Origin of the sequence: Brevibacillus sp. HB1.2 (assembly GCF_013332495.1) — a bacterium.
In the GTDB taxonomy this organism is placed as follows: domain Bacteria; phylum Bacillota; class Bacilli; order Brevibacillales; family Brevibacillaceae; genus Brevibacillus; species Brevibacillus porteri.
The window spans coordinates 1-57,671 of the sequence record NZ_JABMIU010000002.1 but is presented as its reverse complement, the minus strand read 5'-3'; the positions used below and the strand labels follow the sequence as shown (position 1 = coordinate 57,671).

The window sequence follows — 57,671 nt, the reverse complement described above, 5'->3', positions numbered from 1 at the left end:
GGAGTACCTTCACGAATAAAAGGAGGCCCGTCGTATGTGGACTTGTCCGTACTGTGGGGGAAGCCACGGCTTACCCTTTCATGATGAGCAGTTGGATGGCATGCTCTGTCTCTCGTCTGATTGCGGTCGATTTGTTGAAGAGCATAGCACATCGGATGATCCTCGAGACTGGGATGCGATGGATATGTAAGGAAAAGAGTGAGCGCCCTTCGTAAAAAGGTGCGTTTGCTCTTTTTTTATATAATGGAAGCGCTGTGATTTGCGTATTACGGGACTTGCGTGAGTGCATAGGATGAAGCACTGGGATATATAATGGAAGATTCTGATGCTTGATGCCCTGACAATTGGTTACAATAGAGAAGAGTATGAGTAAGCTGATGGAGAAGGGAGATTGAACTATGACTGCTTCTACAACTGAAATTGCCTTTCAAAGCTCCCAAATCAATGGGATGAACGTACATATCCTTCCAACCGAAAAGTTCAAGACAACGACGATCGTGACGATGATTGAACAAGCGCTATCGGAGGAGCACGTAACGAAAACAGCATTGCTTGCGATGGTCATGAAACGTGCCAGCGCTCGTTTTCCAGAAACGAAACTATTGCGAGCACATTTGGATTTCCTGTATGGTGCCATTTTTGATGTCGATGTCATGAAAAAAGGCGAGCGGCAAATCCTGCAAATTTATATGGAAGTACCGAATGAAAAGTATTTGTCCAATGAATCCTCACTTTTGGAGCAGGCCATCGAATTCGTAGGAGATATGCTCGTCAGACCGTATGTACAAGACAACGCTTTTTCCGAAAAGTACTTGGCACAGGAAAAAGAGACGCTACGAAAACGGATGGAGAGTTTGATCGACGACAAAATGAAGTATGCGAATCAACGCGTGACAGAAGAAATGTGTAAAGGTGAACCATTCTCGCTTCTCGTCCAAGGTCGTGTAGCGGATTTGCCAAAGATCACTGGCCAGGAGCTGTATCAATATTTTAAAGAAGTAACGACGACAAATCCGATCAATATGTTCGTGGTGGGCGATGTTGATCAGCAGGAAGTAAGCGAGGCTATTCGCAAGCATATCCCAGTGGAGCGTTCCCAAGTAGGAGAACTGCAGATCGCATCAACGGCGAAGGATGTATCGGCTGAGCGCGAAGTGATCGATCGACTCGATGTCAACCAAGCAAAGCTCAACATCGGTTGCCGCACGCAGATCACTTATAAGGATGACGATTATCCAACGCTGCTCTTGTTCAACGGGATTTTAGGTGGTTTTCCGCACTCCAAGCTGTTTGTGAACGTCCGTGAAAAAGAAAGTCTTGCTTACTATGCCGTTTCCAGGCTAGAGAGCCACAAAGGGATTCTCATGATTATGTCCGGGATTGATGTCAGCAAATATCAACGTGCGGTTGAGATTATTAAGCAGCAGCTTGATCTAATGCAACAAGGAACCATATCAGATGAGGAAATGAGCCAAACGCGTGCAACTTTGTCTAATCAGTTCCGTGAACTGTTGGACAGTGCGCGCGGGATGATTGATTTTACGTACAATGGTGTGATTAGTGGACGTCCTCGGAAAATCGAAGAGCTTTTGGCGGGGATCAACCAAGCGACCATTGAGGATATCAAGAAGGTAGCAAGCAAGGTGACGATTGACACGATTTATCTGCTGCGGGACAAGAAGGGAGAGGCATAAGATGCAGACCACTGTCTTTGAACAAGTAAATGAAACGGTATATCATGAGACTCTCCAAAATGGATTGCAAGTTTATCTGGTTCCCAAACAGGGCTTCAGCAAAACATACGCTGTGTTCACTACGCGTTACGGCTCCATTGACAGCCATTTCCGCACTCGAAGCGGGGAAGAAATCAATGTTCCCGACGGCATTGCGCATTTTCTTGAGCACAAAATGTTTGAGAAGAAAGATCGGGATGTCATGCACGAATTCAGTAAAAACGGGGCGAGCTGTAATGCATTCACGAGCTTCAATCGTACCGCTTATTTGTTCTCGTGCACAGATAAGCTAGATGACAATCTGAATCTGCTGCTCGATTATGTGCAAGACCCATATTTTACAGATGCCAGTGTAGAAAAGGAAAAAGGAATCATTGGCCAGGAAATCACCATGTACGATGACAATCCTGACTGGAAGGTGTACGTGAACCTCTTGAAGGCCATGTACCAAAAGTATCCGATTAACATTGAGATTGCGGGTACGATCGAGACGATCTCTCATATTACAAAAGAATATTTGTATCAGTGCTATGAAACGTTTTATCATCCTGCCAATATGCTCCTATTGGTCGTGGGTTCCTTCGAACCAGAAGCGATCATGAAGCTCATTCGTGAAAATCAGGGAGCAAAGGAGTTTGCTCCTGCGCCACAAATCACGCGCGTTTTTCCAGAAGAGCCATCAGCTCCAGCGGAAGCGAAAGTAGAAGCGTTTCTAACAGTTGGCTTGCCCAAATGCATGATCGGAATCAAGGAAAAGGAAAACGGTCTAACGAAGGAAGCCTTGTTAAAACGCGAGTTGACTACTAAACTGGTATTGGACATCGCGTTCGGCACAAGCTCCGCTGTCTATGAGCGTTTGTATGACAGTGAGCTGATTACGGAAAGCTTTGATTTTGACTACAGCAGCGAGCAGGATTATGCGTATACGATCATTGGTGGAGATACACCTGATCCAGAGCGTTTAGTGGAAACGATCAAAGCAGAAATCGAACAGTTGAAGCAAAACGGTATAGCCCAAGATGATTTTGAGCGTGCGAAGCGTAAAAAAATCGGAAACTTCCTGCGTTCTCTAAACTCCGTGGAGTTTATCGCTAACCAGTTTACCAGCTTCAAATTTAACGGAAATGATCTGTTTTCCGTAGTGCCTACCTTGGAGTCGATCACACGCGAAGATGTGGAAAAACGTTTGAAGGAGCATTTTTTAATCGAGCAGATGGCTGTTTCTATCGTTCGTTCCGCTTCGCCACAGGAGTAATGTATTCATGTTCAAGCAAGAGACGCCGTGGGCGTTAATTACGGGAGCTTCCGGAGAGATCGGGCAGGCGATCGGTGCCTACCTGATTGATGCGGGGGTTCCCCTTTATCTGCATTACAATCGAAATAAAGAAAAATTGGAGCCGTTGGTGCAAAAATGCCAGGAGCGGGGTGTTCCGTACGTCATCCTCCAAGCTGATCTACGGGATCCACAGCAAATTACGGCGATGTTTGCTCAGATGCAGGTTGCACCACTATTGATCGTAAACAATGCCTCTGTGGATGATGTCGGCTTATTTACGGATGTGACTGTCGAGAAATTCGATGAGCTCATCGCTCTTAATGTTCGTTCCGCTTTTTTGGTCTGTCAAGCTGCTGTTCCGGCCATGCTGCGCGCAAGGTATGGGCGTATCGTTAACATTTCTTCCATTTGGGGACTGACAGGCGGTTCATGTGAAGTGCTGTATTCCATGACCAAAGGAGCAGTCAATACGTTCACCAAAGCCCTGGCAAAGGAAATGGCCCCAAACGGAATCACGGTAAATGCAGTCGCTCCTGGGGCTATTGCTGGCGGAATGATGGAGCGCTTTGCTCCAGATGAAATGGAAATGATCGCGGAAGAAATTCCGGCCAACCGTCTTGGACAGCCATATGAGGTAGCCGCAGTCGTGCGCTTTTTGCTTTCGGCGGATTCCAGTTATGTGACGGGGCAAGTGATTAGTCCAAACGGTGGATGGTACACGTAGAAGAGAAGTATGCATGAATAAAATACGAGAAATGATGGAATTCTACCTTTTGTGTGGGCAGCAAATCTGTTCGCAACGTACAAAAGGAGGGAATTTCCCTATGTCGATTCTTGACAATTTCAGCGACTGGAAAGCGTTTCTCGGAGATCGGGTAGAACAAGCGAAACAATCCGGGATGGAAAGCGATACGCTTCAAAATGTAGCTTATCAAATCGGTAGCTATCTGTCTGAGCAAGTAGACCCGAAAAACGATCAGGAGCGTCTGTTGAAACAGCTGTGGGACGCAGGTGATCAACAGCAGCAACAAGCTTTGGCATCACTCATGGTGAAGCTTGTTCAGAATCGCAATGATGCGAACGCTGGCAGCTAGCCATCAAATCCCCTACTTTTGGGGATTTTTCTTTTCGCGATTGTCGAATGAAACGAACGTGATATACTACATAAGAAGAGAATTCTGGTTGGCGGAGAGGATTGCATATGGAAGCGAAGAAAGAATGGTACATGGAGTATGAGATTGCCCGTAACCGTCCCGGTCTCTTAGGGGACGTATCTTCTATTCTGGGGATGTTGAACATTAATATCGTGACGATCAATGGTGTGGATACCATGCGTCGAGGTATGCTGCTCTTGACCGATGATGATGAAAAAATGGAGGTTTTGCGCAACGTTGTGCAAAAAATGGACAACATAACCATAACGAGGTTACGTCCCCCGACAATGCTGGATCGCTTGGCTGTGCGTCACGGTCGCTATATTGAACGGGATAGCGAGGACAAAAAAACGTTTCGTTTTGTTCGTGAAGAGCTGGGCTTGTTGGTCGATTTCATGGCAGAAATCCTGAAGAAGGAAGGTCATCAGCTCATCGGGATTCGTGGCATGCCTCGCGTAGGGAAGACTGAATCGATGATTGCTGCCAGCGTATCCGCCAATAAACGTTGGACTTTCATTTCCTCTACTTTGTTGCGCCAGACGGTGCGTAGTTCCTTAGCCATTGATGAAATGTCTACAGATCATGTATATTTGATAGATGGAATTGTCTCAACGCTGCGATCGACAGAAAAGCACTTCACCTTGCTTCGGGAAATTATGAACTTTCCTGCCGCAAAAATCATTGAGCATCCGGATATATTCGTAAGGGAATCTGAGTACCAACTTGATGATTTCCATTACATTATTGAGCTGCGTCATCATCCGGATGAAGAGATTACATATGAGCTTATCAACAATCGCGGCTTTGATAATTTCGAAATGAATTAAGGAGGGGCAGCTGTGTCTGAGCTAGGTCAAGTCCTACAAAGGGCCCGCGAAGAAAAAGGAATCACGCTCGACGACATCCAACGTATCACCAAGATACAGCGGCGATATTTGGAAGCTATTGAAAGGGGTCATTTTCATGTACTTCCTGGCCACTTTTACGCGCGTGCATTTATAAAGAGTTATGCGGAAGCTGTCGGTCTAGACCCGAACCACATCCTGACTCACTTTCAGTCCGATTTGCCGGCCCAGCCACCTACAGAGCAAGTAGAACGACTGCGTCGCAGACGAGTTGCTTCAGCGAACAATCCATTACAAGCGGGGCGATGGGTTACCAAGACCTTGCTCGTCTTGTTTATTGCCTTGATTATCGGGGTTATTTATTTCGCTGTCGTCAACAACAACGGAAATCAGATGACTCAGCCAGTGCCGGGTGGAACAGTTAACCCTGGAGCAGAGATTGTCACGCCTGGCAATGGTGGTGGAGCGGGAACATCCCCGATTGCTCAACAACCGAAGCCGCCTTCTATTACCACACCGAATCCTGAAACAGGAACAAACCCACCTGAGACCGTTACAGAAACTCCTCAGGCAACCATCACATTCGAATCGCAGCAAGGATCAATGTATAATTATTCCTTGCAAGGTGGAGAAAAAATCACGGTTTATTTGAAGGTGAAAGCAGAAACAAGCTGGTTTGGTATTTCGGAAGGAAAAGGCAAAACTTATGTTGAGCAGGGCACGCTCAAGAAGGATCAGGAAAAAACGATTGAGCTGGGGAAATCAGCTTATATTCGTTTGGGCAAACCGACTGTAGTGGAATTGAAGGTTAACGGAGTCTTGGTAGACACGTCTAAAATGAAATCAATGCCGTCTAATATTACGATGAAAGTTAAAGAGGCGGTCACCCAGTAGGCAAGCGTATGCTTGCCTTTCGTACTTTTCTCTTTTTTGACACTTCCTTTAGGCTTATATTATACTGGATAGGTGTAATATGGGTTGGTGTGACCAATTGGAGGAAAAAAGATGACAGAGAAGGTAGGCACGCGTGAAAAAGTAGCGATTGTTACGCTGGGCTGTGAAAAGAATCTCGTTGATTCGGACATGATGGCCCATCTGATAGATGAAAAAGGTTATGAACTGGTTGATAACCCGGAAGAAGCAACTGTGGTCATCGTCAATACCTGCGGTTTCATCGATGCAGCCAAGGAAGAATCCGTCAATAAGATTCTGGAAATGGGTGAATTGAAGGAATCCGGCAAACTGAAATCGCTTGTGGTGGCAGGCTGTCTCACACAACGTTACAAAGAGGATATCTTGAATGAGATTCCTGAGGTGGACGGTATTGTCGGAACAGGCGATTTTATGTCGATTACAGGTATTATCGAAGAATCTCTAGAGGGCAAGCGACCGATTTTTGTAGGAAATCCCATTTTTACGTACGAAGATGTAGTGAAGCGGAAAGTAAAAGAAGGCACATACTCCGCATATATTAAAATTGCCGAGGGTTGTGACAACGCCTGTACGTTCTGCTCGATTCCTTTGATGCGTGGGGGATTCCGCAGTCGTACAATCGAGTCCATCGTAGAAGAAGCGCGTCATTTGGCTGCTCAAGGTATCGTAGAAGTGAGCCTGATCGCACAAGATTCTACGAACTACGGAACGGATATTTACGATGGAAAACTGATGCTTCCTGAACTTTTAAACCGCCTGGCAGAAGTCGAGGGCATCGAGTGGATTCGTCTTCACTACGCATATCCTGGATTTTTCACGGATGAATTGATCCACACCTTTGCTACCAATCCAAAAGTGTGCAAATACGTAGATATGCCTTTGCAGCACTCCGAAGACCATATTCTGAAAAGAATGCGTCGCCCGGGAAGACAGACGGACATTCGTGCGCTGGTAGCAAAAATTCGCGCACAGGTTCCAGATGTGGCACTGCGTACCTCTTTGATCGTAGGGTTCCCAGGGGAAACAGAGGAAGACTTCGAGCGCCTGAGCGAGTTTGTGAAGGATATTCGCTTTGATCGACTGGGTGTGTTTACTTACTCCAACGAGGATGACACTCCAGCTTCTCGTCTGCCTGACCACGTTGACGAAGAGCTTAAGGAAAAACGTGCGAACATGCTGATGGAAATTCAACGTGAAGTAGCCGGAGATCGCAACGGACGCTTTGTTGGTCAAGTCTTGGATATTTTGATTGAACGTTACGAAGGACGTAACGATATTTATGTAGGTAGAACACAGTATGACGCTCCGGAAATCGATGGTGAAGTATTCGTCACAGGTTTTAAAGGCGAACTGGGCACCATCGTAAAAGTAAAAATTACACACTCCTATGAATACGATTTAGCCGGGGAGGTAGTCTAGTTGAATCTCGCCAACCGCATCACACTCGCCAGGATCTTTCTGGTGCCGGTAGTTATGTTTTTTATGCTGGTGCGTTACAACATCGGGACATTTTCGATTGGCAGCCTGACGATGACGTATAACGAGCTGATTGCGGCTTTGGTGTTTATCCTAGCAGCCAGTACGGACGGACTCGACGGTTATATTGCACGGAAAAATAAAATCGTGACGAACTTGGGGAAGTTTTTGGATCCGCTTGCTGATAAGCTGTTGATTTCCGCAGCACTCATTTCACTTGTAGAGATGCAACGTCTGGAAGCGTGGATTGCGATTGTCATTATCAGCCGGGAGTTTGCGGTAACGGGTCTACGACTAGTTGCAGCGGCAGAAGGACAGGTAATTGCTGCGAGTGCATTGGGTAAACTGAAAACATGGGTGCAGATCGTAGCGATTACGGCTGTTATGATTCGCAACTTCCCATTTGAGTTCTTCGGCATTCCGTTCGACGAAGTAGCTACTTGGGCGATGGTGATCATCACGATTTACTCCGGGTACGACTACTTTGCGAAAAATCGTAACGTGATCCAATACTCGTAATGCGGGTATTGGTCTCTTTTTTCACAAGACTCTTCTCTTGAGCGTTTGCAAGTGATAAACTATTAGTTTAGAGGCTTTTCTACTCTCAAAGAGAATGGATGAGGAAGATGAGAGCGGAGATTATTGCGGTAGGTACCGAACTTTTGCTAGGCCAGATCGCTAACACCAACGCACAGTTTCTTTCTCAGAAGCTGGCGGAAATTGGCGTGGGAGTTTACTTTCATACGGTTGTGGGAGACAATACGGAGCGATTGCTACAAGTGATTCGATTGGCATCAGGGCGATCTGATCTCGTCATTTTCACGGGTGGGCTAGGGCCGACTCAAGATGATTTGACGAAAGAAACCTTGGCGGGGCATGTAGGCATTGGATTGGAAACGAATCCAGAGGCCATGGAGAGAATTGAAAAATTCTTTTTGCAACGTGGGATTGTCATGACGGAGAACAATCGTAAGCAGGCGCTGGTGCTTTCTGGCAGCCATGTATTCTCCAACGATTTCGGGATGGCGCCGGGGATGGCGATCCGTCATGACAGTAGTACGTTCGTGCTGTTGCCTGGACCACCAAGCGAGCTGTATCCAATGGTGGAGAATTACGTGATGCCTTACTTGAACGATTTGCTCCCAGAAAAACAAGTGTTTCATTCTCATGTACTCCGGTTCTACGGAATAGGCGAATCCGCCTTGGAGGAAAAACTGCTCGATCTGATCGAAAAGCAGGACAATCCAACGATCGCGCCATACGCCAAAGAATTCGAAGTAACGCTGCGGATTACGGCAAGAGCTGCTACAGTCGAAGAAGGGGAAGCCCTAATCTTACCTGTAGAAAAAGAAATTCTCAGCCGTGTTGGCCAGTATATGTACGGGATGGGTGAGAATTCGTCGCTGCATGATGTGCTGGTTTCTGAGCTAAAAAAGAGAAATGAGACGATTGCTTGTGCAGAAAGCTGCACAGGAGGAGCAATTGCCTCGTTGATTACCTCAGTGCCGGGAAGCTCGCAAGTGTTTCGTGGAGGGGTAGTCTGCTACACCAATGAAGTGAAAAATCAGCTGCTCGAAGTACCTGATTCCATTTTGCAAGCAGATGGGGCAGTCAGTGAGAAAGCAGCTCAATTGCTGGCTGAACATGTACGAGAAAAGCTGGGGGCTACTTACGGGATTTCTGTTACGGGAGTGGCTGGACCCGATCCTTCCGAGGGCAAGCCTGTTGGCCTTGTTTACGTAGGGATCGCGGCAGAAGGAATGCCTACAGTTGTAAAAGAGCTCCGCCTTGCCGGAAGAAGGCATGCAATCGTTGGGCGTGCCGCTAAATACGCGTTGTTTTATGCGCTGCAAATGCAAAAAGAAAGGTGATTTTTTTCATGACGATTTTTTCCGATTTTCCTTTACATAAATCTATTCTGCAAGCGATTCACGATATGGGCTTCGAGGAGCCATCACCGATTCAGGCAGCTTGCATTCCAAAAGTTCTGGATGGCGGAGACCTGATTGGTCAAGCACAGACAGGTACTGGTAAGACTGCTGCATTCGGGATTCCACTTGTAGAAAAGATTACGCCTGCCAATCGTGTACAAGCGATCGTGCTGACCCCAACTCGTGAGCTGGCTATCCAGGTTGCGGGAGAGCTCTTGCGCATCTCGAAATATAACAAAGTTCGTACGCTGCCAATCTATGGCGGACAATCGATCGGACATCAAATTCGTGCACTACGCCAAGGTGTACAAATCGTTGTAGGTACTCCTGGCCGTGTTATGGACCACTTGCGCCGAAAAACATTGAAGCTGGATCACGTACATACACTCGTTTTGGATGAAGCGGATGAAATGCTGGACATGGGCTTCATCGAAGATATCGAGACGATCATCACACATATGCCGGAAGAGCGTCAAACCTTGCTGTTCTCTGCGACGATGCCGCCAGAAATCAAGCGTTTGGCTACCCGTTACATGAAACAACCGCAAACGATCGCGGTTAGCCGTGAAGAAGTAACGGCACCATTGATCGAACAGGTATACTACAAAGTGTTTGACCGTAACAAAGTAGAGAGCCTCTGCCGCATCTTGGACAGTGAGGATGTCGAGCTGGGTATCATTTTCTGCCGCACTAAGCGCGGCGTAGATGAGTTGTCTGAAGTTCTGCAATCCCGCGGATACCTTGCGGACGGATTGCATGGTGACTTGTCACAGGCACAACGTGACAAGGTCATGAATGCGTTCCGTGAGGGCTCGATTGAATTCTTGATCGCGACTGACGTAGCAGCACGCGGTATCGACGTAGGAAACGTCTCTCACGTAATCAACTACGATATTCCACAAGACTCTGAGAGCTACGTACACCGTATTGGCCGTACTGGTCGCGCAGGTCGCAAAGGAATTGCGATGACGCTGGTTACGCCGCGTGAAGTAAGACAAATGATGTTTATCCAAAAGCAGACAAAAGCACAAGTGCTCTCTCGCAATGTTCCTTCCCTGGAGGAAGTGGCTGAGCGCAAACAAGAGCAATTGCGTGAACAATTGACTAGCCTTTTGGAAAGCGATGCAATCGCGGATATGTATCAAAAAGTAGCGGATGCTCTCGTAGGTCAATACCCGGCTGAAAAAGTAGCAGCTGCTGCATTACACCTGGCATTCCATACCGAAGCGGGACAAGGGCAGGAAGTAGAAGCGTACAACTTTGGTGAGACAGGCGCAGCAAAAGGCATGGTTCGCTTCTTCCTGAACGTAGGCCGCAATGCGAACATGAAGCCACAGGATCTGGTACGCGAGATCTCTGAATCTGTGGGTATCCCAGGAAAATCAGTAGGTCGCATCGACATTTTCGAGAACTTCACATTTGTTGAGGTTCCAGAAGAGGTAGCTGCTTTCGTATATGAGTCACTGCGTCAAACACGTATCAACGGAAAACGAATCAATCTGGAGCCTGCAAAGCCTCGCGGAGCGAAGCGTTCCTAATTAGAGAGTATTACACAAAGCAGTCATTTCTCTGGGAACAACCAGGAAATGGCTGCTTTTTTACGATGCGAATATTTGTTCGTAAAAAATACTTGGCAAACACTTCTGTCTCGAGGTATGATGAAGACAAGCAAAAGAGATGCGAAAATTGAAAGGGTGTGTACCATTTGTCAGATCGTCGCGCAGCTTTGGAGAGTGCATTGCGTCAAATAGAAAAGCAATTCGGAAAAGGTTCCATTATGAAGTTGGGGGAAGTATCCAACATCCAGATTTCTACGGCTTCTAGCGGTGCACTTGCTCTAGATATTGCACTTGGTGTGGGTGGGTTCCCACGCGGACGGATTGTTGAGATTTACGGACCAGAGTCTTCTGGTAAAACAACAGTAGCGCTTCATGCCATCGCAGAAGTTCAAAGACAGGGTGGACAAGCTGCGTTTATCGATGCTGAGCATGCCTTGGATCCGGTTTACGCTGCGAAGCTGGGTGTGAACATCGATGAATTGCTGTTGTCCCAACCAGACACTGGTGAGCAAGCATTGGAGATCGCGGAAGCACTGGTGCGCTCTGGTGCGGTAGACATTATCGTAGTCGACTCCGTTGCGGCACTCGTACCAAAAGCAGAGATCGAAGGCGAGATGGGAGATTCCCACGTAGGTTTGCAAGCACGCTTGATGTCCCAAGCACTCCGCAAGCTGTCCGGCGCCATCAACAAGTCCAAAACGATTGCAATCTTCATCAACCAGCTTCGTGAAAAAGTGGGAGTTATGTTCGGTAACCCAGAAACAACTCCGGGTGGACGCGCTTTGAAGTTCTACGCGAGTGTTCGCTTGGACGTTCGTAAAGCGGAATCTATCAAAGTTGGCAACGACATTTTGGGAAGCAAGACGAAGATCAAAGTCGTCAAAAATAAAGTAGCACCACCATTCAAGGTTGCTGAAGTGGATATCATGTACGGCGAAGGTATTTCCAGAGAAGGTAGCATTCTCGACATCGGTTCCGAGATCGATGTGGTTCAAAAGAGTGGTGCATGGTACTCCTTCAATGAGGAGCGTCTCGGCCAAGGTAGAGAGAATTCGAAAGTCTTCCTGAAAGAAAATCCGCACATTGCATCACAGATTGAAACAAAGGTGCGCGAATACTTCAGCCTAAACCCTGGTTCTGTTCCAGAAGGTGAAGCAGTAAATGACCCAGAGCAAGATGAAGAGCCTACATTTGATCTGGAGTAATGAAGAGTAGAAGAGCAGCCTGTCGATGAGACAGGCTGTTATTTTAGCTTTGCGAAGGAGTGAATCATCATGAAGAGCGGCCTGATCACTGCCGTTCATCGAGATATCAAACAAAAGCAACGCTACCATATCGATGTCGAAGGCGAGTATGCCATTACCGTACACGAAGACATACTGGTAAAGTACAACCTATTTAAGGGAACAGAATTAGATGAAGCTTTTTGCCGAGAAGTCCTGATAGCAGAAGAAAAGCATAAAGCGTATTTAGGTGCATTGCGATATCTCGGTATACGCCCGCGAACAAGCAGTCAGCTGCATTCCTATTTGATAGAAAAGGGATTTTCGCCACAGATTGCAGAAGAGATATGCCAGCGCTGCAAGGATCACGGCTACATCGATGATGAAGCATTTGCGAAGCAATGGGTAGACGAGCGATTGCGCTTGAAGCCGAGGAGCCCGTATATGCTGCGTATGGAGCTTACCCATCGTGGAGTGGACAGAGCGATTGTAGAGGACGCAGTACGTGGCGTGTCTAGGCAGGCTGAACTAGATGCTGCCCGCGCATTGATAGAGAAGAAGGCGCGGCGTATAGAGGGTGCACCGAACCCCGATGAAGAGCGTAAGCTGCTATCTATGCTGATGCGCAAGGGATTCTCCCATGCGATCATTCAACAAATGCGTGAAGAATTGCGTCATAGAAGCGATAGTTAGGGCCAACTCTATTTGCATGATCTTGACAATTCTTGTTCACAAATAATAAAATAGGTTTGTATTTACTTGGTGTATCATAACTTTTGTGATTTGCTCACTCGTTGCCTATGAAACAACTGAAAAACCGTGCGAAAGCTGTACGGATTCAGCGGACCGAGTAAATCGGTCTTGTTTTTTAGCCGAATGTTCAAATGTGAGAGCACTCCATGGAAAACAAATGCTTGGAAAGCGGGGAGATGTCTTACAATAAGGAGGTGAAACGAAAAAGCCTATGGATCCTATACTTACTGTTGTCATTGTGCTCGTTGCCCTGCTGATCGGCTTGGGTGCAGGCTACTTCACTCGTAAATCGATTGCGGAAGCGAAGATCTCCAGTGCAGAAGAAGCTGCACGACAGATCGTGGAGGAAGCTAAACGGGACGCCGAAGCCGTTAAGAAGGAGAAGGTGCTGGAAGCAAAGGATGAAGTGTTCAAGCTTCGATCCGAAGCGGAAACCGAATTGCGTGAGAGACGCAATGAGATCCAGCGTCAGGAACGACGAATTCTACAAAAAGAAGAATCGTTGGACCGCAAGATGGAACAGTTGGAGCGCAAAGAAGAAGAATTGTCTGAGCGTGACCGTACCATCGCAGAACTGCAAAGCAAGGTAGAGCACTTATATAAAGAACAAGTATCAGAGCTAGAACGAATCTCCGGCTTGACGCAGGATGAGGCGAAGACGATCATTCTGACTGATGTGGAGAATACCGTCCGTCACGAAATGGCTGTGATGATCAAGGAGATTGAGACTCAGGCCAAGGAAGAAGCGGACAAGCGTGCTCGTGAGATCATTACGACCTCCATTCAACGTTGTGCAGCAGACCACGTAGCAGAAACAACCGTTTCTGTGGTTACGTTGCCAAATGATGAGATGAAGGGACGTATTATCGGACGCGAAGGACGTAACATTCGTGCCCTGGAAACGTTGACTGGTATCGATCTGATTATTGACGATACTCCAGAAGCAGTCATCCTGTCTGGCTTCGATCCGATTCGTCGGGAAATCGCCAAGACAGCGTTAGATAAACTGGTCGCAGACGGCCGCATTCACCCAGCTCGCATCGAGGAAATGGTGGAAAAAGCACGTCGCGAAGTAGACGAGCGAATCCGTGAATACGGTGAGCAAGCAACGTTTGAAACAGGCGTTCACGGCTTGCATCCAGATCTGATCAAGATTCTCGGACGCTTGCGTTATCGTACAAGCTACGGTCAAAACGTACTGAAGCACTCTATGGAAGTGGCACATCTCGCCGGTTTAATGGCGGCAGAACTGAAAGAAGATGTGAAGCTGGCCAAACGTGCAGGTTTGCTGCATGATATCGGAAAAGCAATTGACCATGAAGTAGAAGGTTCACACGTTGAAATCGGTGTTGAACTGGCTAAGAAGTACAATGAGCATCACGTAGTAGTGAACAGTATTGCGTCTCATCACGGTGATACCGAACCAACTTCCGTCATTGCTATGCTCGTGGGAGCTGCTGACGCTCTGTCTGCCGCACGCCCAGGTGCACGCCGTGAGACATTGGAAACATATATCAGACGTTTGGAGAAACTGGAAGAGATCTCTGAGTCGTTCGATGGCGTAGAAAAGTCTTATGCGATTCAAGCAGGACGCGAAATTCGCGTGATGGTTCAACCTGATAAGATTGACGATGCGGAAGCTACCCGTCTGGCACGGGATATCACGAAACGAATTGAAAATGAACTTGACTACCCAGGTCATATTAAAGTAACGGTTATCCGTGAAACACGGGCAGTTGAGTATGCAAAGTAAAGTGGCTGCGTGCCACTTTACTTTTTTTGTAGCGCAACGAAGGACACACCAAATGTTTGACGAAGTCAAGTTTTCTAATGAGCAGAGGAATTGTGTATACTAGCAATGAGGTGATTTGGTAATGAAGTTGTTATTCATTGGAGATATTATGGGCTCGCCTGGCAGAGAGATCGTGAAAACATATCTGCCGTTACTGAAACGAAAATACAACCCTACCTTTATCGTAGCGAATGGAGAGAACGCTGCGCATGGTCGTGGGATTACAGAGAAAATTACCAAGGAGCTTTTCGCGTGGGGCGTTCAAGCGATTACGCTCGGGAATCATACGTGGGACCAAAGAGAAATTTTCGATTTTATTGATGATGAGCCGCGGATGATTAGACCCGCGAACTTCCCAGAAGGGGCTCCTGGAAAAGGGATTACATATATCAAACAACATGAAGGGGAACTAGCCGTCATTAATTTGATGGGGCGTACGTTCTTGCCGCCGCTCGATTGTCCGTTCCAAATGGCTGACAAGCTAGTAGAGCAAGCTCGGAAGCGTACGAAGCTCATTTTTGTAGACTTTCATGCGGAAGCCACATCGGAAAAGCAAGCAATGTCATGGTATCTCGATGGGAAGGTAACGGCGGTCGTGGGGACACATACCCATGTGCAAACCGCTGATGAACGTATTTTGCCTCAAGGAACCGGATTTTTGTGTGATGTAGGAATGTGTGGCCCAAGTAACGGCATTTTGGGGATGGAACGCGAAGCTGTTATTAAGAAATTTTTGACGCAGCTCCCTGTTCGCTTTGAGGTAGCGCCAGATCCTGCGCAGTTGAATGCAGTGCTGATTACTCTAGATAAAACGACTGGGCATGCGAAAAAAATGGAACGAATCAGAATTGACTCTGACCATCCGTTTATGGAATAATGAGAATAAGATTAGAATTTTTTGAATCTTTCAAGCAAGTTAGCAGGAATTTTTAGGGGTTATGCGAATATCATTCTAATGATGACAGGATTCCTATCAGACGGGAGGTTCAAAAAGGATGGAAGTATTAAAAGTTTCAGCAAAGTCTAACCCCAATTCCGTTGCTGGTGCCCTTGCCGGAGTTCTTCGTGAACGAGGCGCGGCTGAGATCCAAGCCATTGGCGCTGGGGCGCTTAATCAAGCTGTGAAGGCAGTAGCAATCGCACGAGGGTTCGTAGCGCCGAGTGGAGTTGACCTCATTTGTATTCCAGCCTTTACCGACATCGTGATTGATGGAGAAGAACGAACTGCAATCAAATTAATCGTAGAACCCAGATGATACAACTGCAAATGCTTCACCTGCCTGTTTGTTCGAAGAATGAACAGGTTTTTTCGTTTGTTCAGAAGTATAACCTCCGAAGTTATCGATGAGAAGGAGCGTTTCCATATGAAAATCTTTGATGCGCATAGCGATGTATTATGCAAGCTATGGCAGAACCCCGAGCTGGACTTTTATAAAGAAGACAAGCTCTTGCAAACGGGTTTTACCGCCCTTGAAAAAGGGAATGTAGACATACAAGTGCTTGCCTGTTTCGTCCCTTCTCAAGTGCCGTTTGGACGTCGCTTTCATTCTGTACTAGAAATGATCGATATTTTTTATCAAGAGGTGGCCAGTGATAAATTCCGGCCCATTTTCACAAAGGCAGATTTGGCTGAATGCGTATTAAAGGGACAGAAAGGGGCTATTCTGTTTGTAGAAGGCGCGCATGCATTAGAAGAGAGTCTGGTTCAGCTACGTACGTGGTTCCGGCTTGGTGTAAGAGGAATGACGCTGACCTGGAATCATGGCAATGCCCTAGCGAGTGGAAATGGAGAGCCGAATCCAGGTGGACTTACTTCATTTGGACGAGAAGTCATAGAAGAAATGAATCGGCTGGGGATGATCATTGATGTTTCGCATTTGGCCGATCCAGGATTCTGGGATGTACTAGAATGCTCGAAAGCACCAGTGATCGCTTCGCATTCGAACGTGAGAAGCATATGCAATCACTCTCGCAATTTGACGGACGATCAAATTCAAGCGTTAATCGCCAAAGATGGCGTGATTGGCTTGACGTTTGTAGACTTCTTTACCGTGCCGGACAAGCGCACGGTTTGGATCGATGACTTGCTGCGCCACTTGGATCACATCTGCGCGTTGGGTGGCGTAAACCACGTAGGTTTTGGCTCCGATTTCGATGGTATTACCGAGACGTTTGGGGACATGGCATCCGCGGCAGATTACTCCCAGTTACTAGAAGCTTTGTTAAAACGATATAAAGAGGCGGAAGTATTGAAATTTGTGCAAGGAAATTGGTTGCGTGTTTTCGGAAACGTGCTACAATAAAGCATGAGGATATTAATGTACCAAGTTCAACATTAAAATTCAGGTCAAAAGTAAGTTGAGTAAAAGCACTTGCAATTTGACATGGACAGGACTACAATTGTTACTGTCTATGCACAGAAATGTCACATCTTATCAGTCTTTTCAAGGTGTGATAGGGCAGCTTTTCTCACAGTCACTGAAAGGGTGGAATCTGAATGATTAGTCAACTTTCCTGGAAAGTTGGAGGACAGCAAGGGGAGGGCATCGAGAGTACTGGTGAGATTTTCTCGATGGCAATGAACCGGATGGGGTACCATCTGTATAGCTACCGTCACTTCTCTTCCCGTATTAAGGGTGGACACACGAACAATAAAATTCGCGTGAGCACAACGCCAATGCGTGCGATCTCTGACGATCTGGACATTCTCGTAGCGTTTGACCAAGAGACGATCGATTTCAATGCGCATGAGCTGCGTGAAGGCGGTATCATTATCGCGGACGCGAAATTTAATCCAAAGTTGCCGGACGGCTTGAAGCCAGTTCGCTTCTTCACTGTACCACTGACTGAGATCGCTGATGAGCTGGGAACTTCCCTGATGAAAAACATGGTGTCGATTGGTGCATCCAGTGCCATCCTCGGCATTTCAGTGGAAAGCTTCCGTCCCATTGTTGAAGATATGTTCCTCCGCAAGGGCGAAAAAGTGGTTGAAAAGAACATGGATGCCATTCGCCGCGGTTTTGATTTTGTAAATGAATTGACTGGTGGTCAACTGCCTGAGTTCCAAATGGAAAAGGCTGATCCACAAAAACAACTGTTCCTCATCGGTAACGATGCGATCGCTCTGGGTGCTGTAGCAGCAGGCTGCCGTTTCATGCCAGCTTATCCGATCACACCTGCTTCCGAGGTAATGGAATACTTGATTAAAAAGCTGCCTAAATTGGGCGGTACTGTTATCCAAACAGAAGACGAGATTGCTGCAATTACGATGGCAATCGGTGCTAACTTCGCGGGTGCTCGTTCCTTGACTGCTTCTGCAGGTCCTGGTCTGTCCCTGATGATGGAAGCAATTGGTCTGGCTGGTATCACGGAACAACCAGTTGTAATCGTGAACACACAGCGTGGTGGCCCATCTACTGGTATGCCTACCAAAATCGAGCAATCCGATGTGAATGCTATGATCTACGGTACGCATGGTGACATTCCAAAAGTAGTGATCGCGCCAAGCACAGTAGAAGAGTGCTTCTACGATGCAGTTGAAGCGTTTAACATTGCGGAAGAATACCAACTGCCTGTTATCCTGATGACAGACTTGACGCTGTCCTTGGGTAAACAAACCGTTGTTCCATTTGACTACAGCAAAGTAGAAATCCGCCGCGGAAAACTGCTTGCTGGACAAGAATTGCCAGAAAAAGAGCAAAACGACCTGTTCAAACGTTATGAAGTAACAGAAGACGGCGTTTCTCCTCGTGTTATTCCTGGTCAAAAATACGGTCTGCACCACGTAACTGGTGTTGAGCATGATCAAACTGGTCGTCCATCTGAGAATGCTGCAAACCGTATTCAACAAATGGATAAACGTATGCGCAAAATGGAAGGCGTCCTGAAAAGCTTCAAAGGCGCTGTAACAGCAGATGCTCCTCACGCTGATGCGGATGTTCTGGTTGTGGGTATCAACTCCACAATTGGTACTATTCAAGAAGCAAAAGGCCGTCTGGAACAAGAGGGAATGAAAGTAAACCATGCACAAATCCGTTTGCTGCATCCGTTCCCAACTGAAGAAATCAAAGCACTCGTAGATAAAGCTAAGAAAGTTGTTGTTGTTGAGCACAACGCTCAAGCGCAAGTAACAAGCTTGCTCAAACAACACGTTGGAAACGCTGAAAAAATCGAATCCGTGCTTAAATATGACGGTAACCCATTCCTGCCGAAGGAAATCTATGCTGAAGTAAAGGAGCTGGTAAAAAATGGCGACTATGAAAGAGTTTCGAAATAACGTAAAGCCAAACTGGTGCCCAGGCTGTGGAGACTTCTCCATCCAAGCGGCTATTCAACGCGCTGCAGCGAACGTAGGTCTGGAACCTGAAAATCTGGCGGTTGTTTCCGGTATCGGTTGCTCTGGTCGTATTTCCGGCTACATCAACTGTTATGGTTTCCACGGTATTCACGGACGTTCCCTGCCAATCGCACAAGGTGTGAAAATGGCGAACCGCGAGCTGACAGTTATCGCAGCAGGTGGTGACGGGGATGGTTTCGCGATCGGTATGGGCCATACTGTACATGCTATCCGTCGTAATATGAACGTTACGTACATCGTAATGGATAACCAAATCTACGGTCTGACAAAAGGTCAAACCTCCCCGCGTTCCGCGACTGGTTTCGTGACCAAGTCTACACCGGCAGGTTCCATCGAGTCCTCGATTTCTCCAGTTGAACTGGCGCTGTCTGTAGGTGCGACATTCGTTGCTCAATCCTTCTCCAGCGATCTGAAGGGCTTGACTGAACTGATTGAAAAAGGTATCCAACACGAAGGCTTCTCCTTGATCAACGTATTCAGCCCTTGTGTAACCTACAACAAGGTAAACACATACGACTGGTTCAAAGAGAACATCGTACCAGTAGACACGCTCGAAGGATACGATCCACATGACCGTATCAAAGCAATGTCTACCTCTATGCAACACAAAGGCCTGATTACAGGTCTGATCTACCAAAACACTGAGCAAAAACCTTACGAAGCTCTTGTAAATGGCTTCAAAGAAGAAGGTTTGGTGAACCAAGACATTCGCTTGTCTGAAGAAGACTTCGAAAAATTGGTTAAAGAATTTGCTTAAGTTTGATAGAGTGAAAAACCTCTCCTTAACGGGAGAGGTTTTTTTGTTACATGCGTTCGCGCCACTGCCTGTACACGAGCATGACAAGGAAAAAGACAACCAATTGACCAAAGAGTGGATACAGGAAGCGGAGAAGCGAGCTGAACCCGATAAAACTGATCAAATAGCAAATCAGCAAAATCCCGAGTAAAATAGTCGGCCCTCGAAGTGGGGTAACTTGTCTAATCTGTTGGGCTAGACCAAAAACGTTGGCCACAAGAGTCGAGAAAATTTCGGCATACACCAATAGGGAGAATAAAAAAGGAATGGTTGGCCCCAAGCCTTGCAGCACAGCAATCATAGGCATTTCCGCGTGATGGATTCCCGGCATTTTTACAGAGAGAGAAGCATAGGCGAGCAAGAGCAGAAGGCCTATTCCCAATCCTCCTATGATTCCCCCCAGGATGAGAGGCTTCTCACTTGTACTCTGTCTACCCATCGGAATCAAAACCGCTTGTGTAAGCGTGACATTTAAGGCAACATAATAAAAGGGAGAACTAAGCCACGCCCAAGGCCGTAACGATTCAACGACGACATTCGTATCTAACCATGGCTTCGTATAAAGGAAGACAAGTACAGTAAAGCCAATGAGCATCGGAACAAAAATGCTGTTCACGTGATGGATGGCAAACAGCCCTTTTTTCGTCACGAAAAAAATCAAAATCATGCTAAACCAAATGCCGATTTGGGGAGATAATCGAAATGACTCCCAAAAAATCGCGCCGGTAGCAGCGAGCATGACGGAGGTAGTGCCTAGCAATACGGTTAAGAGCAAGGCATTAAATACAGTGCCAAACGGATGCCCAAACAAATAGGTGCTGACTTCTTGATAGGAATCGGCCTGAATCCGATAGGCAATCAGCATGACGCGGATGCCTGCCCAAATAAACAGCGTCGTCGCCAGAATGATGCCAACTAAGCCTTGTGTTCCATATTGAACAAAGAACTCTACAATTTCTTTGCCTGAGGCAAAACCAGCTCCTACGACTGTCCCAATATACGTAAAAGCGATCTGCCATGCGGCTCTCCATGTTCCTTGCATCTCAGACCTCCTGTCCCACCTTATTCCATCCTATGAGAGGGAGTGAACCGAATATGCGCGTTACCGTGTTAGGCTATCAATCACCTTATCCTGGCCCAGGGGGTGCTACTCCGGGTTACCTAATTGAAACAGACCGTGTCAAAATTCTTCTCGACTGCGGGAGCGGTGTTCTTGCTCAGTTAGGCAAGCATTTGCCCATTTATGAGCTGGATGCCATGCTCTTATCTCACTATCATCATGATCATGTTGCGGATGTAGGAGTGATGCAGTACGGTTTAATGGTTCATCAGCTATTTGGCCAAAGACCTGCTGACAAGCCGCTTCCGATCTACGCTCCTGCGCTGCCATTGGCCAATGCTCAGACATTGGTGTATCGAGATGCGACCACATTTACACCAATCACCGAAGAAACGTCTGTTACCATTGGGGACGTATCGATTACTTTTTTACGGACAGACCATGGTGATGGAGATCCATGCTACGCCATGCGTTTAGAAGCAAATGGTCATGTCCTCGTATACGGAGCTGACAGTGGACCAGGTACAGCCTGGGAGGGCTTTGCGAATCAAGCGGATTTGTTTATTTGCGAGGGGACCTATCTGGATTACAATTTACCAGCCAAGCAAAATGGGCATCTGTCTGTTCGCCAAGCGGCAGAACTGGCACAATCCTTATTCTGTCGTTCTTTATTAGTTACGCATTTGTTTTACGGCTATGATGAGTCTAAAGTAATCGCGGAGGCCAATGCCTTTGTTGCAGGTCCAGTTTATGCGGCGCGCATCGGCCTGCAAATCGATTTATAACAAGGTTTGTGTACATAGAGAGGAGAGTTGACTGTGTTTCCAAATGTATTAGAAGTTGCACGTAAATTAATCCGTGAACGGGTACAAGTAGGAGAAACTGTTGTAGACGCCACGATGGGGAATGGAAATGACACCTTATTTCTTGCGCAATTGGTGCAAGAAGAGGGGAAAGTAATCGCCTTCGATATCCAGCCGCAGGCAATCGAGAAAACGCGAGAGAGACTCGAAAGAGAAGGTCTGGCGAACAGGGTAGAAATGATGCTCGCCAGTCATGAGGAAATTGACAAGCTGGAGATTAGTGCCGCGGCGATCATGTTTAATCTAGGCTATTTACCAGGTGGAGACAAAGAAATCACAACACAAGCGAGTAGTACCATTCAGGCGATTCAATCAGGGTTGAGGGTGCTCAGACCAGGCGGAATCATGACAGTCATGATTTATTGGGGGCATTCGGCGGGAGAGACGGAAAAAGAGGCAGTAGAAGCATTTTGCCACGAGCTAAGCCAATTGGATTATTTGGTTTTAAAATATCAATATATCAATCAGCAAAACCAAGCCCCATTTTTACTGGCTATCGAACGCCGGGGACAATAAAAAGAACGAAATGTGATCCTTTCCCGGGCAAGCGCAGCATCCGACATCATTCCTATGAGAAAGCAATTATTTTGTCAGTTCGCGAAAGAGGTGTACAAAAATAGGCACGCTCTTGCCCTTTCTGGCACATACCCTATGTGAGAGCAATGTGGCAAGGGGGATCTACGTGGACAGAATCGGGATAATGTTGGATTGGGCCCTTATGGAGAAAGGTATTCAAGGCCTCAAGTCATATGAGCGTCTGCCTTATTATGTCGAAATCGGAAGAGAGCTTGGATTGGAGCCTGTTTTTTTTCATCCGCGGCATGTGAAGCCAGGAGATGAAAGGGTCAAGGGATATTTTTGGAACGGAAATCGACTCGTCTCCCAACTGGTTTCAGTCCCGCGCGTCATCCACAATCGTGTGTTGACAGGGGATACAAAAGCACGAAATGTAATTCGAAGATTGAGCCAAAAGAAGACGGTGTTCAATGGCTTGGTTGTACGGGATAAGAGAAGAGTACACCAGATGCTCTGGAAAAACGAACACATCCGCAGCTATCTGCCACATACCGTTCCTTATTCCATGGAGCAGTTGCGTCAGTTCTTGGATAAGTACCAGGTGGTGTACGTCAAGCCTTCGATTGGATCAGTCGGAATTGGGGTAGCACGTATTGAACGGCATGGAGGCAATTATCACTTCATTGCCTCGAAAAAGCGGCAGATTTTATCTCATTCGCAGATACTCTCCACGGTGCGACGTTGGGTCGGTAACAAAAGATTTTTGATCCAGCGAGGAATTCCTTTGGCGCGCTATGCAGGAAAAACGTTTGATATTCGTGTTTCGGTGCAGAAAAATAAAGAGAAACAGTGGACTGTGAGCGGGATGGTTGCCAAGGTCGCCAATCAGAAAAACAAGCTGAGCAATCTCTCTCGAGGTGGAACAGCAGTGCCGTTTTCGGAAGCTTTGGTACCCATCTTTCCTGAAGTGAAACAACAACAAGCGGTCATCGAAAGAGTTGGTATAGCGGCGGTGGAAATTGCGAAGCAGTATGGTCGGCATTTTTCATCATTAGCAGATTTGGGGATGGATATGGGAATTGACGAGCGAGGCAATCCGTATTTAATTGAAGTCAATGTGCGTGATCAGCGCTATTCTTTTTTCAAGGCAGGAGAGAAGGCGATGTTTAAACAAACGTACCGTCATCCACTGGAATATGCGCAGACATTACTCGCTGAAAAAAAGAACCGGAAGCATCAGCTTCTATCGCCAAGCTATTTACTCTAAAGAAGTAACGCAGAAGAATGTGAAAAAGACGGTGGCATTTATTGCCCCGTCTTTTTGTATGCCGTGACCTACGATTCTGCTGGCTGTTGTTGGTCAGCCAAAGGAAAGGGCAGATTGCGAAAGTGACGATATACCAAAGCCAATATCGATTTTCGAGTCAAGATTCCTTGGAAATAGTGCTCGTCGTCTTCAATGCAGACGAAAGGGTGATTAATGGAAACTTCCAATGCTTTCAAAAATTCATCGGTGTCACGCAATCGAGGGACCTTCGTATCCATCACATCATCTACAATATGTTCGGACATACGCTCGGTCTCGAAGCGTTCCAAACCTAGAGTCTTATTCATGATCATATTCGTGCTGATTAACCCATGCAAACGATACTGATGATCCAGTACAGGAACGGCTGAATAGCCGGACTTGATTAGGACTAGCAGGGTGTGCTCAAGCGAATTACCTAACTGCACATGTGCGACCTTTGTGGACGCGATTATGAGATCTTTGATCGGAATATGTAACAAAGGGATCTCTTGATTCATTCAGATCCACCACCTTTTCTTTCTGTCGTCTATAGCAGTAAGCACTGCTTGTGGTCCTCTTCTATGATACCGTAAGCGAGGTACAAACGGTAGGGCTACATTTAGAAAACTTGGCGTCACCAAGCCTTTGGCGGGGCATTGACGAAAAAAAGCCCGGCAGTTACGCCAGGCAAGTAATCGAGGTGTGGAACAATCGTCCCTCGTACTAGTATGGGAGATCATATTGTTTTTTACATTAGGAGTTTAGAGGAAACCAGTGTATCCTTTACGCTTTATACGTTTGATTTTTGAAAATCGGTTTTGCTTCCATACGTTTTCTTCGATTGAACCAAAAGGACATCGTCGTCAATTCGAAAAGGAAAATGCACAGTGGCGGTGTAATTACGAACATGCCGAGAACCAATGACGGCGTCGACCAGCCTAGTCGATGAATAACGTAGCTCTGTAGTAAGAACAAGATTAACGGATGAACCAAATAGATAGCCATATTTTGTTTGGCCAACCGGGCAAGCCATGGACCGAGTTTAGGCAGTTTGCCGAGATAACTGGATGCAGGGTAAAAGCTGATGATCACACAGAGTGTGTACACCAAGTAAAGCGGTTCGAAAATATTCATGCTCTCGTAATAGCTTTTGGAGCCGGAAAGATAGCCGTACGCCATCCAAACAGCTGCACTTGCCATCACAACGATAGAAGGTATTTGAAGGCGTTTCACCCACGTCCGCCATTTATCCACATTCATTCCGGCATAAGCGCCGAGTGCAAAAGTAAATACGTACATGAAAACATAATGTTGCCCGTAAACATAACTGTGCTGGATGAGGGACAGGAATGGGTTTGAAGCCCAATCGATGGCCCATAACGGCTGAATGAACAAATAGCGGTAGAGAACGTACAGACCAGCCTGTCCAACAAATAGCGCGATGATCCAGCGGAAGTTCAAGTGCCGTTCCATCCACGGTTTGATCAGGCAAAACAACAAGCAAAGCTGCAAGTAAAGCGGAATGTAATACAGGTGGTAGAACGAACTGCCATTAAACAGACTTTCGAAAAACGGTCCAACCAGCACGGCCGGGTCAAAAGTTTGGTGTTTAAAATAGGTGAAGATGGCCGTCCAAATTACATAAGGCAAAATAACCGCGCGCCAGCGTTTCTTCCAGAAAGCACGCCAATCCAATTGTCGGTGCTGATACCAGTAAAACAACAACATGCCAGTTGCAAATATAAACAAAGAACGACCGAATTTTAACAAGATGATTAGAACGGCTTGTAAATCACTATTCCACGGATACGTCTTCTCATTTGAGAGAAAAAAACTGAGGATGTGAATCATCAAGACAGTAAGAGCCCCAAAAACAAAAAGGGCATTCAGATCCTGAAACGTCCCCTTTCGATTGCTATTCATAATTCCTCCAGAATTTTTCCGGCAGCACCTGGAGTATCAAAAGCAAATATAATGCCCGTTATTCGGGTAAGTGCCAGTCAGGTGCGGCCAGTTCTTTTGCGGTATAAGAAAATAAGTGTAATCGTTGCGACAAATGATGCCTCGACTCTGTCACTAACTCATTTTGCACATAAAAGGGGGTAGGTGATACAGCCCACTCAGAACGGATTGTCTCCAATAGACGTGCTTTTACATCATCCATAGTGGCCAATTTTCCAGTCAAACTCGCAATGCTGCCAACGGTAGAAGCATCAATGGAAGGAATTGGCTTATGACTTTGCATTTCATCCAAGCCGGCAAGACGGTAAAAGTGCTCCATCCATTCCCCTCGTGGCCGATCGTCGACGTTAATGCATAACTGCAAAATAGAGCCGTGTCGCGTGCGTCTTTGTGCCATACCTCCGATTTTTTTACCGTGAATGGAAAAATCGTATTCGCCTGCACAGTAGGAACCCGTCACTTCTCCAAATTCCAGCTTCCCATAATCGCGCAGGCCCACATCAAGAAGTTGGGCAACAAATGAGAAGAAGGAGTCGATGGAAATCGAAGTGTCAGGTAATAAACAAGCCATATTGAGAACGCCAGCATCAAGCGGAACACAAGCTCCACCAGACGAGCGAAGAACACAACCAAAGCCATCTTGACCGAACTTACGCAAGGCTTGCTGTAGATGAGGAAGCTTGGCGTCTCTACGGCCGAGATACAGCGCCTGATCGTACACCCACAGATGAATCACAGGGGTTGCAGATTCAAATTGCATACTGGCTGCCAACGCTTCATCACGGATTAAAGGCTCAAGTGGACTATCCTGGTAGGTACCGGAGTCCATCCAGCGAAACGGTTGATTAACAGAAAACGACATAGGAAGGCTCCTTCACAGGACAAGAATAGCTACCATTATAACATCTGAAATGCGTTTATTTCTACGTTTTCGCTATCTTTTTTCCATTTGGTAGAACATGCATGTCAAGGAGAGTGAAAAAATACCCGACAGGCCAAGATAGCTTGTCGGGTCAAAATATGGTTCTTTATTTAGTCTCCTTGAAGGAGAAATTGTCCAGATAGGTCGTTTTGCGAGGCGCGTTTTCAGTTGCCTCTTCTTGCAGGTACAGACCGAGCTTTGTGCCTTCTTGTTTCACATACTGTTGACCGAACAAGTATTGATCGTTCAGGTAGATGGAAACGGTGTTCTCGTTAACTTCTACTTTTAAGCGATTGCTGGATTTCAGCTTGTAGGAGCTAGAAGTAATGATGTCAATATCGTCTTCTTCGACATCATTCACTTTCCCTAAAACAACGCGATCTTTTTGGACGAATACAACATTGGCTTTTCCGTCTTTACCGTTGAAGTAAAGGCCTCCTAAACCTTCACTGCCTACGACATTGACATCGACGCTCAATTCGTATTTCTTAACTTTGTCAGACTCATTCCAATTCAGTGGCAGGAAGTAGTGATCCAGATCATCGTCATCGGATTCCGCTGTCACTTGTTTGCTAGCGACCTCCCATTTTCCTGTCGCTTTGTCTGTATTCCAGTTTTTCAATTTGGAATCAGAGAAGGAATCGCTGATATTGATTCGCTCTGGTTCTGGCTGAGGCTGCGGTTGACCAGGGGTAGGGAATACAATTTTGATCTCATCATCATCGTCACGATCCAAAATAGCACGATAGAGCAGAGAAGCAGCTTCCGCACGAGTAATCGGATCTTGTGGACGGAAATTGCCATTGTATCCTTTCATCAGATCAGTTTGGATCGCAATCGCAATATACGGACGCAGAGCTGACGAAATATCATCGTAATCACGGAACTTTTTCAATTGATTCAGGTCGGCTTTGTACTTTTGATCATAGCCCAACAGACGTACCAATGCGACAGCAATGTCTTCACGTACTGCAGCTTGATCTGGCTTATACGTGTAGGTGGAGCCGGATTTGTAACCAGTCAAGTAAGGCTTGGCGTATTCCACATACAGAAATGCCCAGTGATGACGCGGAACATCCTTAAAGGTTTGGTCGACGTAGCGTTTGTTTATATCTACATCTGCTGCTGCGATCATAATTTTGGCAAATTCGGCGCGGGTCACTTCATTGTTCGGTCTAAACGTCCCATTGTCGTATCCTTTGATGATCCCTTTTGCCGCCATCTCCGTAATTTCCTTGTATGCCCAATGGCTACGTGGAACGTCTGAGAACGAAGGAGTGGAAGCGGCACCGACGACTGGGATAATCGTTAAGAACATCAACACCGACAAAAATACGGCTAGTGCTCTTTTCATGTTAACCTCCTCAAAATGGCAATGTAGTTTTTGTTGACTGCTATTCAGACGGCGAGTGGGCTTGTATTGTTGCAGGAGAAAAAATATTATGGTGAAAATAGGAAAAAAGACGGAGTTCCAAATGGTAAGGGCATGCTTGTTTGATTTGGATGGAACGCTTTTGGAGCGGGCAGGGGTTAACAAACCGGGAATACCCAGAGATGATCGGCACGGTCTCTCGCCGTTTCGTACATTTTTTGCCTCATAATGGTTATTAAGCATTAGCTTTTGTATCACCCAAAATGATATAATTCTTTATTGGTTACTTATGTAGATGATTTTAGTTGAGGTGATACATGATGAAGGAAACGAAAGAGGCGACTGTGGACTTAAAATCCGTTAAGTCTCCAAAGAAAACGGAAGACTATGCGAAATACTTCCAGGCCCCCTCTCTGAAAGATGCGAAAAAGCGTGGTAAGGAAGAGATTTTAGTCCATTACGATTTTAATATCCCAGAAGACATGCAGCACATTGGAAAAGGAAAGCGTTATCACGTTCGTACGTATGGCTGCCAAATGAACGAGCATGATTCGGAGACGATTTCTGGTATTTTGCAGGCAATGGGCTATACCTCCTCTGATTCTGTCGAAGATGCGGATGTTATCCTATTTAACACCTGTGCGATCCGCGAAAATGCAGAGGATAAAGTATTTGGAGAGCTTGGCCACATGAAGAGGCTCAAGAATAACAATCCGAATCTGATCCTCGGTGTTTGCGGTTGCATGTCCCAAGAAGAGAAAGTTGTGAAGAAAATCCTGAAAAGCTACCAGCAGGTCGACTTGATTTTTGGAACGCACAATATTCACCGTCTGCCAGAACTGTTGCGCGATGCGATGTTCAGCAAAGAAATGGTGATTGAGGTTTGGTCCAAAGAAGGCGATATCGTCGAAAATATGCCGAAGCTCCGCGAAGGAAACACTAAGGGCTGGGTTAACATTATGTACGGCTGTGACAAGTTCTGTACGTACTGTATCGTGCCGTATACCCGCGGAAAAGAGCGCAGTCGACGCCCGGAAGATGTTATCGCGGAAGTGCGTGATCTCGCTCGCCAAGGCTTTAAGGAAATCATGCTTCTTGGACAAAACGTCAATGCGTATGGGAAAGATTTTGAGGACATCGAGTATGGTTTTGGAGACCTGATGGACGAGGTCCGCAAGATTGATATCCCGCGTGTGCGCTTCACAACAAGTCATCCGCGTGATTTTGACGACCACTTGATCGAGGTGCTGGCAAAGGGAGGCAACCTGGTGGAGCAAATCCATTTGCCTGTCCAATCCGGTTCGACAGAAGTACTCAAGCGGATGGCGCGCAAATATTCTCGTGAGCATTATCTGGAGCTCGTTCGCAAAATCAAGGACGCGATCCCGAATGTCTCGCTTTCTACCGATATTATTGTTGGCTTCCCAGGCGAAACCGATGAGCAGTTTGAAGATACTATTTCGATGGTGGAAGAGGTCAAGTATGAATTTGCGTATACCTTCATTTACTCCCCACGTGAAGGTACACCGGCTGCTGTCATGGAAGACAACGTTCCAATGGAAGTGAAAAAAGCGCGCTTATATCGACTCAATGAAGTGTTGGCTCGCATCGCACTGGAGCAGAACAAAAAACTGCAGGATCAGGTTGTCGAGGTACTGGTGGAAGGCGAATCGAGGACGAATGCGGAAGTGCTCGCGGGTCGTACGCGTACGAACAAGTTGGTCCATTTCACGGGCGACAAATCCTTGATCGGACAGTATGTGCACATAAAAATTACAGATGCGAAAACGTGGACACTCCACGGAGAACTCGTATCCAAAGTTGAGGTGTAGGTCATTATGGAACAAACAAACGTGTATACCCAGAAAGAAATTCTTGATAAAGCTCGCGAACTTGCAGCTATGATCACGCGTACGAATGAAGTCGATTTCTTCAAACGTGCCGAATTGCAAATCAAGCACAATGAACGTGTGCAAGATTTGATTGATACCTTGAAGCAGAAGCAAAAGCAAATGGTGATGTTTGAATCCATCAACAAGCCGGAACTGGTGAAAAAAGTGGAAGGCGAGTACAACCAATTGCATGAGGAGCTGGATTCCATTCCAATTGTTACGGAATTCAAGCAATCGCAGGTCGATGTGAACGATCTTTTGCAAATGGTCACAAACGTGATCACGAACACCGTCTCGGAGCGTATTATTTTGGATACAGGCGGAAACCCATTGACTGGAGAGACGGGTGGCGGGCCTGAAAAGAAAAAATCTGGCGGCTGCTGCTCCTAATTCTTGATAGAAAGCCTTCCCGGCGCTGTATTGATGAGTACCCAACAACTTTCCCAAATATAAGGTGGTTGTTTGCACGCTAGTCGAATGCCCTGCATACAAATGTACAGAAACGTTGTATGGAGGAGGTAACGAAATGTCGGGTATAGACAAAGATCTACAGTGCCGGGAACTTATCGCGAAAGCAGTCTGCGGCAAAGGCCATAAATTTTCTACTACAACCCACACCATCATACCGTCGCAAACTCCTTCGACGATCCTCGGATGCTGGATTATAAACACGAACTTCCAAGCAGAGAAAGTCGGAGATGCCGTTGAAGTATCTGGTATGTATGACGTCAACCTGTGGTTTTCGTTTGCTAATAACACGCAAACCGAAGTCAAGCGGGAAACTGTTAAGTTCTCCGTACTCGTACCGCTTACGTTCTTCGACAAGAACTGCAGAGGCGATCTGGAAATCGTTGCACGCGCCGTGGAGCAACCGAAGTGCATAAAAGCGGAGTTAAGTGGTGGTGGCACAATCACAGTCAGAGTTGAAAGTGAATATGCAGTAGAGGTCATTGGAGAAACAAAGGTGTGCGTTGTTGTCTGCAATAGTTGTGATGACAAAGAGTTCCATCTGGTTGACGACTTTGAAGATAACAGTGACGAGTTTGATGACTTTGATTCCGCTACGCTACTCGACGAGCTCGACTAAAGAGGAGAAATTATCTCCTCTTTTTTCTTTTTTTCGGATGCTTACCATCCACACTTTTTTCTGGGCGCAGTCATAAGATAACGAGAGAATAGCGGGGGAGTGTGGAAGGCATGATTCTACGCACAAAGGCGAGTCAGCGAGCTAACAAGCAGGAAACGCCAGTAACACAACCGATGACGGCTAATGCTAAAGAAGTCGTAGCGTATTTGCATCGTCCAGAAATCGGGCGCTGGTTGCTCCGGCAAGGGAGAATACCTGTAACGACAGGAAAAGCAGCGCGACCGGGCTGGCGGACATATAGGATCTGCCTTTACCAAGACCATGTACTGGATATCGCCAGGAGCGAGGAGCAATCACAATGGCTGCTGCACCGGATGCAGGAACCTGAGTGGCAATCCGTTTCCCTGCCTTCCACCGAAACGGAGGTACAGGTGGTGCAAGGGCTGGCTGCGCGCAGTTTGTATGCCGCTGGAGCCGATGCGGGTCAAGTGACGATCATGGCGGCTTCTCCCCATCGGCTTAAGGTCGTCGAGGTGGAACCAAATTGGCCAGCCAAGGATGCTGACGAATATATGCAGCGGGCTCGAGATTGGTGGGAAGGTCGGATGCGCAAACAGCTGCAAAAGCTGCAAAGCATGGGGGCTGATCCTGAGTTTGCTTTACGCAAGCCCACAGGAGAGATGGCACTTGCTTCTGACTTCCTGAGTATTAATGGCACGGTTGGATGTGATACGACACGCTATCGGGAAGAATTAGGTCTCCATCAGCACCCGGTTGCAGAATTGAGACCTGCGCCCTCAGAGGACCCTGATCAATTATTTATGCATATCTACGATAATCTGGCACTCGCATACAAGAAAATAGGGAATTCGTCTATCGAATGGCTCGCTGGCGGAATGCCGTTTCAAGGTTATCCAATCGGCGGGCATATTCATTTTGGCGGGCTTACCCCTACTTTTTCTCTTCGGCGAAAATTGGATGCGTACTTGGCTCTTCCCCTTGTTCTGATTGAGGATGCAGGCTGTATGAGCCGCAGAGAGCGATATGGATTTTTGGGGGATGTAAGGGAGAAGGAATATGGATTCGAATATCGTACACTCCCCAGTTGGCTCGTTGATCCCCTTGTCACTCGAGGTATTCTTCATTTGGCCCATTTGGTTGCAACCAATCACGAGAAGCTACAAGCGACGCCTCATCTAAAGCTCCCGCTCATCAAAGCGTACTACCAGGGCGAAAAAGAAAAGCTCCTGCCGTACGTTGCCCAAGTCTGGCAAGAATTAAAGGAGCTACCAGGCTATACACTGTCACGAATTCATTTAGATCGATACTTTTCTTTTTTAATCGAAAGCCAATCGTGGAGAACGGATGAAGACCTTCGCAAGACATGGAAGCTAGCATAAACAGATCTACCATTGGATGCAGGGTCAACATTACCGTACAATCATGATATAATAGCGACGAGAATTCGTAGGCTAGGAGAAGAAAATCATGGCTCAATATACCCCGATGATTCAACAGTATCTGGCTATCAAAAAAGATTATCCGGATACTTTCTTATTTTTTCGCTTAGGCGATTTTTATGAACTGTTTTTTGATGACGCCATTCTTGCGTCCCGTGAGCTGGAAATTACACTGACGGGACGTGAGGGTGGTGGTTCTGAGCGCATACCAATGTGTGGAGTTCCACATCATGCGGCAGATGGCTATATTGCAGAGCTACTGAAAAAAGGACATAAAGTAGCCGTTTGTGAGCAAGTCGAAGATCCAAAAGAAGCCAAAGGGGTCGTTCGCCGGGAAGTTACACGCGTCATTACTCCTGGAACGATGATGGAAGGCAAATGGCTGACGGATAAGGAAAACAATTATATGGCAGCGTTGGCCCAAGTAGAAGGGCGAACGGGTGTTGCTGCGTGTGATATGAGTACAGGCGAGATGTACGTTACCTCTTTGGTGGGACAAGCAGAGGCTTTTCTGGATGAAGCCTTGCAATATCGCCCCAAGGAGCTCGTTTTTTTTGGCCTCGCTATTTTGCCGAAGACAGCATTGCCATCTACAGTCGTGGATGCAAACCAATTGGACGCATTTGCGGTGGATAGTCAATATGCGGAGCAGGCAAAAGGGCTGGATATGTCCATGCGAGCGGCGGTCAATACTCTCTTGTTCTACATAGGGACGACGCAAAAACGCAGTCTTGCCCATATGCGCCTGTTAAAACAGTACGATGCAAAGCAGTATCTGCAAATGGACGGCTTTTCCAGACGCAATTTGGAATTGACAGAGACCATTCGCGATAAGACGAAAAAAGGCTCTCTGTTGTGGCTGTTGGATCGAACTCAAACCGCAATGGGTGGTCGTCTTTTGCGCAGATGGATTGAGCGCCCATTGCTCAGTCGCGATCAGTTGGAGGCACGTTTGAGCGCTGTGGAAGCCTTGAAGGGTGACATGCTGCTTCGCTCCGATTTGCGGACTTGCTTGGATCGTGTCTATGATTTGGAGCGTCTGGCTGGTCGTATTTCCTACGGGAATGCGAACGCACGAGATCTCATACAGCTACGGATGTCTTTGGAAGCTGTTCCAGAGCTGAAGCAGTATATGATCCAAACGAATACGCCGGTATTGATGGAGCTTGCGCAAGGGATGGATGAGTGTACGGATATCGTCAACTATTTGGCTCATGCGCTCGTAGATGATCCCCCGATATCGGTTCGTGAAGGCGGAATGATTCGGACGGGATACGATGAGTACCTGGACAAGCTCCATACGGCAAGTCGTGAAGGGAAGACGTGGATTGCCCAACTGGAGCAGGGAGAACGAGAAGCGACAGGGATTCGTTCACTCAAAGTAGGCTTCAATAAGGTGTTCGGCTATTACATCGAAATATCGAAGTCTAATATCGCCAACGTTCCAGCGGGGCGGTATGAGCGCAAGCAAACTTTGGCTAATGCAGAGCGGTACATCACACCAGAGTTGAAGGAACGTGAAGCGCTCATTCTTGAAGCGGAAGAAAAGATGATTGAGTTGGAATATCAACTGTTCGTAACGGTAAGAAGTGAGGTCGCGAAGCATATACCAAGACTGCAGAATCTCGCTGAGCGCATTGCATCTGTGGATGTTCTTCAGGCATTTGCTACGGTAAGTGACGAGCGCGGTTTTATACGTCCTGAGCTTGTGGAAAGCGGCGATTACGTCATTACAGAAGGGCGTCATCCAGTAGTGGAAGCCGTTCTGGAGCGCGAAAAATACGTGGCAAATGACGTGGAGATGGATCAGACGAATCGCCAAGTTTTGCTCATTACGGGTCCAAATATGGCAGGTAAGAGTACGTACATGCGACAGATCGCCTTGATTACGGTGATGGCGCAGATCGGTTGCTTCGTTCCGGCTAAACAGGCCAAGCTGGCGATCGTTGATCAGATCTTTACTCGAATCGGGGCAGCCGACGATTTGGTAGGTGGTCACAGTACGTTTATGGTGGAAATGCTGGAGACCAGACACGCCCTGCAAAAAGCGACAGCGAGGAGCTTGATCCTGCTTGATGAAATTGGCCGCGGGACTTCGACGTACGATGGAATGGCGCTTGCACAAGCAGTCATTGAGTACATTTGCCAAAAAATCGGTGCCAAAACACTCTTCTCGACGCACTACCATGAGTTGACCGGTTTAGCAGAGACGTTGAGTGGTGTCGTGAATGTCAACGCTCGATGCGAAGAACGGGAAGGAAAGCTCTTGTTCCTTCACAAAATTGAAGAAGGTCGAGCAGATAAAAGTTATGGAATCCATGTGGCTGAATTGGCTGAAATGCCGACCTGGGTCATTGAACGGGCGCGCAGTATCTTAACTGGGCTTGAAGCGAATGGAAATGCAGGGAATGGAAATGCAGCGAGTGACGTGCAGATGTCGCTCGAAACGCTATGGACGGCACCAGTTGCTGCGGTGCGTGAAGAACCGATGCAGTTTACGTCAGCGGAGGAAGAAGCGATTATGGCTGAACTGCGCGAGCTGGATTTGAATTCAACGACGCCAATGGACGCCATGATGAAGCTATATGCATGGAAACAGCAATTGAAAAAGCGATAGGGTTCGTCCGGAGGGGAGGCACTCATGGGAACCATTCAAGTTTTAGATGAGCATCTCGCCAATATGATTGCTGCAGGGGAAGTAGTGGAAAGACCGGCTTCGGTTGTCAAAGAGCTGGTCGAAAATGCAATTGATGCCAGTGCAACGACAATCGAGATTCACGTAGAGGAAGGCGGTCTGGAGATGATTCGGATCGTTGACAATGGGAAAGGGATGGATCGGGAAGATTGCCAGCTGGCTTTTGAGCGCCATGCCACCAGTAAAATCAGCAACGCTCGTGATTTGTTCCGCATTCGTACGCTGGGCTTTCGTGGCGAGGCCCTGCCGAGTATTGCTGCAGTCTCGCGCATGGAGCTGACGAGCAGTACGTCCAGTAGTGAGGTAGGTACTCATCTCTTGATTGAAGGTGGGCAGCTCGGAACGATTTCCGATAAAGCCGCTGTAAAAGGGACGGAAGTATGTGTACGTAGCTTGTTTTTTAACACACCTGCGCGCTTGAAATACATGAAGTCGATCGCTACGGAAGTCGGACATATTTCCGATTATGTGAATCGGCTTGCACTCACGCATCCGTCGATCTCCTTCCTGCTGACTCATAACGGTAAGACACTCTTGCAAACGTCTGGCGACGGAAAGCTGCTGCACGTCATGGCGGCTATCTACGGTGTGCAAGTAGCGAAGCTGTTGCTACCAATTGCAGGGGAGACCCTCGACTATAAGTGGTCTGGTTTTCTTTCGAAGACGGAAGTGACAAGGGCGAATCGCTCTTACCTTTCGACACTGGTAAACGGTCGGTACGTGCGCAGCTATTCGATCAACAATGCGATTATGCGCGGTTATCATACATTGTTACCCATCGGCCGTTATCCGATTGTCGCTTTGCAGATCGAGATGGATCCGTCACTGGTCGATGTGAACGTACATCCTGCCAAACTTGAGGCGAGATTCAGTAAAGAAGATGAATTGTGCAGTGCTATAGAACAATCGGTAAAAGAGACATTGCGACAAGGCTTAGGAATTGTCAGACCCATGGCTACGCAACCAAAAGTGAAGGTCGTCACCCAGGTCGTACAACCGCAGTTTGACCTGCAAATCAGCAAGCCTGAAACACCACAATCGCCACTGTTAGCAGCGAGTCCCCGACTCCAGGAATGGATGGGCAAGCAGGAAACAACCAGTAAGCAAGTGGATGTAGTGCCTCATATTGCACCATCCTTTGAGAGTGGCACGGTGAAGGAGTCGGCAGCCAACTATGAAAAGCTGGAGTTTGCAAAAGTAGAGGCTATCCCGCATGAAATCGTGCAGGCAACTATGTTGGATCAAACGGACACGAGAGAATCTTTCCAGCCTTATGAGACTAAGATTCCGGAACAATTGGACATTGCCCAGGCTCCATCCCTTGCTCCTCATTCAACTAATGAAATCAGCAGCGAGGACAATTCAGCCATAGCAGGTACCGATCAATCACAGCCACTCTTGGAAGCGACCAATGAACATGAGACGGATTCGCCTGTTCCCGTTATGTACCCAGTTGGTCAAGTACACGGCACCTACATCGTCGCGCAAAATGACGAAGGCATGTATTTAATCGATCAACATGCCGCGCAGGAGCGGATTTTTTACGAGTATTTCATGGACAAGCTTGCAGAAGAGGGCATTTCCAGCCAGATCATGCTATTTCCACATACGGTGGAGTATACGGCTGCAGAGGCAAGCAAGCTGGAGAAGCGACTGTCGCTTTTGCAATCGTTTGGATTGGAGATCGAGGCGTTTGGGGGACGGACCTTTATCGTTCGTGCTCATCCACATTGGTTCCCTGAAGGAGCTGAGCTGGAGGTCATTGAGGAGCTCATTCAGTTTGTACTGGAAACGGGCGAAAACGCCCAAGCCAATGTCGTGCTGATGCGCGAAAAAGCTGCCATCATGATGTCCTGCAAAGCTTCGATTAAAGCGAACCGCTTCCTGACACATGCTGAAATGGAAAGCTTGCTGAACCAGCTGCGCAAGACAAGCAGTCCGTATACGTGCCCACACGGCAGGCCGATTGTGATTCATTTTACTGGTTATGACTTAGAAAAAATGTTTAAGCGTGTGATGTAACAGACACCCCCTTCCCTGGGGGTGTTTTCTTTGGGGTGGGGTTATTCAGAAAATTTAAAAATCAAGATTGATTTTAGACAAACACTGACATATGATTACTTGCAAAAACGAGGTGAAACGAAATGAGTTCATCACGCCAAATCGGGATGTTTATTTATCCGTGGGACATAGCCGAGAGTGGTATCGAAGCTGTGATACAAACATTGCAAGGTGCCAAATGTAATACAGCGGTGGTCAATAGCAGCTATCATCAGGGGAGATTTTTTCACCCGCAAAGCAAAACGTTTCGCAGGCTGCCGTTTTCAGGGGTGTCGTTTACGCCTGAATGGTCGAAGTATAATCGTTTGCGCCCGACCGTACACGAGCAAATCGCACAAGCAGGCGTTCTTGCCAAAATGAAAGAAGCTTGTGAGCAGGCAGGAATGGGGTTTCATACATGGTGGGTTGGCCTTCACAATTCTACGCTAGGTTTGGCTCATCCAGATCTTTGTGTGCAAAACATTTGGGGGGATACATACACGTACGCGTTATGTCCTTCGCAGCCTGAGGTTCAGCATTACGCCAAGGCACTATTTGCAGATACGTTAGAGCAAGTCAAGCCAGAGCGGATTTTGATCGAAGCGACCGCCTTTTTGCCGATGAAGCATGGCGAGCATCATGAAGTATGCCTCCTATCGTTAGGAGAATCATTACAATGGTTACTCTCGTTCTGTTTTTGCGGGGCATGTACGGAACGTGCCGAAGCGAAACGAATCGATGTAGGAGCCGTCCAACAGCTTGTATCAAGGCTGGTCAATCAGATGGTGGAAGCCGATTCCATCTCGCAAGTATCCGCAGAAACGAGAGAAGTCGCCTTCTTGCTGCTGGAATACCCGGAATTGTATCACTATCAGCAAACTCGTCTGGAAGTGGTAGATGGGCTATGGAGGAGCCTGAAGGAAATCGCGCTGAGTAAGGGGACTGCATTGGATGGCTTTCCGTCCTCGACACCGTTTTATGTGAATCAGTCCTATTGGGAAGGGGTTTCATTACGAAAAGCTGCGGCTACTCTCGATCGTGTCGTCCCTCTCGCCTATGGAGACAGTGTTAATGAGGTGGCGTATACGTTTCATGCGATGAAGCTTGTCGCCCCAGAAGCTGCGTTGGGGGCTGCTTTTTCCCTGCATCATAGCCAAATCCAGTCAGCGTTTGATCTGGCAGCGAGGGTGAAAACTGCAGTGGACGCAGGCGCTCAATCGATTACGTATTACAATCTCGGTTTGTTAAATAACCGCAGGCTGAACTGGATCAGACAGGCAAACCTTACCATAGAGGAGTAGAAATGCTCGCAACCAAAAAAGACCCACGGAACTTCACGGGTCTTTTTTACATGAGTGAAATTGATGGACTGGAAAATCATACTACAGTCCGACGTGCTTTCATAAAAAATGGTATGATTGTCATAGTAAAGAGGAAAGCAGTTTGGTTCAGATTCTATTTGACCGGCAAATTAATCCTGCTTACAATAATATGATCGTTACCGTTTATGTAAAAACCGTCTAGTCGTTTTTCTAGAACAGCAGTTCTTGTCAAAAAGGGCGAAGACGTAAGGAAGGGAACAAAGGCGTGATTGTTACAACAGGACTTGAGCCTGGTGAAGAAACCTTGCGTCACGCAGTTGAATTGGCTAGTACATTGGGGCTACAGGTTGTGAATCGACGCGATTATTCATTGGGTCAAATGCGCAAGCGATATGGGGTAGAAGAAGTATTGGTGGTTTCCGCTCTTGGAGCACGTCTGGAAGTGCCGGGGAAAAAACCATTCTTTTTTCATCCGAATACATCTGCTTTTCGTATAAAGCGGCTCATGCGCGGCGATACTGATACTATGCTTGTTGCTTGCCAAATTCATCCAGGGGATGAAGTGCTTGACGCAACCTTGGGTTTGGGTGCTGACGCTATTGTATTTTCTCACGCGACTGGCACAAAGGGGAAAGTCGTTGGCATCGAATCTGAGCGATTGTTAGCCATCTTGGTAGAAGATGGACTACGGCACTGGTCATCCGATGCGGAAGAACTGGAGCAAGCCATGCGTCGTATTGAGGTGCGATGTGGCAACCATCTAGAAGTACTAAGAGGACTGCCTGCACGTTCCTTCGACGTCGTTTATTTCGATCCTATGTTCGAGATAACTGTACAAAGCTCGTCGGGGATCGCCGGAGTCCGGGAGCTCGCCAATCCAGATGCTCTTTCAGAGGAGGCTGTTTTGGAAGCGCAGCGAGTTGCGAGAAAACGTGTGGTAATGAAAGAAGGAAAAGAAGGTAGGTTGTACGAGCGCTTCGGTTTTACACCGTTTCGCTCCCGCGGCCAGCAGGTCGTGTACAGCTACAAAGAGATAGGTGGAGGGGAGTGACCTTGCAACAGAGAGAAAAGCTAGTCGTGATTATTGGGCCAACATCGGTCGGCAAGACCCAGCTAAGTTTGGAGCTGGCCGAACAGTTCGACGGTGAGATCATTTCCGGAGATTCCATGCAAGTATACCGTGGAATGGATATTGGCACCGCAAAAGCTGAACCAGAGGAGCTTGCGCGTATACCGCATCACCTCATTGATATTAAAAATCCAGACGAAGAATACTCTGTCGCGATGTTTCAGGAAAGTGCCGCAACGTTGATTACTGACATCAACCAACGTGGTAAACTCCCGTTTATCGTCGGCGGGACAGGTCTGTACATAGAATCGGTTACCCATCGATTTCAGTTTTCCACTACTTCTCAAGACCCTGAGTTCCGTGATCGTCTGCAAAGATTGGCTGACAGCGAAGGCGTGGAAGCACTGCACGCCAGACTGGCCGATGTCGATCCGATTACAGCCGAACGCTTGCATCCTAATGATGTAAAGCGGGTGATTCGCGCATTGGAGATTTATGAAAGCAGCGGGTACAAAATGTCCGACTTTCAACTGCGGGCGCAGCATTCCCCTTATGATTTGGTGATGATCGGCCTCACGATGGACCGCGCAAAGCTGTATGAACGAATCAACCACCGGGTCGAACTCATGATCGAAGCGGGACTAGTTGAGGAAGTGAGGGGGCTCTTGGATGCTGGCTACGACGCGTCGCTGGTCTCCATGCAAGGCTTGGGGTACAAGGAGCTCATTCCTTATCTGTATGGAGAAATCACGCTAGAAAAGGCAGTGAACGACATACAGCAGCGAACGCGGCATTTTGCCAAACGCCAGCTGTCTTGGTTCCGTCGCATGGCAGAAATTCAATGGTTTGACATGACTGATCCGGCGGAACAGAGGAATAACGTGGAAACTATCAAGCGAATATTGGCAGGAAAGTTTCAACAATTGCCGAATATATAACATACAAGTCCTTTTAGGGGGTAGTGTACATGAAACAGACGATCAACATTCAAGATACGTTCTTGAATCATTTGCGGAAAGAAAACATCGCGGTTACCATTTACCTTGTGAACGGATTTCAATTGCGCGGGTATATTAAAGCATTCGATAATTTCACGATTGTGATTGATAGCGAAGGCAAGCAACAATTAGTATACAAGCATGCGATCTCCACTTTCACTCCGCAACGCCCTGTATCGCTTATGTCTCAGGAGAACAACCAACAGTAAGCGATGCAACACCAACAGCCAGGATACATGTGATCCTGGTTTTTTTTATTATCTGGCGCGATTGATGGAAATACCTTAAGCGCAAAAAGCAATAAAGAAGCCCTGTCGCCATAGAAGCGAACAGGGCTTTCACATTACTCCATGCAATGATTATTCGTGTAAATTTGGAACGTGATGCCGAACTTGTCCTTCACATTGCCGTATGCTGGGCTGAAGAACGTTTCTTGCAGTGGCATAATCACTTGTCCGCCTTCTTGCAGGGCATCAAAAATCTTATGAGATTGTTCTTTATCATCGGTCGAGATGCAGATGGTCACTTGATCACCAAGTTGATGAGGTTGTCCTGGAAAGGTATCGGAAAACATCAATTCCGTTTCGCCGACGCGAATAGTAGCATGTCCGATACGATTCTTGGCTTCTGCAGGTAATGGGAACTCCGGATTTTCCGGCATTTCACCGAAGGTTTGCTTGAACAGCACTTCAGCACCTAGCGCACCCTCATAAAAGCTAATCGCTTCACCCGCAGTACCATTCAAAACGATGTAAGGAATCAAACGCAATGCCATGTGTCAACATCTCCCTTGGTTTTCATATGACCAACTTGTCAAACCCACTTACTATTCTTGCCCATACTGTAATTGTAATGCACAGAACGTATGTTTGCAATAGGGGAATTGATCAGGACGCTGATGAATTCCGACGAACCATTACAATGTAGCAGACAATGGCACCGATCGTAGAAAGAGCAATGATGATCCCCATTGGTACTGCGGTATATTCCCCGCTGATTCCCACAAGTGGAGCGACAATTCCGCCGCTAATGAAGGAGAGTAGCCCCTGGAGAGCAGATGCGCTTCCTGCTGCCTTGCTTTGATTTTGCATGGCGAGAGAAAATCCAGTTGCGCCCACAATCCCTACACTGGATACGACAAAGAAAAGGGGAACGAGCACAGCAATAAGACCAGCTTGTAGGAGAATCATCGTCAGAAGGAGGATTCCACCGACTCCCGCAATGATAATCCCAGCAATGAACAAGGAAGTTTCTTTCACTTTACCTGCAAGCTTACCTGTGATTTGACTCGCAATAATAATGCCTACACCATTAATCGCGAAAATGAGACTAAACGTTTGGGGAGACACTTCAAATATTTTTTGAAAAACAAAGGGAGAACCGGCGATGTACGCAAACATGGCAGCTGTCACCAGGCCCTGCGCGATGGCGTACCCCATGAAAACGCGATCCTTCAGCAAGGTACCAAAGGTCGTCAGTGTATTGCCGATTCCCGCCTTGGAGCGGCGCTCTTGTGGCAATGTTTCTGGAAGAGCAAGCAGCACGACGAGAAACATGATAGCACCAATCAGGCCCAGTACGACAAACACGCCGTGCCAGGTAGTAAATTGGAGGATTTGTCCCCCTACGATAGGTGCCGCGATCGGAGCGATTCCGTTAATGAGCATCAAGAGGGCGAAAAACTTCGTCAGCTCTGTCCCAGAGTACAAATCGCGAACCGTAGCGCGAGCGATAACAATTCCAGCAGAACCAGCAAGACCTTGTACGAAGCGAAGCAAGACGAACGTATAAATAGAGGGAGCTACCGCACACAAAAAGGAAGAGACCGCATACAAAATGAGCCCGATAATTAAAGGGATTCTTCGACCACGTACGTCACTGATCGGCCCCGCGAACAATTGACCAATGGACAGGCCGAGCATGCATGCTGTCAAACTGAGTTGGGTCATGGAGGTGCTCGTCTGCAAATCATCGGCAAGCATAGGAAGTGCAGGTAAATACATATCTAGGGACAGTGGACCAAAAGCAGAAAGCGATCCTAGAATCGCTGCCATCCACAGCCGGCGTGATTTATTGCCGGTTAGGGACGTGGAATCAAGTTGTTTTGCTAGATTATTCACGGCAAGTTGTCAAACCTTTCTCATTATTATTCCAGGAAAGAAGCTATTTACACCTCAGAAGTCGGTTGCGTATTTTGCAAGTAAAAAGCTTGGAGGTTGCTGTGCATACGATCGAGCAAGCCCCGCAAAACATCTTTTTCTTCCTCTGAGAATCCGATGAAGCAGTTTTCCTCAATGACGCGTAATACTTCTTTGACATGCTTGGTAGCCATCCGACCTTTGTCGGTAAGATAAACGCGGGAGATACGTTGGTCCCGTTCATCTGCTCTGCGCTCGACAAGTCCCGATTTGGCCATTCGATTAATCATGACGGTAAGCGTAGCGGGCTTTACTCCGATTTTTCGGGCCAATTCTCTTTGAATCATTCCATCTTTTTCAATCAAGCGCATCAACAGAATGGGTTGACCCGGATAGACGTCGTATTTTTGAATCAGAAATTCTACATTTTGCCGATGCATTTTCATTACATGCGATGCAGAATGGGTTAATGCGGTTGCATAACTGAACTCCACCAAAGTACCCCCAATTAATTAGTTTGCTAATGAATATTCTGTGAATGACGTCCGTAAGTTCATGCCTTGTCCTATTATACAAAAACGATTGGTCTTCGTCATGAAAATGATTTGCATTTACGAGCGTTGGAAGGATACACTGCATTCTTTGGAGAAGTAATGATGTCTTTGAAAATCGAATGAACAGGTTAGGTGAGATTAAGATGATCCTGAATGAAAAAATAAAAGCGGCAGTCGTACAATTAACAGGGGTAAACGGGGAAGATCTCGGAATCATCTCCACAAAAGAAGCGCTTCAAATGGCAAAAGAACAAGGAGTGGACCTGGTATGTCTTTCGTTGGCTTCGAGTCCGCCGCCTTGTCAGTTAGTGAATCGAACGAATTATAAGGAACAGGTCATTAAGGAAAACGCTAAAAACCGGAAAGCTGAAAAAGGCGTAAAAGTAAAAGAAATTCGTTTAAGTGCTTACATTGAAGACCATGATTACGATACGAAAAAAAGACAGGCAGAACGAATTCTTTCAACCGGGGATGCCGTCCAGTTGATTGTAAAATTGGAGAAAAAAGAAAGTCAGGAAGCCAAGCGATTAATTGAGCAGCTCATCAAAGATCTGGCTCATTGTGGAAAACAGGATAAAGGGATTCAAGTAAGCGGCAAGCAGGTAGTTGCCAATCTATTGCCACTCTAATGACGAAAAGGGAGTAAGCGCATGCCTTTTACTTTTGCTCATCCGGCTATTGTACTGCCGTTACGAAAATGCAAGTGGTTTTCGTTCTCTGCCCTCGTTTTTGGCAGTATGGCACCCGATTTTGAGTATTTCTTCCGGATGCAGCCATTCAGCGTATACAGTCACACCATGCTCGGATTGTGGCTGGTTGATTTGCCCATCGCGATCCTATTAGCGTTTTTGTACCAGTACGTGGTCAAAAAGCCATTGCTTGCACGTTTGCCAGAGTGGATTGAACGAGGACTGGGCTACACAGACATTGGTAGCAGAATGCCAGCGTGGCGAGCGGTAATTGTGTTTATATACTCAGCGTTACTCGGCAGTTTGAGCCATATCGCATGGGATGCCTTTACCCATGATGGTGGACGTATGGTAGACCACTTCTTGTTCTTGCAACAAACGATCTCAATCGCCCATTATAAGGTGCCTGTTTACAAGCTGCTACAGCACGGCAGTACCCTTTTCGGCGGATTGGCCATTTTGTATGTCATTGCGCGAAGTGCGCGGAAAAACAGACAGATCGTTATGAGACAAGTACCTGTCTTGGAAAAATGGATGTTCTGGTTCGGGGTGGGGTTGTTTGGTATCGTGACGGTCGTTTTACACGCATTGCTGGTAAAAGGAATTTCGCCCTTTGTCCATCCTTTGCAGCAAGTGGTTCCGTTTCTCTCGGGATCACTGCTTGGAATCGTGGTGCTCTGCTTCGCTTTGGACAGGCTCAGATTGAAAAAGTAAAATCCCTCAATAATGAGGGATTTTATTGTTTCTAAATTGAAAAATCCTCGGACTTCAGATTCATTAAATCATCACGAGTTGGGTCAGGAATTTTGAGCAATCTAACAGCTTGCACACGTATTGCCTTTTCAATATTATTTCGCACATATCGTGCATTACTGAAATTTACATGAAACGGATCGCTCGTTACTGTAAGCAGTCTTCTTCTCAGTTTTTCACTTGCTTCAGCAGAGATTCTATACTCCTTGTTCTTTGCCATTACATTTGCAATATCCATCAACTCATCCACCTCATAATCAGCAAAGTTGATGTGGACGGGAAAGCGTGAAGGCAGTCCCGGATTTAAGTCAAGGAATGTATCCATTTCATCATTGTACCCTGCAATTATACAGACGAAATCATTGCCAAAGTCCTCAAGGCATTTGGTAAGACAGTCTACAGCCTCTTTTCCAAAATCTTTTTCACCGCCACGAGCTAATGAGTAGGCCTCATCGATAAACAGTATTCCTCCCATGGCTTTCTTAACAAGATCACGGGTTTTTTGTGCCGTGTGTCCAATAAATTCACCAACGAGATCTGCACGTTCCACTTCGGTTAGGTGACCCTTAGTTAAAACACCCATTTCCTTAAAAATCTTACCGAAAAGGCGTGCAATTGTTGTTTTCCCAGTACCGGGATTTCCCTTAAAAACCATATGGAAAACTTGCTTCTCAATTTTAAGCCCGTGTCGTTCCCTTGCTTTATTCATTTTGATGAGCGCGTAAATTTCATAAATCGTTTTCTTGGCTTCATGTAAACCAATCAGGCTTTCTAATTCTTCAAAAACAGTTGTTAAATTTGAACTCGACGTGGTACGAACTATTTCAGGTAAAGTATTTAGCTGCTTAACACTTACTGGTCGATTGAATACAACTTGAATTCGATTATTACTACTTGAAGATTCGAGCACCTCAGTTTGAGGAATGGCTCCTGCTTGCTTCACATGTTTCACCTGCCTTGACCATCATACAGAAAGTATACTCAGGAACATCGGAAAACCTGCCAATTTTTACGCAAGAGATTGAAGTGGATCATTGGGCGATAGAAATGTGTTTATTATTAAAATAAGAAAGGCACCTGATAAACAAGTGCCTTGGGAAACTACTACTTGATTGCGTCAAGAAGATCGTCTTCATTAATGGAAGGAAGTGCTTCAGATTCCGAAATGCTTTCAAATTGACTATCAACCAGTTTCTTCGAATTCAAACCTTTTGAGCTGGCGGATTTATAGAGTTGGTGAGGTGAATTTGGGATCAAGATATGCTTCTGAAGGTCTTCATCGTAACTACCATGTAAGAACAAGAGATATTCACCCTGCTCTAATTCTTGAAATTTAGGTGCTACGATGTCAGCCATTTCTTTACCACCGCCCGTGTCGAAACCAATAACACGATAAACTTCGACAGTATCACCTTCTGAAATCTTTTGGTCAGTCTTGTTGCTATATACTTTATCTACTTTAACCTCATATACATAAAATACGATTTCAGAAACTTGTTCTTTTCTGTACTCATTCGGTAATTTTGCTTTGATAATCACGTTTGAGTTTTCAACCAACTCGTCAGTTGATTTATAAATTTTAGCCAAAGCATTGCTATGAGAGTCTGCGTGTGCTGTTTTCTTGATTTCTTTAAAAGCTAGCGCTGACCATACTCCAACAACTAAAGCTGCCGTTGAAATCATTGTGATTAATTTTTTCATTAACTACACGCCCTTTCAATATTAGTCGGTATAGAGCATCAATGTCCCAGTCAAAAACATCATGATTATCCATTATTGAATCTTCACTCGTATCAGATGTATGTACTAAACCAAGTAAATGCCCGAATTCATGTGCCATTGTATTAATCCTGTCGTCTTCGCCTAGGCTATCGCACATACTGGCAGAAATTATTACCTCGGCAGAATCGTAAGGAGAACGACCTTCTCTGCCAAATTCATCATAAGGTACACCTTAACCATATATGAGAGTGTATTTCGTGCAATCTTCTGATTTTTATGAAGAGTGTTTTACACTAACATAGCCAGTATATATATTTCTACTAATCGTAATAGCCTATGTTTGTGCAATACCATACTACTCTCTTTAAGCGCCCAAAATGGTATACTCAAGTGTTGGATGTGTTTGAGCGTCACAAGAAACAAAATTAATATGCTTGCTATGCTGAAGATGTATGTTCTGGTTAATCGAAGTGGTGGTCTTATGCGCTAAAACGGGCAGGCGTTGTTGCGATTTCCAATATATGTTATGTTTGGTGTATTTTTAAAAATGTCTATGGAGGCATATATTATGAAATTGAAATATGCTGTGCTGAATTTAATGGTGGTTGGTTCAATGTCTATTTTGCCACTTTCTAGTGCAATCATTGCTGAAGGGAAAGAAAAGGAGAATTAAGTGCGTTATGTTACTCCTTTTAATGAAGATGAGTTCTGGGATAGGATGGAGACTCAGAAACGCATACCTGACCTAATCAAGTATTTAGAAAAAGAGTTTGATGATAACTATGCGGGTCTATATGTTGATCAAGAAAACGGAGGAATAGTTCATATTGGCTTCCATTCCATCGCTCAAAAAGAAGAGTTGAATAAAGTTGAAGACATATTGGGGGAAGATGTAGAGGTTGAATATGACGAAGTGAAATATTCCAATGAAGACTTAGATAAAGTTGTTGAAGAGATTTCGTTAAGCATTGATAAATCAGAGGAAAACATAGTAAACATCTCCTCTAGCTTTAAAGATCAGTCTGTAATCGTAGGATATACTGAAGATGAAAGTGAAGCAAAAGATAGTGTAGAAAAAAGTTTGAACAAAAAATCAATTAGAAAAATGGATCTGGAGGAGTCATTAATTAAGTTTGAACAAACAGAAAAAATTGAGCCTAAGATAGATAGAGCGCAAATAAAGGTTAGACCCGTTCCGGGAGCAGCTCAAATGAATTTTTCAGGAAGCGGTTTTTGCACAAATGGCTTCTCGGCAAAAGATTCAAATAGCTCTACTTACTTTTTAGTTTCAGCAGGGCACTGCGCCGAAAGTACGGGGCAGCAAGTTTTCCAAAGCTACGATAAAGACAATTTAATCGGTACCGTTCATACAAAGATATTTCACTGGGGTAGCTCAGTAGATGTATCCTTGGTTAAAGTTAAATCTGGGTTGACTACTCACAACATCTTAACTTCATCTGGAAGTAAATATGATGAAGCAGGATATCAAATTATTGGAGAACAAATCAGTGATTGGGAAGGTATGGGAGTGTGTACATCATTAGGTCAATCTGATACTCAAATGTGTGGATTTGTACAAGGAACAAATGAAAGTGTATATGCGTTTGGCGGTCATTTAAAAAACCAGAAAAAGGTTGGGCTAAAAGTTGTAAATGGAGACAGCGGATCACCAGTTGGAGCGCCTGATTCTAAAAACACAAAAAAGTTATATTTGTATGGAATCGTTTCTGCTGCTAAATCTAATGAGAGTGTTGCATATTTAACTTATATTGGTAACATAAAAGCAGAAACAGGTATCAAAACAATAACGGGCAAATAGTTTCGAAATACTAACACACGCCCAGTTAGGATTCGTTTGTGGGCGTGTGTTAGCAAGGAGGTAAATCCTATGAAGAAAGTAATAACATACTTGATGATATACTTGCTCTCTGGGACTTTCTTGTTTTTCGGAAAAGTATTTGTTTATATGCTAGGTGATGAACATGCATTTGGAAATTCCGCGCCTTTTTATTTTAGCTATTTCATATATTACATTGTGGTGCTCTATATCATTTATCTTGGTGTCAAAAGGTTGGGGTTAAATAATCGAAGTAAGACAAATAAAGCACTGGATATTACAATATTTATTATTTATGTTACTCTAGTATATTTGATTGCAATTGCGTTTATCTCAAAATACGTTGTCTACTTTGTGTAGACAGAAACGTCTTGCTCGAGTTGCAAAAACACCTTTAAAACAAAGACTGAATGAAAAGGTGATTTTAGAAGAAGCACTCATGATCGAGTGTTTGAGGAAGACTGAGTTACATTCACAACACGTAATAACTGGAATGTATAACATTTTTAAAGATGGAAAAGTAAATGGTATCTGGAATGATAAACTACAATTTATCTCTGATCCCCTTGATGAACTAGAGCAGGTGTGAGGAGCCAAAGGACTGTGACTTCTTTGTAGTCTTGTTTAGCTAAAAAGGGAAGAGAGTACTTCCTTCAATTCTCCAATTACAAATCCAAGGCAAAAAGAAACCTCAGAAATTAGCCCGTGTGCAATCAAAACCAGGAGATTTCATATAAAAATCAGCCTCAAAAGATAAACGACCATTACTCCGTAAGCAAAGAGTGATGGTCCTTCTGTTTTCTTCAACGATTCCCGTTCGGAATTCCATAATATGACATAATATTCCAGAATAAAGATCTTTAACAAACATGTGGAGGCACAAGATGGAGCAAAAGAAATATACGGACGTTGTACGTCTCGGCCATCAAACGACAGAGGGTGTATTCAACGTAGGGGATTTCATTATCATTCAAGAAAAGCTTGACGGAGCGAATGCAAGCTTTCGATACGATGAGGAAACGAACAGCATCCGAGCATTCTCTCGAAATATGGAATTGCATGAGGATGAGAATCTGCACGGCTTTTTTCAATGGACACATCTGCTCCCAAAAGAGGAACTTGTGGCTGGCATGGTTTATTTCGGAGAGTGGTTGAATCCTCATAAAATTAAATATCCTCAGTATGAAAAACAATTCTTTTTATTTGATATGTACGATACCGTTGCCTGCGAATATGTGGATTTCTCTATCGTGGAAAGGGAAGCGCAGCGACTTGGTTTGCAACTCGTACCGGTCTTTTATCAGGGGGATTACCAAGGGGAAGAGCATCTCAGATCGTTTGTCGGCAAAACAGCTCTAGGTGGCAAGCTCCGGGATGAAGAAATCGGTGAGGGCATCGTCGTGAAAAATGCCGATTACCGGGATCGTTTTGGACGACAGATATTTGTCAAAATCGTCACGGACGTATTTAGTGAAGTCAAACGTCAAAAGCCACCGAAAGACCCGAATCAACCGAAGTCGGAAGAAGTATTGTTTGTAGAGCAGTATGTGACGCTCGCACGTGTGGAGAAGTTTCTCTACAAACTGATTGATGAAGGTGTACTGGAAGAGACATTTGGCGTAAAAGACATGGGGATTATCCTGAAAAATCTGAATCTCCGCATTCATGAAGATCTCCTCAAGGAAGAGGCGAATGCCCTGCCTGATGGATATGATGAGAAAGAACTCCACAAAGTGATTAGCAAAGTGATTCCGCTTTTCGTGAAGGAGATTTTCTCAGAGAAAGCGGCAGGTAACCCATGACACAAGTATTTCAGTTGGCGTGCCCTGCTGCCGTAACGTTTTGGGCAAAATGTGGTATGATAGTGCATGAAGGGGCGTGAATCGGTGAACGATCTGATCAAAACGAAAGAAACAGCCATACTGATTGGTTGCTATTTAGATAACCGGAATGAAGAAAGAACCCGTCTTTCCATGGAAGAATTGCATGAGCTGGCCGCTACTGCTGGTGTAGAAGTACTGGACGTCATCACGCAAAATCGGGACCGGGTTGATTCTGCCTGGTATTTGGGGACAGGAAAAATTGATGAAATCGCGCAGAGGGCTGAAGAGCTGGATGTGGACGTCATCATTTTCAACGATGAGTTATCTCCGAGCCAGACTCGTAATTTGGATAAAGTTTTTGATTGCAAAGTGATTGACCGAACGCAGCTCATTTTGGATATTTTCGCAGGGCGTGCACAGTCGCGTGAAGGGAAAATCCAGGTAGAGCTGGCGCAGTACAACTACCTGCTGCCTCGGCTTGCCGGGCAAGGAAAGCAGCTGTCTCGTCTCGGGGGCGGAATCGGTACGCGTGGTCCGGGTGAAACCAAGCTGGAAAGCGACCGTCGTCATATTCGCAAGCGGATTAGTGAACTCAAGCAGCAATTAGAGGATACGGTTCGGACGAGACAATTGCATCGAGAGCGTCGGAAGAAAAACAATGTGTTCCAGATTGCGTTGGTCGGCTATACGAATGCTGGGAAGTCGACGATCCTCAACAAGCTTACGAATGCAGACACGTTGCAGGAAGACAAACTGTTTGCCACTTTGGACCCGACGACCAGGCAATTGGAGTTGCCGAGCGGACTGGATGTCCTATTGACGGATACGGTTGGTTTTATTCAAGACTTGCCTACGAGTCTGGTCGCTGCATTCCGTTCGACGCTAGAAGGTGTGAAGGAAGCGGACCTCATCCTGCATGTGGTGGATAGTCATCACCCTGATTTCCAAGTACACATGGAAGTCGTAGACAAGATTTTGCGCGAGCTAAAAGCAGAAGAAATTCCGCAGCTAGTCGTTTTCAACAAGGCAGATATGCTCACAGAGGGCTCTTACTTGCCGCGTGCAGACGAATCGATTCTGATTTCTGCCATGCGGGAAAATGACCTGAAGCAACTGCTCACCCGGATTGAGTCATTTGCCCTGCAATCTTTCAATGAGATGAAGCTGCGCGTTCCAGTTGAGCGCGGAGACATTCTTTCCTTATTGCATCGGGATGGGGTAGAGATGGAACAAGAATTTAATGAAGAGGAAGCGGCCTACTTGATCACCGTTCGTGTGAACAAGGATAATCCGATATACGGCAGGATTGTTCCTTTCCTCCTGGATAAACCAGAGACTGTTGAAGAGAGTTGGTAAGTAACAGATGTTTTCATATTTTTCCCATGGAGAAAAGCTTCGCCCCCTCGTAATGGAGGTGGAAGCGACAATCTCAGAGAGACATCGTCAAATTTCCGCTTTGGTGGATACGAATCAACTGAAAGTATTGCGTTCCTTCCAAAAGCATGAAGTCAATGAATTTCATTTTTCAACATCCACAGGCTATGGCTACGATGATTCTGGACGTGCAACGCTGGAATCGATTTACGCCGAAGTGTTTGGTGGCGAGGCGGCATTGGTGCGTAACCATATTATCTCGGGTACACATGCGATTGCGATTTCATTGTTTGGCATTCTTCGTCCAGGCGATGATCTTCTCTATATTACGGGCAAGCCATACGATACGCTTGAAGAAGTAGTAGGTGTGCGCGGCGAAGGGCAAGGCTCACTCAAGGATTACGGCATCGGTTATAGCTACGTGCCTTTAACGCCAGAAGGTGAAATTGATTTTGTGGCAGTCGCACAAGCGATTACACCACAGACGAAGGTCATTGGGATTCAGCGTTCGCGAGGCTATGCAGATCGACCTTCTTTTACCATTGTGAAAATCAAAGAAATGATACGGGTTGTAAAAGAAATCAAGCCTGATCTGATTGTATTTGTAGACAACTGCTACGGAGAGTTCACGGAGGAGCAAGAGCCATTGCACGTAGGTGCAGATATCATGGCAGGCTCTCTCATCAAAAACCCGGGTGGTGGCTTGGTCAAGACAGGCGGTTATATAGTAGGACGCGAGGATTTGGTTCAGCTCGCATCGTATCGGATGGCAGCACCGGGAATTGGCGCAGAGGGTGGTGCATCGCTCTACTCGCTTCTGGAGATGTTCCAAGGCTTTTTCTTGGCCCCACACGTAGTGGGAGAAGCTTTAAAAGGAGCGGTATTCTCTTCGGCAATGCTGGAGCGTCTGGGCTTCAAAACAAATCCACTGTGGCATGAGCCGAGGACCGACCTGATTCAATCCGTGGAATTCGGTAGTGCAGAACGACTGATTACGTTTTGCCAAGGGATCCAAAAAGCAGCACCAGTCGATTCACACGTCACTCCGTATCCAAGTGAAATGCCTGGGTACGCTGATCCTGTGATTATGGCAGCAGGTACGTTTATTCAAGGGGCGAGCATCGAATTCTCGGCAGATGGCCCAATTCGTCCACCTTACTTGGGCTTCGTTCAAGGCGGGTTGACGTACTCGCACGTAAAAGTGGGGATTTTGACGGCGTTGAACGGGATGCTGGAAAAAGGCTTACTCGAAATTCCTGGTGAATAGGATAAAAGCGCATGGAACGGACGGCATTCTCTGATGATGGAGGATGTCGTTTTTTTATGTGAAAAAACTGTACATAACTTTCTGTGTAATATTATCTAACATCTATTGACAGGGATTTTGTTATAAAATAGAATAAGACTAAGAAATACGAAACAGGAGGGACAAGTCATGAGTGATGACCTTCGCCGGAATATGGCCCTCTTTCCCATTGGGATCGTCATGAAGCTGACGGATCTCACTGCGAGGCAAATCCGTTATTACGAACAAAATGACCTGATTCAGCCCGCCCGCACAGAAGGGAAGCAGAGGCTCTTTTCTTTCAACGACGTAGATCGCTTGTTGGAGATCAAGGCTCTGATTGAAAAAGGACTGAATATTGCAGGGATCAAGCAAGTCCTGCAAATGCAAGAGCCTGCTATGGAACAAACAGAGATTACCACGACGTCCGAAGAGAAACGCAAGGACATGTCCGACAAAGAGCTGCATCAGCTCCTAAGGCAACAGATTATGTATCGCGATGCCTCTCGCCATGGCGAGGGTGCATTGATACGTGGAGAGCTTTCCCGCTTCTTCCACTAGATAGAAAGCCGATATAGAGACAGGAGGAGAGAAATGTGAGCAAGTTTACAAGAGAAGACATCATGCGCATGGCCCAAGAAGAGGACGTAAGGTACATCCGACTGCAGTTTACCGACCTGATGGGGATCATTAAAAACGTAGAAATCCCGCTGTCCCAATTGCCAAAAGCACTCGATGGCAAAATGATGTTTGATGGTTCTTCCATCGAAGGCTTCGTTCGTATCGAGGAATCCGACATGTACCTGGTACCTGATCTGGATACATGGGTTGTATTCCCGTGGGGCAATGAGTTTGGCAAAATTGCACGTCTGATCTGTGATATCCACATGCCAGATGGCTCTCCATTCGAAGGAGATCCGCGCTACATCCTGAAGCGTGCCCTGAAAGAAGCCGAAGAAATGGGCTTCACAGCATTCAACGTAGGTCCAGAGCCTGAGTTTTTCCTGTTCAAGCTGGACGCAAAAGGTGAGCCTACGCTGGATCTGAACGACCAAGGTGGATACTTCGACTTTGCTCCACTCGACTCCGGTGAAAACTGCCGTCGTGATATCGTATTGACGTTGGAAAAAATGGGCTTTGAAGTGGAAGCATCTCACCACGAGGTAGCTCCAGGTCAACACGAAATCGACTTCAAGTATGCAAATGCACTTCAAGCAGCTGACCAAATTTTGACGTTCAAACTGGTTGTTAAAACCATTGCGCAAAAACACGGTCTGCATGCGACCTTCATGCCAAAACCGCTGTACGGCGTAGCTGGTTCCGGTATGCACGCGAACCAATCGCTGTTCCGTGGTAAAGAAAATGCTTTTTATGACGAGTCCGATGTAATGGGACTGAGCCAAACAGCGAAGCATTACTTGGCAGGTATTTTGCAGCATGCTCGTAGCTTTACTGCGATCACGAATCCGCTCGTAAACTCTTACAAGCGTTTGGTTCCTGGTTACGAGGCTCCTTGCTACGTAGCTTGGTCTGCGAAAAACCGTTCTCCATTGATTCGTATCCCTGCTTCCAGAGGCTTGAGCACGCGTATTGAAGTACGCAGCCCAGACCCTGCAACGAACCCATACTTGGCGTTGGCAGTTATGCTGAAAGCTGGTTTGGACGGAATCAAAAACAAGCTTACGCCACCACCTGCCATTGATCGCAACATTTACGTGATGACCGAGCAAGACCGCGAAGCAAACGGAATCGAGAACTTGCCTGCTACTTTGAAGGAAGCAATCGAGTGCCTGAAAGCAGATCCGGTGATTTGCGAAGCATTGGGCGAGCATGCATTGGTACACTTTATTGAAGCGAAAGAAATTGAGTGGGATATGTTCCGCACACGCGTTCACGATTGGGAGCGCGAGCAATACATGACTGCTTATTAATAAGCGAAACCCCTTGTGCCTGTAGGTGCGAGGGGTTTCACTTATTAATAAGCTTTTTTCAAATTCGCCACAAAACCAACTCCCTTATTCGAATTCAAAAAAAGCGCATCCGGTTGGGTGTGTTTTATTTGTTGTCAGGAACATGTTCGATGATGTCTTCAATACAGCAGTCTAGGTGATTACAGAGCTTGTCCAACACGTCTAGGGATACATACGCAAAACCCACGTACAAGCGAAGGGTTAAGAAGCAAAAAGAGCGTGGAAAGATTACCCTGGCAGTACTAGCGGAAGTATGGGAGCGGGACAACAAGCTTTGGCGTGCGGGCCAGTTACTCAGGCGAGAACTTGCCATTGGAAAGCTCATAACACGAGAGAAGGCCGCCAAGCGTTCGAGCCGTATCAGCAAACAGTGCTCCTCCCGCTATACAGCAAAGGCAATTCATGAAGAAGGTGGTAGGCCAATGGTAAACCCACAACCTACAAATGCACATATTAGAATAGCCCATTCACTATATGAAGAAATCGCAATGCGAGATTTCTCTAAGCGTCAGCGAAGCATGATTGATTTAGTTTTACGGTTGAGTAGGGGATGTGGTATAAGGCATGGATGTATGACAGTTCAATAAGCACTTTGAACAATGGAAGATCGCTCGCAAAAAAAGCATCATCAGAACACCTGAAAAAGCTGGTAAATAGCAGCTTACAAAACATTGAGGTCGCCAATGTTTTATTGTCGACACTACTACAAAACATTTAAGCTAACAATGAATCGTTGACGGAATCAATAAAAAATATGACGGGGATAACGCTCCAATCCCTTTCGGCTCTAAGGATGAAGAGGGTATAAAGAAAGTCTTTTGAATAAATCTTTTAAAAAATCTTCTTCTACGAATGAGATACCTACCGGGGGTGGCATAAATGAAACCGTTCTGGAAGAAGATCTAAATGAAATGGAGCTGGCTTTCCAGAGAGTAGAAGAAAAGATGATCACAAAGACAGGTCATATGAAATACCTCAAAGGTGATGAACCTAAAAATATTCAGACCTTTGTCGTCAGCGGAGGAACAATGGACATGCTCCTTGCTGCAATAGATGAGGCATTCGAACAGTACCAGCCACGTCATCCAACACGACAAGATTACATCGGTGAACTACTGCTTGTCATTTGCTTGGAAAAAGCTTGAACGAGACAAGGCAATCACGAGTGGCAAAACTGCACAGCCCATAACACGGGTAAGGTCTTACCAAATCATTAAATGGAACGGCTGCGAAATTAGGTCTTACGGAGATTGGTTGCCATACGATGAGGAAAACATTTGGCTATTTTTTTACAAGAAAACAAGGGATATTGCCACACTTCAGATGATCTTCAATCACAGCCATCCGCAAATCACGTTGCGGTACATCGGATTAAACCAAGACCTTATGGACGAAGCAGTAGATAGCTTCAGCTTATAGGGCACACAATCTCAATTTTGTTAAATGGTCAGAGCTGATATCTAATAGAATATGAGCAGATAAATAGAAAAACGACCATCCCTCAGCCACATTAGGGCTTTTGAGACAGTCGCTGTGGAATTATTTATGACCCCACGGGCAGAAGCATCCGTTTATTGTGTCAATGCACCAAGGAGGCAGGCAAGTGGAATATGGTTGCTTTGATCCTAACGCTTGAAGAAATCGCTTAAACATAGTTATTCACCTCCAAAAAAGTTAATTATTACCAATAATTAAAGCTTAACATATACAGACAAATATATAAATACTAATTTTCAGAAGATTTCTGGGGTGTGATTTAACAAACTGCTCATTTTGATAAATAGAAAGGTGTGTACAAGATGAAAGTTTTGGAATTAATTGAACTGTTAAAGAAGATGCCTCCTTATGCAGATGTTAAAACAGACAACGGGGAGTATTTAGAAAATCCGGAGCATGTGGAAGAGGATTCACGTGGATATGTAATCATTCGTAGTTCTTAATAAACCAAAAGGGTGAATCGGAATGGATGTAAAAAAGGGAGATAGCGTCACAGACGTTTACGGCAATCAAGGAACAGTAGTTGATGTTTTCTATGATTACGTTCGATTGAACACGGGGAAGCATGTTTATAAGCTTGCAATTACTTCGGTGACTTAACAAATTGTGTAGAGAGTCTAGCTACTTGTTTTTTGATTCGAATCTTTCAAGTTCCTCTACCCATTCATCGATAAGTTTTTTCAGAAACATCGTAGAAATGCTGCATTTAAAACTATACAAGTGATTATCTTCTATACTCTCAAATAGATAATTAATTACATTTGTCTTCTCACTGAATATTTCTAGTCTGCAAGCATTACCTCTAAATTGTTCAAAATTCGAAGAACCGGAGACAACTCTATCAATTGCGTCTAAATACCATTTTGCTGAATGAACAGAAATCTCCGAGGAAAAAAGATCAGATAGTGATTCATAACCAACTGGAAACCCTATGCATAAAGTTTTTATTCCGTTGCTCAATTCCATTTCTTCAATTTGATAGGTTAGTTCCATCAAGATACCACCTTTTTATCTAAGAATAGCAAATGTCAATTTAACAAAATAGTTAGGAAGTGTCATATGGCAAGAAAATCATCTGCAATGGGCGCAAGTAAGTACGAGTTTAACCCACGTCAGTTTGACTAAGATGTTCAGCAAAACGCGGTTAGATACGAAACCAAAAAGGAAGAGATTAGACAGAAAATTAATAGCATTCTAGCAAGCGACCCAGCGAGGATGCCAGAAACGTTCTCGCTTATCATTGAGGCGCTACGGGAAAAATCAGTTCTCGAAGTTGCGTTAAAACGCTAGGTAAGTATTCTTGTGGATGTAAAAGAACTGCAACCAACACGCTTATTGTTATGGCTGCAATCCAAATAAACCTTTTGGATTCTCTTGATTTTAATTTTTGAGTGAAAAGCAGAGAAAATAACAAAATAGGAATATTTAAAATTAATGTTATTGGAATACTTACAATTCTTCCAAGACCTGTATAAGGAAAGTATTCGATCAAAAAAATTATGGTAGCTATACTCGGAATCATGGCTAAAAAGAAAGTTATTACTGGCTTCTTCATTTGGTGACCTCCTAATCTGGTTGTTTGCAGTTTCACTTAATTTTCGTACCGCGATTCCCATAATAAGGTATTCGTGGAATGAATAAATCTATCCTGTCCG

The 57,671-nt window shown here is 45.9% G+C and carries 57 protein-coding genes; 44 read left to right on the top strand and 13 right to left on the bottom strand.

The window, feature by feature from the left end; translation table 11 throughout:
* Positions 1 to 34: 34 nt before the first annotated feature.
* The 19 genes from HPY28_RS05040 to HPY28_RS04950 all read left to right on the top strand — a co-directional run bounded on the left by HPY28_RS05040 (position 35) and on the right by HPY28_RS04950 (position 19,789).
* Positions 35 to 190 (top strand): hypothetical protein, encoded by a 156-nt coding sequence (locus tag HPY28_RS05040; RefSeq protein WP_007719195.1) that lies wholly within the window; start codon positions 35 to 37, stop codon positions 188 to 190.
* Positions 191 to 398: 208 nt separating this feature from the next.
* The gene (gene yfmF, locus HPY28_RS05035; RefSeq protein WP_069849201.1) at positions 399 to 1,694 is read left to right on the top strand and encodes an EF-P 5-aminopentanol modification-associated protein YfmF; all 1,296 of its coding nucleotides are present in this window, start codon (positions 399 to 401) and stop codon (positions 1,692 to 1,694) included.
* 1 nt (position 1,695) lies between these two features.
* Positions 1,696 to 2,988, top strand: a complete 1,293-nt coding sequence (yfmH, locus tag HPY28_RS05030; RefSeq protein ID WP_017249267.1) for an EF-P 5-aminopentanol modification-associated protein YfmH — start codon at positions 1,696 to 1,698, stop codon at positions 2,986 to 2,988.
* 7 nt (positions 2,989 to 2,995) lie between these two features.
* Positions 2,996 to 3,733: an elongation factor P 5-aminopentanone reductase gene (gene ymfI, locus HPY28_RS05025; RefSeq protein ID WP_017249266.1), complete on the top strand. Its 738-nt coding sequence runs from the start codon at positions 2,996 to 2,998 to the stop codon at positions 3,731 to 3,733.
* A 100-nt stretch (positions 3,734 to 3,833) separates the two neighbouring features.
* Positions 3,834 to 4,103, top strand: coding sequence for a DUF3243 domain-containing protein (locus HPY28_RS05020; RefSeq protein WP_017249265.1), 270 nt, complete (start codon positions 3,834 to 3,836; stop codon positions 4,101 to 4,103).
* 107 nt (positions 4,104 to 4,210) lie between these two features.
* Positions 4,211 to 4,990, top strand: a complete 780-nt coding sequence (locus tag HPY28_RS05015) for a YmfK family protein (protein ID WP_016743377.1) — start codon at positions 4,211 to 4,213, stop codon at positions 4,988 to 4,990.
* Positions 4,991 to 5,002: 12 nt separating this feature from the next.
* A complete protein-coding gene (locus tag HPY28_RS30865) occupies positions 5,003 to 5,902 on the top strand; it encodes a helix-turn-helix domain-containing protein (protein ID WP_017249264.1) in 900 nt (299 codons plus the stop codon).
* Between the two features lie 111 nt (positions 5,903 to 6,013).
* Complete coding sequence (gene rimO / locus HPY28_RS05005) at positions 6,014 to 7,360, top strand: 30S ribosomal protein S12 methylthiotransferase RimO (RefSeq protein WP_017249263.1); 1,347 nt, start codon at positions 6,014 to 6,016, stop codon at positions 7,358 to 7,360.
* A complete protein-coding gene (gene pgsA, locus HPY28_RS05000) occupies positions 7,361 to 7,936 on the top strand; it encodes a CDP-diacylglycerol--glycerol-3-phosphate 3-phosphatidyltransferase (RefSeq protein WP_017249262.1) in 576 nt (191 codons plus the stop codon). It abuts the gene before it with no gap.
* 107 nt (positions 7,937 to 8,043) lie between these two features.
* On the top strand, positions 8,044 to 9,288 hold the full coding sequence (locus tag HPY28_RS04995) for a competence/damage-inducible protein A (protein WP_174230189.1): 1,245 nt from the start codon (positions 8,044 to 8,046) through the stop codon (positions 9,286 to 9,288).
* A gap of 8 nt (positions 9,289 to 9,296) precedes the next feature.
* A complete protein-coding gene (locus HPY28_RS04990) occupies positions 9,297 to 10,886 on the top strand; it encodes a DEAD/DEAH box helicase (RefSeq protein WP_016743381.1) in 1,590 nt (529 codons plus the stop codon).
* A 167-nt stretch (positions 10,887 to 11,053) separates the two neighbouring features.
* A complete protein-coding gene (gene recA / locus HPY28_RS04985) occupies positions 11,054 to 12,112 on the top strand; it encodes a recombinase RecA (protein WP_017249260.1) in 1,059 nt (352 codons plus the stop codon).
* Between the two features lie 69 nt (positions 12,113 to 12,181).
* Positions 12,182 to 12,823 carry a RecX family transcriptional regulator gene (locus HPY28_RS04980; protein ID WP_174224279.1) on the top strand — a complete coding sequence of 214 codons (642 nt, stop codon included), beginning with the start codon at positions 12,182 to 12,184 and terminating at the stop codon, positions 12,821 to 12,823.
* 271 nt (positions 12,824 to 13,094) lie between these two features.
* Positions 13,095 to 14,636: a ribonuclease Y gene (gene rny, locus HPY28_RS04975; RefSeq protein WP_017249258.1), complete on the top strand. Its 1,542-nt coding sequence runs from the start codon at positions 13,095 to 13,097 to the stop codon at positions 14,634 to 14,636.
* Positions 14,637 to 14,757: 121 nt separating this feature from the next.
* Complete coding sequence (locus HPY28_RS04970; RefSeq protein WP_007719153.1) at positions 14,758 to 15,552, top strand: TIGR00282 family metallophosphoesterase; 795 nt, start codon at positions 14,758 to 14,760, stop codon at positions 15,550 to 15,552.
* Between the two features lie 118 nt (positions 15,553 to 15,670).
* A complete protein-coding gene (gene spoVS / locus HPY28_RS04965; protein WP_003385776.1) occupies positions 15,671 to 15,931 on the top strand; it encodes a stage V sporulation protein SpoVS in 261 nt (86 codons plus the stop codon).
* Positions 15,932 to 16,039: 108 nt separating this feature from the next.
* Positions 16,040 to 16,978: a dipeptidase gene (locus HPY28_RS04960; protein WP_174230188.1), complete on the top strand. Its 939-nt coding sequence runs from the start codon at positions 16,040 to 16,042 to the stop codon at positions 16,976 to 16,978.
* Between the two features lie 194 nt (positions 16,979 to 17,172).
* On the top strand, positions 17,173 to 18,951 hold the full coding sequence (locus HPY28_RS04955) for a 2-oxoacid:acceptor oxidoreductase subunit alpha (protein WP_017249256.1): 1,779 nt from the start codon (positions 17,173 to 17,175) through the stop codon (positions 18,949 to 18,951).
* Positions 18,923 to 19,789 carry a 2-oxoacid:ferredoxin oxidoreductase subunit beta gene (locus HPY28_RS04950; protein WP_007719146.1) on the top strand — a complete coding sequence of 289 codons (867 nt, stop codon included), beginning with the start codon at positions 18,923 to 18,925 and terminating at the stop codon, positions 19,787 to 19,789. Before HPY28_RS04955 ends, HPY28_RS04950 begins: the two co-directional genes overlap by 29 nt.
* Before the next feature lie 46 nt (positions 19,790 to 19,835).
* On the opposite strand, the gene HPY28_RS04945 is transcribed toward HPY28_RS04950, so the two are convergent.
* A complete protein-coding gene (locus tag HPY28_RS04945) occupies positions 19,836 to 20,870 on the bottom strand; it encodes a YkvI family membrane protein (RefSeq protein ID WP_017249255.1) in 1,035 nt (344 codons plus the stop codon).
* Positions 20,871 to 20,923: 53 nt separating this feature from the next.
* On the opposite strand from HPY28_RS04945, the gene HPY28_RS04940 reads away from it, so the two are divergent.
* The 3 genes from HPY28_RS04940 to HPY28_RS04930 all read left to right on the top strand — a co-directional run bounded on the left by HPY28_RS04940 (position 20,924) and on the right by HPY28_RS04930 (position 23,534).
* Positions 20,924 to 21,673, top strand: a complete 750-nt coding sequence (locus tag HPY28_RS04940; protein ID WP_017249254.1) for an MBL fold metallo-hydrolase — start codon at positions 20,924 to 20,926, stop codon at positions 21,671 to 21,673.
* A 33-nt stretch (positions 21,674 to 21,706) separates the two neighbouring features.
* Positions 21,707 to 22,267 carry a tRNA 5-(aminomethyl)-2-thiouridylate-methyltransferase MnmM gene (gene mnmM / locus HPY28_RS04935; RefSeq protein WP_017249253.1) on the top strand — a complete coding sequence of 187 codons (561 nt, stop codon included), beginning with the start codon at positions 21,707 to 21,709 and terminating at the stop codon, positions 22,265 to 22,267.
* Positions 22,268 to 22,433: 166 nt separating this feature from the next.
* Positions 22,434 to 23,534: a YheC/YheD family endospore coat-associated protein gene (locus tag HPY28_RS04930; RefSeq protein ID WP_173621987.1), complete on the top strand. Its 1,101-nt coding sequence runs from the start codon at positions 22,434 to 22,436 to the stop codon at positions 23,532 to 23,534.
* Between the two features lie 68 nt (positions 23,535 to 23,602).
* Here the strand turns inward: HPY28_RS04930 and cbpB are convergent, their stop codons facing one another.
* The 4 genes from cbpB to HPY28_RS04910 all read right to left on the bottom strand — a co-directional run bounded on the left by cbpB (position 23,603) and on the right by HPY28_RS04910 (position 27,793).
* Positions 23,603 to 24,073 (bottom strand): cyclic-di-AMP-binding protein CbpB, encoded by a 471-nt coding sequence (gene cbpB / locus HPY28_RS04925; protein WP_069849175.1) that lies wholly within the window; start codon positions 24,071 to 24,073, stop codon positions 23,603 to 23,605.
* 265 nt (positions 24,074 to 24,338) lie between these two features.
* A complete protein-coding gene (locus HPY28_RS04920; protein ID WP_173621985.1) occupies positions 24,339 to 25,478 on the bottom strand; it encodes an acyltransferase in 1,140 nt (379 codons plus the stop codon).
* Between the two features lie 58 nt (positions 25,479 to 25,536).
* Positions 25,537 to 26,379: a lipoate--protein ligase family protein gene (locus HPY28_RS04915; RefSeq protein WP_017249249.1), complete on the bottom strand. Its 843-nt coding sequence runs from the start codon at positions 26,377 to 26,379 to the stop codon at positions 25,537 to 25,539.
* A 166-nt stretch (positions 26,380 to 26,545) separates the two neighbouring features.
* Positions 26,546 to 27,793, bottom strand: a complete 1,248-nt coding sequence (locus HPY28_RS04910; protein WP_174230187.1) for an S-layer homology domain-containing protein — start codon at positions 27,791 to 27,793, stop codon at positions 26,546 to 26,548.
* A gap of 88 nt (positions 27,794 to 27,881) precedes the next feature.
* Between HPY28_RS04910 and HPY28_RS04905 the strand changes: the two genes are divergently transcribed.
* From HPY28_RS04905 to hfq, 11 genes are all read left to right on the top strand, one after another.
* The gene (locus tag HPY28_RS04905; RefSeq protein ID WP_017249247.1) at positions 27,882 to 28,040 is read left to right on the top strand and encodes a hypothetical protein; all 159 of its coding nucleotides are present in this window, start codon (positions 27,882 to 27,884) and stop codon (positions 28,038 to 28,040) included.
* A 91-nt stretch (positions 28,041 to 28,131) separates the two neighbouring features.
* Complete coding sequence (gene miaB / locus HPY28_RS04900; protein ID WP_017249246.1) at positions 28,132 to 29,643, top strand: tRNA (N6-isopentenyl adenosine(37)-C2)-methylthiotransferase MiaB; 1,512 nt, start codon at positions 28,132 to 28,134, stop codon at positions 29,641 to 29,643.
* 6 nt (positions 29,644 to 29,649) lie between these two features.
* Entirely contained in the window at positions 29,650 to 30,093 is a 444-nt protein-coding gene (locus HPY28_RS04895) for a YlbF/YmcA family competence regulator (RefSeq protein WP_017249245.1), read from the top strand.
* Positions 30,094 to 30,229: 136 nt separating this feature from the next.
* Positions 30,230 to 30,790 (top strand): outer spore coat protein CotE, encoded by a 561-nt coding sequence (gene cotE / locus HPY28_RS04890; RefSeq protein WP_017249244.1) that lies wholly within the window; start codon positions 30,230 to 30,232, stop codon positions 30,788 to 30,790.
* Between the two features lie 110 nt (positions 30,791 to 30,900).
* Positions 30,901 to 32,190: a putative amidoligase domain-containing protein gene (locus HPY28_RS04885; RefSeq protein WP_017249243.1), complete on the top strand. Its 1,290-nt coding sequence runs from the start codon at positions 30,901 to 30,903 to the stop codon at positions 32,188 to 32,190.
* 88 nt (positions 32,191 to 32,278) lie between these two features.
* The gene (gene mutS / locus HPY28_RS04880; RefSeq protein ID WP_174224274.1) at positions 32,279 to 34,867 is read left to right on the top strand and encodes a DNA mismatch repair protein MutS; all 2,589 of its coding nucleotides are present in this window, start codon (positions 32,279 to 32,281) and stop codon (positions 34,865 to 34,867) included.
* Between the two features lie 24 nt (positions 34,868 to 34,891).
* Positions 34,892 to 36,967, top strand: a complete 2,076-nt coding sequence (mutL, locus tag HPY28_RS04875; protein WP_174230186.1) for a DNA mismatch repair endonuclease MutL — start codon at positions 34,892 to 34,894, stop codon at positions 36,965 to 36,967.
* A 122-nt stretch (positions 36,968 to 37,089) separates the two neighbouring features.
* Positions 37,090 to 38,286 (top strand): alpha-amylase family protein, encoded by a 1,197-nt coding sequence (locus tag HPY28_RS04870; RefSeq protein ID WP_174230185.1) that lies wholly within the window; start codon positions 37,090 to 37,092, stop codon positions 38,284 to 38,286.
* A 286-nt stretch (positions 38,287 to 38,572) separates the two neighbouring features.
* Positions 38,573 to 39,358 carry a class I SAM-dependent methyltransferase gene (locus HPY28_RS04865; protein ID WP_174230184.1) on the top strand — a complete coding sequence of 262 codons (786 nt, stop codon included), beginning with the start codon at positions 38,573 to 38,575 and terminating at the stop codon, positions 39,356 to 39,358.
* Positions 39,355 to 40,314: a tRNA (adenosine(37)-N6)-dimethylallyltransferase MiaA gene (gene miaA, locus HPY28_RS04860; protein ID WP_017249236.1), complete on the top strand. Its 960-nt coding sequence runs from the start codon at positions 39,355 to 39,357 to the stop codon at positions 40,312 to 40,314. Before HPY28_RS04865 ends, miaA begins: the two co-directional genes overlap by 4 nt.
* Positions 40,315 to 40,343: 29 nt before the next feature.
* Positions 40,344 to 40,583, top strand: a complete 240-nt coding sequence (hfq, locus tag HPY28_RS04855; RefSeq protein ID WP_007719110.1) for an RNA chaperone Hfq — start codon at positions 40,344 to 40,346, stop codon at positions 40,581 to 40,583.
* A gap of 134 nt (positions 40,584 to 40,717) precedes the next feature.
* On the opposite strand, the gene HPY28_RS04850 is transcribed toward hfq, so the two are convergent.
* From HPY28_RS04850 to HPY28_RS04840, 3 genes are all read right to left on the bottom strand, one after another.
* On the bottom strand, positions 40,718 to 41,149 hold the full coding sequence (locus tag HPY28_RS04850; protein ID WP_069844678.1) for a VOC family protein: 432 nt from the start codon (positions 41,147 to 41,149) through the stop codon (positions 40,718 to 40,720).
* A gap of 112 nt (positions 41,150 to 41,261) precedes the next feature.
* Complete coding sequence (locus HPY28_RS04845; protein ID WP_174230183.1) at positions 41,262 to 42,494, bottom strand: multidrug effflux MFS transporter; 1,233 nt, start codon at positions 42,492 to 42,494, stop codon at positions 41,262 to 41,264.
* Between the two features lie 47 nt (positions 42,495 to 42,541).
* On the bottom strand, positions 42,542 to 43,009 hold the full coding sequence (locus HPY28_RS04840; RefSeq protein WP_017249233.1) for a MarR family winged helix-turn-helix transcriptional regulator: 468 nt from the start codon (positions 43,007 to 43,009) through the stop codon (positions 42,542 to 42,544).
* 200 nt (positions 43,010 to 43,209) lie between these two features.
* On the opposite strand from HPY28_RS04840, the gene infC reads away from it, so the two are divergent.
* Together infC and HPY28_RS04830 are read left to right on the top strand one after the other, a co-directional pair.
* On the top strand, positions 43,210 to 43,695 hold the full coding sequence (gene infC, locus HPY28_RS04835; RefSeq protein ID WP_017249232.1) for a translation initiation factor IF-3: 486 nt from the start codon (positions 43,210 to 43,212) through the stop codon (positions 43,693 to 43,695).
* 21 nt (positions 43,696 to 43,716) lie between these two features.
* The gene (locus HPY28_RS04830; protein ID WP_174230182.1) at positions 43,717 to 44,469 is read left to right on the top strand and encodes a DUF4184 family protein; all 753 of its coding nucleotides are present in this window, start codon (positions 43,717 to 43,719) and stop codon (positions 44,467 to 44,469) included.
* Positions 44,470 to 44,500: 31 nt separating this feature from the next.
* On the opposite strand, the gene HPY28_RS04825 is transcribed toward HPY28_RS04830, so the two are convergent.
* Both HPY28_RS04825 and HPY28_RS04820 read right to left on the bottom strand, forming a co-directional pair.
* Positions 44,501 to 45,451 (bottom strand): AAA family ATPase, encoded by a 951-nt coding sequence (locus HPY28_RS04825; protein ID WP_069844681.1) that lies wholly within the window; start codon positions 45,449 to 45,451, stop codon positions 44,501 to 44,503.
* Positions 45,452 to 45,612: 161 nt separating this feature from the next.
* The gene (locus tag HPY28_RS04820) at positions 45,613 to 46,209 is read right to left on the bottom strand and encodes a hypothetical protein (RefSeq protein WP_174230181.1); all 597 of its coding nucleotides are present in this window, start codon (positions 46,207 to 46,209) and stop codon (positions 45,613 to 45,615) included.
* A gap of 694 nt (positions 46,210 to 46,903) precedes the next feature.
* On the opposite strand from HPY28_RS04820, the gene HPY28_RS04815 reads away from it, so the two are divergent.
* The 7 genes from HPY28_RS04815 to glnA all read left to right on the top strand — a co-directional run bounded on the left by HPY28_RS04815 (position 46,904) and on the right by glnA (position 54,480).
* The gene (locus tag HPY28_RS04815; RefSeq protein ID WP_174224270.1) at positions 46,904 to 48,049 is read left to right on the top strand and encodes a chymotrypsin family serine protease; all 1,146 of its coding nucleotides are present in this window, start codon (positions 46,904 to 46,906) and stop codon (positions 48,047 to 48,049) included.
* 69 nt (positions 48,050 to 48,118) lie between these two features.
* Positions 48,119 to 48,427, top strand: a complete 309-nt coding sequence (locus HPY28_RS04810; protein ID WP_017249226.1) for a hypothetical protein — start codon at positions 48,119 to 48,121, stop codon at positions 48,425 to 48,427.
* A gap of 524 nt (positions 48,428 to 48,951) precedes the next feature.
* Positions 48,952 to 49,869, top strand: coding sequence for an RNA ligase family protein (locus tag HPY28_RS04805; RefSeq protein ID WP_174230180.1), 918 nt, complete (start codon positions 48,952 to 48,954; stop codon positions 49,867 to 49,869).
* A gap of 84 nt (positions 49,870 to 49,953) precedes the next feature.
* Positions 49,954 to 51,246 (top strand): GTPase HflX, encoded by a 1,293-nt coding sequence (gene hflX / locus HPY28_RS04800; protein ID WP_017249223.1) that lies wholly within the window; start codon positions 49,954 to 49,956, stop codon positions 51,244 to 51,246.
* Between the two features lie 7 nt (positions 51,247 to 51,253).
* On the top strand, positions 51,254 to 52,531 hold the full coding sequence (locus HPY28_RS04795; protein ID WP_017249222.1) for a methionine gamma-lyase family protein: 1,278 nt from the start codon (positions 51,254 to 51,256) through the stop codon (positions 52,529 to 52,531).
* Between the two features lie 168 nt (positions 52,532 to 52,699).
* The gene (locus HPY28_RS04790) at positions 52,700 to 53,110 is read left to right on the top strand and encodes a MerR family transcriptional regulator (RefSeq protein WP_017249221.1); all 411 of its coding nucleotides are present in this window, start codon (positions 52,700 to 52,702) and stop codon (positions 53,108 to 53,110) included.
* A 35-nt stretch (positions 53,111 to 53,145) separates the two neighbouring features.
* Complete coding sequence (glnA, locus tag HPY28_RS04785; protein WP_007719084.1) at positions 53,146 to 54,480, top strand: type I glutamate--ammonia ligase; 1,335 nt, start codon at positions 53,146 to 53,148, stop codon at positions 54,478 to 54,480.
* A 124-nt stretch (positions 54,481 to 54,604) separates the two neighbouring features.
* Here glnA and HPY28_RS04780 read toward each other — a convergent pair whose 3' ends face one another.
* A complete protein-coding gene (locus tag HPY28_RS04780) occupies positions 54,605 to 54,832 on the bottom strand; it encodes a helix-turn-helix domain-containing protein (RefSeq protein ID WP_082192194.1) in 228 nt (75 codons plus the stop codon).
* Positions 54,833 to 55,337: 505 nt separating this feature from the next.
* Here HPY28_RS04780 and HPY28_RS04775 point away from each other — a divergent pair.
* Positions 55,338 to 55,664 carry a hypothetical protein gene (locus tag HPY28_RS04775; RefSeq protein ID WP_174230179.1) on the top strand — a complete coding sequence of 109 codons (327 nt, stop codon included), beginning with the start codon at positions 55,338 to 55,340 and terminating at the stop codon, positions 55,662 to 55,664.
* 654 nt (positions 55,665 to 56,318) lie between these two features.
* On the top strand, positions 56,319 to 56,459 hold the full coding sequence (locus HPY28_RS04770) for a hypothetical protein (protein WP_173621974.1): 141 nt from the start codon (positions 56,319 to 56,321) through the stop codon (positions 56,457 to 56,459).
* A gap of 178 nt (positions 56,460 to 56,637) precedes the next feature.
* Here the strand turns inward: HPY28_RS04770 and HPY28_RS04765 are convergent, their stop codons facing one another.
* Both HPY28_RS04765 and HPY28_RS04760 read right to left on the bottom strand, forming a co-directional pair.
* Positions 56,638 to 57,009 (bottom strand): hypothetical protein, encoded by a 372-nt coding sequence (locus HPY28_RS04765; protein ID WP_173621973.1) that lies wholly within the window; start codon positions 57,007 to 57,009, stop codon positions 56,638 to 56,640.
* Between the two features lie 244 nt (positions 57,010 to 57,253).
* Positions 57,254 to 57,571 carry a hypothetical protein gene (locus tag HPY28_RS04760; RefSeq protein WP_173621972.1) on the bottom strand — a complete coding sequence of 106 codons (318 nt, stop codon included), beginning with the start codon at positions 57,569 to 57,571 and terminating at the stop codon, positions 57,254 to 57,256.
* Between the last annotated feature and the right edge of the window lie 100 nt (positions 57,572 to 57,671).

Bases quoted from the DNA above. Each gene is read 5' to 3' on its own strand.
- HPY28_RS05040 (WP_007719195.1), top strand. From the start codon at position 35: ATGTGGACTTGTCCGTACTGTGGGGGAAGCCACGGCTTACCCTTTCAT.
- yfmF (WP_069849201.1), top strand. From the start codon at position 399: ATGACTGCTTCTACAACTGAAATTGCCTTTCAAAGCTCCCAAATCAAT.
- yfmH (WP_017249267.1), top strand. From the start codon at position 1,696: ATGCAGACCACTGTCTTTGAACAAGTAAATGAAACGGTATATCATGAG.
- ymfI (WP_017249266.1), top strand. From the start codon at position 2,996: ATGTTCAAGCAAGAGACGCCGTGGGCGTTAATTACGGGAGCTTCCGGA.
- HPY28_RS05020 (WP_017249265.1), top strand. From the start codon at position 3,834: ATGTCGATTCTTGACAATTTCAGCGACTGGAAAGCGTTTCTCGGAGAT.
- HPY28_RS05015 (WP_016743377.1), top strand. From the start codon at position 4,211: ATGGAAGCGAAGAAAGAATGGTACATGGAGTATGAGATTGCCCGTAAC.
- rimO (WP_017249263.1), top strand. From the start codon at position 6,014: ATGACAGAGAAGGTAGGCACGCGTGAAAAAGTAGCGATTGTTACGCTG.
- HPY28_RS04995 (WP_174230189.1), top strand. From the start codon at position 8,044: ATGAGAGCGGAGATTATTGCGGTAGGTACCGAACTTTTGCTAGGCCAG.
- HPY28_RS04990 (WP_016743381.1), top strand. From the start codon at position 9,297: ATGACGATTTTTTCCGATTTTCCTTTACATAAATCTATTCTGCAAGCG.
- HPY28_RS04980 (WP_174224279.1), top strand. From the start codon at position 12,182: ATGAAGAGCGGCCTGATCACTGCCGTTCATCGAGATATCAAACAAAAG.
- rny (WP_017249258.1), top strand. From the start codon at position 13,095: ATGGATCCTATACTTACTGTTGTCATTGTGCTCGTTGCCCTGCTGATC.
- HPY28_RS04970 (WP_007719153.1), top strand. From the start codon at position 14,758: ATGAAGTTGTTATTCATTGGAGATATTATGGGCTCGCCTGGCAGAGAG.
- spoVS (WP_003385776.1), top strand. From the start codon at position 15,671: ATGGAAGTATTAAAAGTTTCAGCAAAGTCTAACCCCAATTCCGTTGCT.
- HPY28_RS04960 (WP_174230188.1), top strand. From the start codon at position 16,040: ATGAAAATCTTTGATGCGCATAGCGATGTATTATGCAAGCTATGGCAG.
- HPY28_RS04955 (WP_017249256.1), top strand. From the start codon at position 17,173: ATGATTAGTCAACTTTCCTGGAAAGTTGGAGGACAGCAAGGGGAGGGC.
- HPY28_RS04950 (WP_007719146.1), top strand. From the start codon at position 18,923: ATGGCGACTATGAAAGAGTTTCGAAATAACGTAAAGCCAAACTGGTGC.
- HPY28_RS04945 (WP_017249255.1), bottom strand. From the start codon at position 20,870: ATGCAAGGAACATGGAGAGCCGCATGGCAGATCGCTTTTACGTATATT.
- HPY28_RS04940 (WP_017249254.1), top strand. From the start codon at position 20,924: ATGCGCGTTACCGTGTTAGGCTATCAATCACCTTATCCTGGCCCAGGG.
- cbpB (WP_069849175.1), bottom strand. From the start codon at position 24,073: ATGAATCAAGAGATCCCTTTGTTACATATTCCGATCAAAGATCTCATA.
- HPY28_RS04920 (WP_173621985.1), bottom strand. From the start codon at position 25,478: ATGAATAGCAATCGAAAGGGGACGTTTCAGGATCTGAATGCCCTTTTT.
- HPY28_RS04915 (WP_017249249.1), bottom strand. From the start codon at position 26,379: ATGTCGTTTTCTGTTAATCAACCGTTTCGCTGGATGGACTCCGGTACC.
- HPY28_RS04910 (WP_174230187.1), bottom strand. From the start codon at position 27,793: ATGAAAAGAGCACTAGCCGTATTTTTGTCGGTGTTGATGTTCTTAACG.
- HPY28_RS04905 (WP_017249247.1), top strand. From the start codon at position 27,882: ATGGTGAAAATAGGAAAAAAGACGGAGTTCCAAATGGTAAGGGCATGC.
- miaB (WP_017249246.1), top strand. From the start codon at position 28,132: ATGAAGGAAACGAAAGAGGCGACTGTGGACTTAAAATCCGTTAAGTCT.
- HPY28_RS04895 (WP_017249245.1), top strand. From the start codon at position 29,650: ATGGAACAAACAAACGTGTATACCCAGAAAGAAATTCTTGATAAAGCT.
- cotE (WP_017249244.1), top strand. From the start codon at position 30,230: ATGTCGGGTATAGACAAAGATCTACAGTGCCGGGAACTTATCGCGAAA.
- HPY28_RS04885 (WP_017249243.1), top strand. From the start codon at position 30,901: ATGATTCTACGCACAAAGGCGAGTCAGCGAGCTAACAAGCAGGAAACG.
- mutS (WP_174224274.1), top strand. From the start codon at position 32,279: ATGGCTCAATATACCCCGATGATTCAACAGTATCTGGCTATCAAAAAA.
- mutL (WP_174230186.1), top strand. From the start codon at position 34,892: ATGGGAACCATTCAAGTTTTAGATGAGCATCTCGCCAATATGATTGCT.
- HPY28_RS04870 (WP_174230185.1), top strand. From the start codon at position 37,090: ATGAGTTCATCACGCCAAATCGGGATGTTTATTTATCCGTGGGACATA.
- hfq (WP_007719110.1), top strand. From the start codon at position 40,344: ATGAAACAGACGATCAACATTCAAGATACGTTCTTGAATCATTTGCGG.
- HPY28_RS04850 (WP_069844678.1), bottom strand. From the start codon at position 41,149: ATGGCATTGCGTTTGATTCCTTACATCGTTTTGAATGGTACTGCGGGT.
- infC (WP_017249232.1), top strand. From the start codon at position 43,210: ATGATCCTGAATGAAAAAATAAAAGCGGCAGTCGTACAATTAACAGGG.
- HPY28_RS04830 (WP_174230182.1), top strand. From the start codon at position 43,717: ATGCCTTTTACTTTTGCTCATCCGGCTATTGTACTGCCGTTACGAAAA.
- HPY28_RS04820 (WP_174230181.1), bottom strand. From the start codon at position 46,209: ATGAAAAAATTAATCACAATGATTTCAACGGCAGCTTTAGTTGTTGGA.
- HPY28_RS04810 (WP_017249226.1), top strand. From the start codon at position 48,119: ATGAAGAAAGTAATAACATACTTGATGATATACTTGCTCTCTGGGACT.
- HPY28_RS04805 (WP_174230180.1), top strand. From the start codon at position 48,952: ATGGAGCAAAAGAAATATACGGACGTTGTACGTCTCGGCCATCAAACG.
- HPY28_RS04795 (WP_017249222.1), top strand. From the start codon at position 51,254: ATGTTTTCATATTTTTCCCATGGAGAAAAGCTTCGCCCCCTCGTAATG.
- HPY28_RS04790 (WP_017249221.1), top strand. From the start codon at position 52,700: ATGAGTGATGACCTTCGCCGGAATATGGCCCTCTTTCCCATTGGGATC.
- HPY28_RS04780 (WP_082192194.1), bottom strand. From the start codon at position 54,832: ATGGCAAGTTCTCGCCTGAGTAACTGGCCCGCACGCCAAAGCTTGTTG.
- HPY28_RS04770 (WP_173621974.1), top strand. From the start codon at position 56,319: ATGAAAGTTTTGGAATTAATTGAACTGTTAAAGAAGATGCCTCCTTAT.
- HPY28_RS04765 (WP_173621973.1), bottom strand. From the start codon at position 57,009: ATGGAACTAACCTATCAAATTGAAGAAATGGAATTGAGCAACGGAATA.
- HPY28_RS04760 (WP_173621972.1), bottom strand. From the start codon at position 57,571: ATGAAGAAGCCAGTAATAACTTTCTTTTTAGCCATGATTCCGAGTATA.